Origin of the sequence: Herminiimonas sp. Marseille-P9896, from assembly GCF_903993245.1 — a bacterium.
In the GTDB taxonomy this organism is placed as follows: Bacteria; Pseudomonadota; Gammaproteobacteria; order Burkholderiales; family Burkholderiaceae_D; genus Oxalicibacterium; species Oxalicibacterium contaminans.
In genome coordinates, this window is record NZ_CAJEVT010000002.1 from 229042 (window position 1) to 286712 (window position 57671).

Consider the following 57671-nt stretch of genomic DNA (forward strand, 5'->3'; position numbering starts at 1 on the left):
GAAGAAGCAATTACAACTCAGCCAATGAATAAGGAGCGTACAACGAAGTCATTGGCACTTTCTTACCAATTGCAGCGTGGTGCGCATATCGGCAATATCAGCACACGTTATGACGATAACTCTACATATGGCTCCAATGTTACCGGTAGTTTGGGATATGGTTATCGCTTAACTAAAGAGCTGCGAGTCAGTGGTAGTGTCGGCACGAGTTTCCGTGCTCCAACGTTCAACGATCTGTACTTTACCAGTTACGGCAATCCGGACATCAAACCGGAAAAAGGACGAAATGCCGAGGTGGGTCTCTATTATGATGACGGTAAATCTGATTTCAGCATTGCGTATTACCGCAATAAGCTTACCGATATGATTGTGAGTCGTAGCCCTTGCCCACCTGGTATAAGTGGAACCTCCTGTGCTTATAACGTTAATGATGCCTTGTTGACCGGTGTTTCGATGGGGGCTGGTACTCGTGTTGGTGATTTCAGATTGTATAGCTCCTTAGATTTGCAAAATCCAAAGGACGAAACAAAAAATACCGTGTTGGAGCGTCGTGCACGTTATCACGGTACCGTAGGTGTGGACTATGTCGCTCAGAAATTCACCGCAGGCGCTGATGTCAGTTTCAGTGGTTCACGCTTTTCTGACTCCAATAACAAACAGCCACTTGGGGGTTATGCCTTACTTAACCTGAATGCCACTTATAATCTGAGCGATGACTGGCAGTTGTTTGCCCGTTGGAATAATGTCTTCGATAAGAACTATGTATTGATACGTAATTACAATACCCCGGGTTCAAACGGTTTAGTAGGTATTCGCTACGGTTTTAAATAAGCATCAGTAAAATAGCGTCTGTTGCAAGATTGCGCATGCATGCCCGGAGTGGTTTATCCGGACATGCATGCGCAAGTTCTATGAGGAAGTCCGAATGTCGTTGCGCCCATGAGTACGGTAGTGAATAAAAGCATGCATGTAGCTGCGTTGCAGGGGCGGACGCGCGCGTGGACGGTGTTGTCTGTTTTGTTTGTGTTGGCTTTGCTGAGTTTTGTGGTGGCAGGCGTAATGGGTTCTGTCACTTTGTCATTGGGCGATATCGCTAGTGCGATGCGCGAATTGTTGCGCGGTAGCGCTGACACCATGGCGGCGACGCTGGTTGAGCTGCGCCTGAGTCGCGCACTGTCCGCGTTTGTGACGGGCGCGAGCCTGACCCTGGCTGGTGTGATGATGCAAGCCTTGTTGCGTAATCCTTTGGCCGAGCCTTATGTGCTGGGCGTGTCGGGTGGTGCGGCAGTGGGCGCTTTGGCTGCGATGCTGATCTGCACCGTAGCATGGGTGATTGATGTGGCGGCCTTTGGCGGCGCGATTGCTGTATCGCTGATTTTATTTTTGCTGGCACGACGCGATCTGCGCGGTGCGGCTGGCTCGGATGGCAGTGCGCCTTTGTTGCTGTTGACAGGCGTGATCCTGGCTTCGGGTTGTGGCGCGCTGGTGACGCTGATGTTGTCGATTGCGCCGGACAATCGTTTGCGTGGCATGGTGTTTTGGCTGATCGGGGATTTGTCCGGTACCCAGTTCCGTTGGGTGCCCTGGATCGTTTTGGCTATGGCCATCCTGTTTGCGGTACGCGCCGCGCGTGCGATTAATGTGATTGCCTTGCACGCGGAAGCCGCTTCCACCCTTGGTATTAATGTGGCGCGCTTTCGCGCCGGTTTGTTTGTATGTTCCGCCTTGTTGACAGCCAGCGCTGTGAGCAACGCCGGTAGCATAGGTTTTGTTGGGTTGATCGTGCCGCATGCCTGTCGCTTCGTGCTTGGGCCGGATCACCGTTTGTTGTTGCCTGCCGCCACATTGGTGGGTGGGACCTTCCTGGTGCTGGCGGATACGCTGGCCCGCACCATCGTCGCGCCGCAGCAGCTGCCGGTCGGTGTGATTACCGCCATTATCGGTGTGCCTGTATTCCTGCTGCAATTGCATCAGTTGAGGAAGCGCTGATGAAAACCATCAATCTCAAATTAAGTATAGCCGATCGCGTCCTGGTGGACGGCCTGCAGTGGCAGGTAGGGCCGGGCGAGTGCTGGTGCGTTATCGGTCGTAACGGCGCGGGTAAAAGCACCTTGTTGCGCACCTTGGTTGGTTTGCGCGACGCGGATGGTGGCGAGCTGGAGTTGCATGGCCGTGCCTTGGCCAAATGGTCTTTGCAGGATCTGGCGCGTGAGCGTTCCTATTTGCCACAAGGGCGTAGTGATGCTTTTGGTTATCGGGTGATCGAAACCGTATTGACGGCGCGTCATCCTTACCATGAGTCGGCGTACTGGGAGTCGGAGGCAGATTATGTCGCCGCTCATGCAGCGCTGCAGACCATGGATGCCGATATGCTGGCAGAGCGCGATGTGCGCTCCTTGTCCGGCGGTGAGAGGCAGCGCGTGGCGATCGCTGCGGTGCTGGCGCAAGATGCGCCTTTGATGTTGCTGGATGAACCGACCAGTGCGCTCGATCTGGCGCACCAGGTCAGCGTGATGGCTTTGTTGTCGAAGCTGTGCCGGGAACAGCAAAAGGCAGTAGTGATGGTCAGCCATGATTTGAATCTGGCACATAGCGTCGCCACCCATGCCTTGCTCTTGATGGGTGATGGCCGTTGGCATGCTGGCCCGGTCGATGAAGTAATGCAGGCATCGCTGTTGAGTGTATGCCTCGGCCATCCGATCGAGATCGTCAAGCATGGCAAGCGCACGATTTACCTGGCAGTTGAGGAAGAAAATGAGTGAGGAAAAGATTAACGACGCTGATGGCTTGAACGAACGACACAATGCGCGCATGGCGCGCAAGAAAGAAGTCGTCGATAAAAAAATAGAAGCGGCCAAGCGCAATGCAGGTGTAATCGTGATTACCTGTGGCAATGGCAAAGGCAAAAGCTCCAGCGCCTTCGGCATGGCAGCGCGTGCGCTGGGTCATGGCATGAAGGTAGGCGTGGTGCAATTCATCAAAGGTGCAATCGCCACCGGTGAAGAGAATTTCTTCCGTCGCTTCCCCGATGAAATCAGTTTCCATGTCATGGGTGAAGGCTATACCTGGGAAACGCAGAACCGCGAACGTGATGTCGCCAATGCCGAGAAGGCATGGCAGCGCGCACAAGTCTTGCTGGCTGATCCGGCTGTCGGACTGGTAGTGTTGGACGAATTGAATATCGCCTTGAAATATAAATACCTGGATGTACAGCAAGTGATCGCCGATCTGCAGGCACGGCCCGAGATGCAGCACGTTGTAATCACAGGTCGTGGCGCGCCGCCGGAATTGATCGCGGTGGCTGATACCGTTACCGAGATGCAGCCGATCAAGCATGCGTTTGCAAACGGCATCGCCGCGCAACAGGGCGTGGAGTGGTAGATGAGTAGTACAGCGCATACCGCCCGCATCGTCCTGATTTCGGGCATCGCGTCCGGGCAGGGCAAGACTACGGTCACTGCCGCCCTGGCACGCAAGCTGATACGCCAGGGTTTAACGGTGCGCGTCTTCAAGACTGGCCCTGATTATCTCGATCCCATGATCTTGCAGCGCGCTAGCGGAGCCGAAGTGTATGCGCTCGATTTATGGATGGTCGGACTCGACGATTGCCGTCGCTTGCTGGCCAAGGCGGCGAGTGAGGTTGACGTCGTCCTGATCGAAGGCGTGATGGGTTTGTACGATGGCGATCCATCGTCGGCTGACCTGGCGCGCGCCTTTGGCGTGCCGGTAGTGGTGGTGCTGGATGCGGCCAAGATGGCGCAGACCGTAGGCGCAGTCGTGCTCGGCTTGCAGCAATACGGCCCGGTCGAGCTGGCAGGCGTCATCGTTAATCGTATCGCCAGTGCTTCGCACGCCAAGATGGTGACGCAAGGCATACGCAATGTACCCATCCTCGCGACACTGCCGAAACAGACGCAAGCTTTGCCCGAGCGCCATCTGGGTCTGGTACAGCCGGATGAAATTGTGCAGGTCGATCAGGTGCTGGATCAAATGGCGGATCAGATCGAGATCGATATGGCGGCCTGGGATGCCATCCCGCCAGTGGTGCTGGATGCCAGTCTGGCGGCAACGAGTACACCACAGTTATTGGCGGGTAAAACAATCGCCATAGCGCGTGATGCGGCTTTTGCTTTTGTTTATCACGCCAATCTGGAATGCCTGCGCGCAGCAGGTGCGACGCTGACATTCTTTTCACCATTGAATGATGAAGCAATACCGGCTGATGCGGATGCTGTGTATATCCCGGGTGGATATCCTGAGCTGCATTGCGCGACCTTGTCGGCGGCACAGAACTGGCAGGATTCTATGCGTGCAGCCTATGCGCAGGATATGCCGATACTCGCGGAATGCGGCGGCATGATGGTGATAGCCGATAGCCTGACCGATGCCGATGGCAAGCAATGGCCGATGGTCGGCTTGATGCCGGGCGAGGTCGTGATGCAGGGCAAGCTGGCGGGTCTCGGCATGCAGTCGCTGGCGACCGAAGACGGTGAGCTGCGTGGCCACGCCTTCCATTACTCGACGCTGAGTACACCGGTTGAGCCAAAGTCACAAACTGTCAAGCGTTCCAACGGCGCACAAGGTGAAGCGGTATATAAACGCGGCGCACTGACCGCGACTTATTTCCACGCTTATTTCTCATCCTGTCCTGCTGCAACGGCACGCATATTTGCACCGGAGAAGAAGACATGACACGCACCCTGGTCATAGGTGGTGCGCGTTCCGGCAAGAGCGCACATGCGGAAGCGCTGGCGACGACATCTGGTAAACCGGTGGTGTATATCGCCACCGCACAAGCTGGGGACGCCGAGATGCAGCAGCGTATCGCACATCACAGGTCGCGCCGCGACGGACACTGGCAGACCGTGGAAGAAACGCTGGCACTGGGCGCTGTAATAGAAAAATACAGTCGTGCCGACAATCTCTTGCTGGTTGATTGCCTGACGGTCTGGCTGTCGAATCTGCTGTTTTCCGAGCATAAAGAATTCCCCGAGATAGGTGCGATAGATGCCCCGGCTGCATTCACTGAGCAGCGTGCGGCTTTTCTGCAAGCGCTGGCACAGGCACCGGGTGATGTGATCCTGGTTACCAATGAAGTCGGGCAGGGCATCGTGCCGCAAGGGGCGATATCGCGCTGGTTCGTTGATGAAGCAGGTCGGCTGAACCAGGCCGCAGCGGCGACCTGTGACCGTGCAGTACTGGTAGTGGCTGGTTTGCCGCTGAGTCTGAAGGGCTGAGATTTTGTTCGGTTTGTCTTTCGGCGTGATTGCCATCCTGATGTTGCTGGGCGTATTGCTGGACATGCGCCTGGGTGAAGCGACGCGCTGGCATCCGCTGGTTGGCTTCGGCAATTTGGCTATACGCACGGAGAAGAAACTCAATAGTGGCGCGGGTGCACCTATCGTACGTATTGCACGTGGTGCACTGGCGTGGATGCTGGTGGTCCTGCCTTTCGTTTTACTGGCCTGGGTACTGACTTTCTGGCTGGCGCAATTCGATGCCTTGCTTGCCCTCGGCGTGCACGCTTTGCTGCTGTACTTCAGCCTCGGTTTGCGCAGCTTGCGCGACCATACCCTGCCGATAGCACATGCCCTGATGGATGGTGACTTGCCGCAAGCGCGTTTGTTGACCGCCCGCATCGTCAGTCGCGATACGCGGCAAGCGGAAGAAGCCGACCTCGCAAAAGCCGGGGTCGAGTCCCTGCTGGAAAACGGTAATGACGCGGTGTTCGGCACCTTGTTCTGGTTTGCCGTGGCGGGTGGCCCTGGCGTGGTTTTGTTTCGCCTTGCAAACACACTGGATGCGATGTGGGGTTACCGCACACCACGCTATAACGAATTTGGTCGGGTCGCGGCACGCATCGATGACGTGTTGAATTTCATACCGGCGCGCCTGACGGCACTGTCTTATGCCGTGCTCGGCAATACGAAACAAGCCTGGCTATGCTGGCGTGCGCAGGCACCAGCCTGGTCCAGCCCGAATGCCGGGCCGGTCATGTCTGCCGGTGCCGGAGCCTTGGGTATTTCACTGGGTGGCGCTGCCATTTACGACGGTGAAGTGGAAAACCGGCCACCGCTGGGTACCGGCCCCCTGGCGGCGGGTAAAGATATTGCCCGTGCGTGGCGTTTGGTGCGCTCGACGACGGCACTGTGGTTGCTGCTGATCTGTATCGCGGGAGTGATCTATGCTTGAGCATGGCGGCAATCTGCATGATGCGATCAGGCGCTATGGGCGACCGCGTGCGGAGTGGCTGGATCTGTCTACTGGTATTAATCCGCAGGCTTATCCGGTACCGCAACTAAGCGCTGATGCATGGCATCGCTTGCCTGAGCCGAGTACCGCCTTGCTGGAAGCAGCACAGGCATATTACGGTGCGCCGCAGTTGTTGCCAGTGGCTGGTACCCAGGCGGCAATACAGGCTCTGCCTCGTTTGCGCGCGCGCAGCAGGGTGGTGATTGCTGCGCCTTCCTATGCCGAGCATAGCTATCAATGGCGTCAGGCCGGGCATGAAGTGCGGGAAGTGGCCTACGATCAGTTGGCAGCCGAGCTCGATCATTGCGATGTGATGTCGGTCTGCAATCCAAATAATCCAACCGGTGCGCGTATCGCTCCGCCAGTGTTGCTGGAATGGTCGGCACGCCTGGCGGCACGCGGTGGCTGGCTGATCGTGGATGAAGCGTTTGGTGATATGACGCCGCAGGAAAGCGTAGCGGCTTATACCGGACAACCAGGTTTGATCGTGTTTCGCTCGGTAGGCAAGTTCTTTGGCCTGGCGGGTCTGCGTCTGGGTTTTGTCGCGGCGCATGCAGATTTGTTGCAGCAATTGGCGGATGTGCTGGGGCCGTGGACAGTCAGTGGTCCGGCGCAGCAGATAGGAACGGCTGCTCTGTCGGATACGGTCTGGCAGCAGGCGATGCACAAGCAGTTGCAGGAGAGCGGTACACGCTTGCAGCAATTGCTGGCGGCACATGGCAAGCAAGCTAGTGGTACAGCATTGTTTCAGTATTGGCAGGATGCGCATCCGGCGCAGTTTGCCGAACAGATGGCGCAGCACGGGATTTGGATCAGGATTTTTTCACATGGCGTGCGCCTCGGCTTGCCCGCGGATGAAGCAGGCTGGCAGCGTTTGCAGCACGCGCTGCAGCCGGTGTCTCAGCATAATCAGGAAATGAAATGAATAAATTTTTCGTATCAGCGCTAGCTTTGAGCGCAACGATGTTTGCCAGCGCGGTACATGCCGCCATCAGCGTCAAGGATGATGGTGGCAACACGGTTACCCTGAGCAAACCGGCGCAGCGCATTATCTCGCTGGCGCCGCATGCGACTGAATTGATTTTCGCAGCGGGTGGAGGTGATCGCATCGTAGGCACGGTGGGTTATAGCGACTATCCGGCGGCGGCGCTCAAGATACCGCGTGTCGGCAGTCACCAGCAGATAGACGTGGAGCGCATCATCGCGCTCAAGCCTGATTTGCTGGTGGTGTGGTTGCATGGCAATTCCGAGCGCCAGCTGGAGCACGTACGTAAATTGGGCATCCCTTTTTATTTCAGCGAACCGAAGAAGCTGACAGATATCCCTACCAGCATAGAGCGGCTCGGCATGCTGATGGGTACGGAAGCGCAAGCCAGCAAGGTGGCTGCTGCAGAGCGTACCGAACTGGCACGCCTGACCGAGCAATATCGCAATCGTCCGACGGTGCGCATGTTTTATCAAGTGTGGGGCAAGCCTATCTATACGCTCAATGGCGGCAACATCATGAGTGATGTGATCCGTCTGTGCGGCGGTGAAAACGTCTTCGCTAATCTGGTTATCCCTGCACCCGTGGTTACTACTGAAGCCGTGCTGCTGGAAAATCCGGAAGTGATGATGACCGGCGATCGCCAGGCCGAGAAGTCCGGCGGGCTGGAAATCTGGAAGCAATATAAAAACCTGCTCGCAGTGAAAAACGACAATCTGTTTTCAGTTGATGCCGATCTGGTGAATCGCGCCGGTCCACGCCTGATAGCAGGTGCGGCTATGGTGTGCGAAAAACTGGAACTGGCGCGCAGCCGCCGTAGCGCTAAACCATAAGCGATATGAAGCTAGACACACTGATGGTGCAAGGCACCACCTCGGATGCTGGTAAAACGACGTTGGTCGCGGCCTTGTGCCGCCTGCTGGCCCAAGAAGGCGTCAAGGTGGTGCCGTTCAAGCCGCAGAATATGGCGCTTAACAGTGCGGTAACAGCAGATGGCGGCGAGATCGGACGGGCGCAGGCTTTGCAGGCGGTAGCTGCCGGTTTGCAGCCGCATACCGATATGAATCCGATTTTACTCAAGCCTTCCAGCGATACCGGTGCGCAAGTGATTATCCATGGCAAGGCGCGCAGTGATATGAATGCGCGCGACTACCATGCGTATAAACCGGTGGCGATGCAGGCGGTGCTGGAGTCTTATCAACGCCTGAAAACGCAATACGAGTCCGTATTGGTCGAAGGGGCAGGTAGTCCGGCCGAAGTGAATCTGCGTGCGCGTGATATCGCGAACATGGGCTTTGCCGAAGCAGTGGATTGCCCGGTGATCCTGGTGGCAGATATTGATAGGGGTGGCGTGTTCGCCCACATCATCGGTACGCTGGCTTGTCTGTCCGAGAGCGAGCGCAAGCGCACTGTCGGTTTCGTCATCAACCGTTTTCGTGGCGACATCAGCTTGCTGGAACCCGGCCTGAAATGGCTGGAAGAGCAAACCGGCAAACCAGTGCTGGCGGTTCTGCCTTATCTGCACGGCTTGTTCCTTGATGCAGAAGATGCGGTGGAAACCACGCAGGCTGCGCGCGGGGCTTTCCGCGTGGTGGTGCCAGTACCGCCGCGCATCAGCAATCACACCGACTTCGACGCCTTGCGTGCGCATCCTGAAGTTGACCTGCAACTGGTGGGGCCAGGACAGCCTATCCCGCCTGCCGATCTGATCATCCTGCCAGGCAGTAAAAACACCCGCGGTGACCTCGACTGGCTGATCACCAACGGCTGGCGCGAAGCATTGCTGCGCCATGCGCGCTACGGCGGCAAGATCATAGGTATCTGCGGCGGTTATCAAATGCTGGGCATGACGGTGGCTGACCCGCATGGTGTCGAAGGCACGCCTGGCGTATCGCGAGGTTTGGGTTTGCTGGATATCGCTACCGAGTTGACGCGTGAAAAGCGGCTGGAGCAAGTCAGCGGCACGTGCGCGTTTGCCGATGCTGGTGTCAGCGGCTATGAAATCCATATGGGCACCTCCGAAGGTGCGGCACGCTCCAGTCCGGCCTTCATGATAGACGGGCGTGCGGAAGGTGCGCGTTCCGGTGACGATCACATACTGGGCACTTATCTGCACGGCTTGTTTGATACGCCGTCAGCCTGCTCGGCATTGTTACGCTGGGCAGGGCTGGATAGCGATGTGACGGTAGATACCGCGCAGTTGCGCGAAGCCAGCCTGCAACGACTGGCCGACGCGACACGACCTTTATTGGCTGCCTTGCGCGCCTTGCCTGACTATCGGGCCTGATCCGACAGCGCTTCCCCGCTGACTGTGGCATTCCTGCTACGCGACGGCTGTCAGGAAAATGGCGTATTGACCTTGCAACGCAGCATGATATTCTTGTTTGAAAATCAATTTGCGGGCTGCCGGGGTAGTTGCCCCTCAGCCTGGCTTCCAGCGCGGCCTCATCCGAGTGCCAGCAGCAAGTGCGGAATACCACATTAAAAGGGGAAATTCATGCCAGTGATCGTCATCGCCAATCCTAAAGGCGGCGTAGGTAAGAGCACGCTAGCCACCAACGTAGCCGGATATTTTGCCGCGCAGGGACATAGTGTGATGTTGGGCGATGTCGACGTACAGCAATCTTCCCGTTCCTGGCTTACGCTGCGCCCCGCTTCCTTGCCGCCCATACAGGCGTGGGAAATCGATGACGGCCACGTTGCGAAGCCTCCGAAAGGCACGACGCATATCGTGCTTGATACGCCCGCCGGTTTCAGCGGCAAGCGCTTTGAAAAAGTGATGCAGATCGCCGATAAAGTGATCGTGCCTTTGCAACCGTCTATGTTCGATATCCTGGCGACGCAAGAGTTTTTGCAAAAGCTGGCGGAGCGCAAAGAGAAGTTTGATCTGGGCGTGCTTGGCATGCGCGTGAATGGCCGCACCCGTGCCGCCGATCAATTGACGCAATACGTGCATGGGCTGGGCATACCAGTGCTGGGCTTCCTGCGTGACACGCAAAACTATGTGCAGCTCGCCGCGCATGGCAGCACCATATGGGATATCGCACCATCAAGAGTAGAGCGGGATCTGGAGCAGTGGCAGGATCTCGTGCAGTGGCTAGAGAAGAAATGATTACACCTGAATACGCACATTTATTGGCACGTTATAACCGCTGGATGAACGGCAAGATTTACACCGCCAGCGAGCAGTTAAGTGATACCGAGCGCAAGGCTGACCGCGGCGCTTTCTTCAAATCCATCCATTCGACCCTGAACCACCTGGTGTGGGGCGATGCCATGTGGCTGGGACGTTTCACCAAAGGTACAGCGCTGGAACGTGCGATGCCGACGACACCCGGCGGTGTCGATGTGCATGCGGACTGGGCAGAGTTGAAAGCCGCACGTGCGGTATTGGACGAAGAGTTGCTGGTGTGGGCTGCCAGTCTCGATGCGAACTGGCTGGCAGGCGATTTCAGCTGGTATAGCGGCATGACCAAGAGCATGCGTAGTGGCCCGGCCTGGCAATCTGTCGCGCACATGTTCAATCACCAGACCCATCATCGCGGACAGGTGACGACCTTGCTGTCGCAGCAGCGCATTGATGTGGGCGCGACAGATTTAATGATGATGCCGAAAGAGGCGTAATCCCTGTTGCAGGCTGTCATCAGGCAGTCATGCAGCATGGGTAGCATGCAGACACTTACTCATCCTGGAGAGAGTGTCTTCATGAATGCGCATAGTGTTTTACCCAATCCCGAACCTCGCCGCAAGGAACAACGCTTCGTCTTTCGCCGACGCGGTCTGATGACGCGTGGTGCGACGACGACGCAGATACATACGGTGGATGTTTCCACGCAAGGTATGGGAGTGATGGGGCCGGAGCCGGTGAGCAAGGGCGAGATTTGCGCGATCATGCTGGATGCACTGGTAGGCGGGCGCATGATGCAATTGAAGTTCACCTGCAAGGCGATGGATTGCACCCTTGCAGGGATACAGGGTTTCCGTACCAGTTTATATATCGATGGCAGCGTGGAAGCGCATCAACAGCAGTTGCAAAAGATTATTGCGACTTGCTCGACAACGACGCGTGACCTGAGCTGATTCCTTACAGGCCAGGCGCACATCATCAAATTTCCAGATTGTCGATCAGGCGGGTGACGCCGAGCTTGGCGGCTGCCAGCACTACCAGCTTTTCACCTTGCGCCATGTCGCCAGCGGATGGCGGTTGCAGATTGCTTTGCTTGCGGATGGAGATGTAATCCGGTTTCCAGCCACGCTTGCTGAGATCAGCCATCGCCTGGCGTTCCAGTTCAAAGATATCCAGATGGCCGCTGCGCACTTCATTGGCGACCGCATTCAGGCTTTGGAACAGCGCAGGCGCTTCCGCACGTTCTTCCGCCGACAGATACACATTACGTGAGGACAGGGCTAGGCCATCTTCGGCACGATAGGTATCGGCGGCGATGATTTCGGTAGGCAGCGCAAACTGTTTCGACATATTGCGCACGATCATCAGCTGCTGGTAATCCTTCTTGCCGAATACCGCGACGCTAGGCTGCACGCAGGAGAACAGTTTCAAAACGACGGTGGTGACGCCTGAGAAGAAGCCCGGACGGAATTCACCTTCCAGCGTATTGCCCAGGTCATCCGGTGGACGCACGCGGAATTCCTGTGGTTCCGGATACAGGTCTTTTTCCGTCGGTGCAAACAGGATGTAGACGCCTTCTTTTTCCAGTTTCTCTACGTCAGCCTGGAAGGTGCGTGGATATTTGTCGAAGTCTTCATTCGGGCCGAATTGCAGGCGATTGACGAAGATCGAAGCAACGACCGGATCGCCATGCTTGCGCGCCAGGCGCATCAGGGACAAATGACCGTCATGCAAATTGCCCATGGTCGGGACGAAAGCAGTGCGTAATTGTCCGCGCAAATGGTCGCGCAATTCTTCGATACAAGAGATGATCTTCATAAATCTGTCTTAGTGAAATGGTCGCCGCTATAGTGCTTCAGCGATGACGGAACGATGAGTAATCCGGGTGATGAGAACGAGGGCCTAGCTCGGTGCGTAAGCCAGTCGTACGTAAATAGGTGCAAACGGTTCTGCCTGCGTGATTTCGATCAGGGTTTCCTTGGCCAGCTCGAGCAGGGCGACGAAGTTGACGACGACTACCGGCACGCCGCGTGACGGATCGAACAGGTCGGCAAATTCTACAAATTTGGTGGATTGCAGACGACGCAGGATAGCGGTCATGTGTTCACGCACCGATAATTCTTCGCGGCTGATCATGTGATGCGCGGTCAGCTTGGCGCGTTTGAGCAAATCTGCCCAGGCTTGCTGCAGATCGACGACTTCCACTTCAGGCCAGCGTGTAACTATGCTTTGCTCGATGTAAATCTGTGTGCGTACATAATCGCGGCCCAATTGTGGCAGGGCGTCGATTTGTTGCGAAGCGAGTTTCATTTGCTCGTATTCGAGCAGGCGACGTACCAGCTCGGCGCGCGGATCGGCTGCTTCTTCGCCGGTATCAGCCTTGCGTACCGGCAGCAGCATGCGCGATTTGATTTCGATCAGCATGGCCGCCATCAGCAGGTATTCTGCAGCCAGCTCCAGATTGTGCAGGCGGATCTGGTCGACGTATTGCAGGTACTGCTTGGTCACCTGCGCCATCGGGATGTCGAGGATATTGAAGTTCTGCTTGCGGATCAGGTACAGCAAGAGATCGAGCGGACCTTCAAAGGCTTCGAGAAAGATTTCCAGTGCATCCGGCGGAATGTACAAATCCGTCGGCATGCGGAACAAGGGTTCGCCGTATAAGCGTGCATAAGCGACGCCGTCGATGACATCCGGCGTGGTATCCGGTCTGCCTTCGACTACAAGATCAGGCGCACTTGAGGGCAAGTGCGCGAGCATCGTGTTCGGGCTGTTGCTCATTTATTTCAGTTTGTTTTGATACACGTAGGCTTGCTGGCTGACGTTGGACGCCTTGATGCGCGCTTGCTGATCGAGGTCGATCGGGCTTTTATCCCACAGCAAGGCACGGCCTGCGCGTTGCGATTCTTCCAGGTTCGGGTTCTTTTCTTTCAGCGAGCTGATGAATTGAGTGATTTCAGACTGGTAGTTGGAATGCTGTTTGCTAAGTTTCATGAATAAATTGGCAACAAGTTAGAATCAGACGCTATTTTACCTTGTCTTGTCGGCTAAGCTGCTATCGAAACCGTAAGTGTCTCAGATATGTCAAAGCGGCATTATTTTGTTGCCAGCAATCTTGTTATCATGTGTTTTCTGCAATAAGGACGAAAGTCGCCGGGCGGTCGCAGGCTTGCCGCAGTTCAGTGCCATTGGTTGGGCGTAAAAATGGGGAAAATCATGCGTACCTTATTGGGTTTCTTTTGCAGCCTGCTGATGCTGGGCTGCCAGCAAGCGGAGTTTGGTTTGGAAAAATTGACGAAAGGCGTCTCTACCGAGGCCGATGTGCGCAGCGCGATGGGCGAACCGGAAATCGTATGGGAAGAGCATAACGGCTCCCGTACGCTGGAATACCCGAAAGGCCCGGCCGGGCATCGCACCTATATGGTCGATATCGATGCGCAGGGCAAGCTGCGCGACTACACGCAAGTGCTGACCAACGATAACTTTGCCACCATCATGGTCGGCATGACGCGGGAAGAGGTACGTCGCAAGCTGGGCAAGCCGCGCACTGTCGGGAAGTTCAACCTGAAGAATGAAGAAGTCTGGGACTGGCGCTACCTCGAAGGGCCATCGATAGAGCGCTTCTTCAATGTGCACTTTGACCTGGAGACCGGCAAGGTCACACGTACTTCAGTGTCGGATCCGACTTACGGCTAAATATTATTCATTGATTGCGGCACTGACCGTAATCGCCGATTGCAGGTTGGGCAGGCAGTTCTCCACGCCCAGTCTGTCGAGGAAGCCGCTACGCCGCATCAGGTCACGCGGCTGACGGTTCAAGCCACACAGGATGAGCTTGCTGCCGTGCTTCTGCAGCGACTTGCGTATGGTTTCCAGCGCATCCAGTCCAGTCGCATCCAGATTGATCAATTGATGCAGCTCCAGGATCAGCGCCTTCTCCGGCATAGCCTTGGGCTCGATCAAACCTTCCAGCTTGCCTACCGCACCAAAAAATAATGATCCGAAAATCGAATAGGCATGCACGCCCGGCGGCAGTTCGACGCTGGTTTCTTCGTTCGGGATCTGTTCTATCCGCGTCAGGCTGGAGATGCGGTAAATAAAGAACACGCAGGCCAGTACCAGTCCGACTTGTACCGCCACCGTCAGGTCGATGATGACGGTGAGGAAAAAAGTCGAGAGCATCAGGATGCGGTAGTTCATCGAGAAATGCCGCAGCCGCGCAAACTCGTGCCAATCCCCCATGTTGTAAGCGACATAGAGCAGGATCGCCGCCAGCGCCGCGAGCGGGATATTGTTGGCCAGTGGTGCTGCGACCAGCACGATCACGAGCAAGGTCAGTGCATGCAGAATGCCGGATACCGGCGACACTGCACCGGCGCGGATGTTGGTGACGGTACGGGCGATCGTGCCGGTTGCCGGGATACCGCCGAAGAAAGGCGTGACTACATTGGCGATACCTTGCGCCATTAATTCCTGGTTCGGATCGTGGCGATCGCCGGTGATGTTATCCGCGACGCGGGCGCACAGCAGTGACTCTATCGCGCCCAGCAAAGCGATGGTCAGGGCCGGAGCAAACAAATGCTGCACCAGCGCCCATGAGAATTCCGGCAACTGGAAGTCGGGCACACCTTGCGGGATACCGCCGAACTTGCTGCCTATGGTGTCCACCTTCAAATCAAACAGGCTGACCGCCAGTGTCGCCAGTATCAGCACGATGATGGTGCCAGGCAGTGCACGCAAGAGGCGGCGTACACGGTGGTCGCGGTTGCTGAGCGGTGACTCGAGTTCGGCGGTCTTGGGTTTGAGTAATAGCGGCCACGCAAAAATCAGCGCCAGTGAAAGTACGCCGATGATGATGCTGGTCAGGTTGAAGCTGGTGAAGTTTTGCGCGAGGGTTTGCACTTGTGCGAAGAAGTCGCCTGGCATCTTATCGATATGCAGGCCAAAGAAATCCTTCATCTGCGACAGCGCGATCAGTACGGCTATGCCGCTGGTGAAACCGATGACGATGGGGACGGGGATGTAACGTATGAGTGAACCGAGGCGGAATACGCCCATCGCACACAGCATCATGCCGGCAAATACGGTGGCAATCAGCAGGTTGGCAACGCCGTACTTTTCTACGATGCCGTAGATGATGACGATGAAGGCACCGGCCGGGCCACCGATTTGTACGCGTGAACCGCCGAGTGCAGAAACCAGGAAACCACCTATGACAGCCGTGAAGATACCGGCTTCAGGTTTGACGCCGCTGGCAATCGCAAACGCCATCGCCAGTGGCAGCGCAACGATGCCCACCGTCAGGCCTGCAGTCAAATCCTGGAAGAACTTGCTGCCATCGTAGTCGCGTAAAGCATCAACTAAACGCGGATGGAAGGAGAACTTGAACCGCTTCATGGTCATGCGCCTTCATGAACTATGAGTGCCACGCACGTGGCACAGCAAGGCTCATGTTAGCAGCACGACCCCTCAGCGACAATACGCAGCAGGGCCGGTCGCCGGCACTGTCGCGTAAGTCGCTGCAGTTTTTAAGACTGATAACGTGCTGCGGCATGGGTTTGCGCGAAGTTAGGCAACATGGCCTGACGTGCCGCATTGAAGCTTTCCCATTGTGCTGCATCCGGCAGTGGCGGGATGGTGATCAGCTCGCCGCGATCAAAGCCGACCAGTGCTGCATCGACCAGTTCATCGACTTCCATCACGCCTTGTATCTCTTCCACGTCACGGCCCGAGCGTTCCCAGATTTCGGTGCGCGTAGCGGCTGGCAGCACAGCTTGTACATACAAGCCGCGTGCACCGAGCTCAAGCTGCAGTGCCTGCGAGTAGGCCAGTACATAAGCCTTGGTTGCGCCATACACACCGAGCGGGAATTCCGGTGCCAGGGCGACGACCGATGCAATGTTCACGATCGCGCCTTGTCCTTGCGCCAGGAAGCGCGGGACGACAGCGGCACCGAGACGGGTCAGGGCGGTGACATTCAGTTTGATCAGATTGTCCTGTGCTTCCACGTCTGAGGTTTCAAAGCCGCCAGGTGCTGCCGCACCGGCATTGTTGATGAGGATGCCGACGTCGCGCTGATCGCGCAGGCGGGCTTCAACTCGCGCCAGATCTGCGCTTTTGGTCAGGTCGGCGGCGATGATTTCAATCTGGACGCCGGTTTCCTGACGCAGCCTGGCTGCCAGTTCTTCCATGCGGGCAGCGTTGCGTGCGACTAGTACCAGATTGTGGCCACGACGCGCCAGGCGGTCGGCGTAGACCGCACCTATGCCGGTGGATGCGCCTGTGATCAGGGCGGTAGTTACTTGGGTATCGCGATCTTGCTGGTTCATATCATTTCCTTGGTGTGTAGGGCTGCTGTTAAGACAAGAATTTGGTGTTACCGCCTGAAACCGGCGCTTAAAATCGTCATTTATTTAATCATGATGATCATAATGAATGTAATCATGATGATGGTCATGTATAATGTCAAGCCTAAGTTGAAAAATAATTTGCAAATAATTTCAAGGAAGCAGGAGTCACCATGAAAATCACCCGTGAACAGGTTGCAGAAAACCGACAGGCCATACTGGACGCTGCCGCGACGCTATTCCGCGAACGCGGCTTCGAGGGCGTGACGGTGGCCGAAGTAATGAAAGCGGCCGGACTGACGCATGGCGGCTTTTACGGGCACTTCGCTTCCAAGGATGATTTGATTGCGCAGACTTGTACGCATGTGTTGACGCCATTTCGCGCCGAGGATGTGCCGGTGATCGGCATCATGGATTTTGCGGCGAACTATCTGAGCGGCCAGCACCGGGACAACCCGGGCGAGGGCTGTATCTTCCCCAGTCTCGGCACCGAGGCGGTGCGCTCTTCAGACGCGACGCGTCATGCGCTGACTGAGAATGTGAAGTACCGGATCGAAAACTTCGCCCAGACCGCGCAGGGCAAAACTGAACTGGAGCGACGACAAGCCGCTACCGGCGCATGGGCCACGATGGTGGGAGCAGTGATGTTGGCGCGGCTGGTGGATGACCCGGCCTTATCGGAGCAGGTACTGGCCGATACACTCGCCTGGTTGGACAAGACGCAGGGCAAACCTGCATAAAGCAAGGGCCATGATCATCAATGACGATCATGGCCCTTGTTGCGAATACAGACTGTCTTAGCCGACGCGCATGCCTGGCTCTGCGCCCGGCCATGGGTTGAGGATGTAAATGCCAGGGTTGGCTTTTTCATCTGCAGCAGAAGCAGCCAGTACCATCCCTTCCGACATACCAAACTTCATCTTGCGGGGTGCCAGGTTGGCGACCATCACAGTCAGCTTGCCTATCAGCTCTTCCGGCTGGTAAGCCGACTTGATGCCGGAGAATACATTGCGGGTGCGGCCTTCACCAACATCAAGTGTCAGGCGCAGCAATTTGTCCGAGCCTTCGACATGTTCGCAGTTGACGATCTTGGCGATACGCAAATCGACTTTAGCAAAGTCATCGATCTTGATTTCCGGTGCAATACTTTCGATGGCATGACCATTACCGTTGCCATTGCCATTGCTGTCCTTGTTCGATGGCGCGGTCGGTACGCCGACGGTCGCATCTACCAGGGCGGGCATATCAAACAGCGCATCCAGCATTTTTGGTTCGACGCGTGTCATCAGATGGGTGTACGGATTGATCTGATGACCGTGCGGCAGTGGCGTCACGATGTGCGACCACTCCAGCGCCGGGATGTTGAGCTGCGCTTCAACCTGCTTGGCCAATGCTGGCAATACTGGTTTCAGATAAATGGTCAGGATGCGGAAGGCTTCCAGCAAACGGCTGCAAACTTCCTGCAGCGCGCCTTCCTTGGCCGGATCCTTGGCCAGTTCCCATGGTTTGTTCGCATCGACGTAGGCGTTGATCGCATCTGCCTGTTCCATGATGGCGCGCAAGGCTTTGCCGTATTCACGCTGATCGTACAAGGCCTGGATTTCCGGCGCGACATTACGCAGGCGGCTGAGGAATGCATCATCGCTGGTCGCCCAGTCAGTCGCCACGCGGCCATCGAATTTCTTCGTGATGAAACCGGCAGCGCGGCTGGCGATGTTGATGTATTTGCCGATCAGGTCGCTGTTGACGCGTGCGATGAAGTCTTCGGAAGTGAAGTCTATGTCTTCGACTTTCGAGCTCAGTTTGGCTGCAATGTAGTAGCGCAGCCATTCAGGATTCATGCCGACTTCCAGGTAGCGCAGTGGTGAGATACCGGTGCCGCGCGACTTGGACATTTTTTCGCCGCTGACGGTGATGAAGCCGTGTACGAACACATTGTTCGGCACCTTCATATCAGCGAACTTCAGCATCGCTGGCCAGAACAGCGTATGGAAGTAGGTGATGTCCTTGCCGATGAAGTGATACTGCTCTGTGCTTGGGTCAGCCATGAAGGCGTCGAAGTCACGACCGGTCTTGTCGAAATAATTCTTCAGGGTCGCGAGGTAACCGACCGGCGCATCCAGCCAGACATAGAAGTACTTGCCCGGTGCATCCGGGATTTCGATACCGAAGTAAGGTGCGTCGCGGCTGATATCCCAATCGCCGAGGCCGCCTTCGCCTTCCAGCCATTCCTTGGCCTTGTTCGCCACTTCCGATTGCAGGCGTTGACCGTCCAGCGCCCATTCGCGCAGGAAGGCGACGCACTTCGGATCGGACAGGCGGAAGAAGAAGTGGTCTGACGATTTGCGTACTGGTGTCGCGCCGGTCAGTGTCGAGTACGGATGCTTGAGGTCGGTAGGCGCGTAGACTGCGCTGCAGTTTTCGCAGGAGTCGCCGTACTGATCCTTGGTGCCGCATTTAGGGCATTCACCCTTGATATAGCGGTCCGGCAGGAACATTTCCTTGACCGGGTCGTAGAACTGTTCGACCGACTTGGTCGTGATCAGCTTGGCATCGTCACGCAGGCGACGATAGATCTCACGCGACAATTCGTGGTTTTCCGGGCTGTCGGTGGAGCTCCAGTTATCAAATTCGATATGGAAACCGTCCAGGTACTGTTTACGCCCAGCAGCAATATTGGCAACGAATTGCTGAGGCGTCAGCCCGGCTTTCTCCGCCGCAATCATGATAGGTGCGCCGTGCGCGTCGTCCGCGCCGACAAAGTGCACCTCATTACCCTGCATACGCTGGAACCGGACCCAGATGTCAGCCTGGATGTATTCCATGATGTGGCCGACATGGAATGCGCCGTTGGCGTAGGGGAGAGCGGTTGTAACGAATAATTTGCGTGGCAATGGTTTACTCATAAGGCGGTACTTTGCGATCGTTTAGGTAATAAAGACCTAATTTTAGCAGTCACAGCGCCTTAGGCGCAGCCCGCAGTCATAGTTGCCTCTATATATATGCATTTAGATATTGCTTTGTCGGGTCGCTGATATCGTGCGCAAGGCTGGCTCAGACAGGGGCTGCCGAGGTAAAATAGCCTTTTTGATACAGGACGGCTTTGGCACTCCAAGGCCGTTTTTATTTGCCATGACAGTACGTACCCGCTTTGCTCCCAGCCCGACCGGCTATCTCCACGTTGGTGGTGCGCGCACCGCACTTTTTTCCTGGGCCTATGCACGCCACTTCGGCGGCACCTTTGTTTTGCGTATTGAAGATACCGACCTCGAACGTTCGACGCCGGAAGCAGTACAGGCAATTATCGAAGGTATGGAATGGCTGGGCTTGCATCATGACGAAGGTCCGTTCTACCAGATGCAGCGCATGGATCGCTATCGTGAAGTAATCGGCCAGATGCTGGAAGCGGGCACTGCTTACTATTGCTACTCGTCGCCGGAAGAAGTCGAAGCGATGCGCGAGCGTCAACGCGCTGCCGGTGAAAAGCCGCGCTACGACGGTACCTGGCGTCCGGAACCAGGCAAAACCCTGCCTGCTATCCCTGAAGGTCGCAAACCAGTGGTGCGTTTCCGTAATCCGACCGAAGGCGACGTGACCTGGGTCGATGTGGTCAAGGGTTCGATCACGATTTCGAATCGCGAGCTGGACGACCTGGTGATTGCACGTCCGGATGGCACACCTACCTATAACTTCTGCGTGGCAGTCGATGATTCTGACATGAAGATCACGCACGTGATCCGCGGCGATGACCACGTCAATAATACGCCGCGTCAAATCAATATCCTGCAGGCACTGGGCGCAACCTTGCCGCATTACGGTCACCTGCCTATGATCCTGGGTACCGATGGCGAGAAATTGTCCAAGCGCCACGGTGCGGTCAGCGTGATGGATTACCCGGCGCAAGGTTATTTGCCGGAAGCCATGCTGAACTACCTGGCGCGTCTGGGCTGGAGCCACGGCGATGACGAAGTATTCTCGATGGAACAGTTCACCCAATGGTTCGATCTGGATCACTTGACCAAATCGCCTGCGCAATTCAATCCGGAAAAACTCGACTGGCTGAATAATCACTACATCAAGCAAGCTGACAATGCTCGTCTGGCTGGCCTGGTAAAACCTATGATGGAAGGCTTGGGTGCACAGTTCGATAACGCACCGGATCTGACGGCTGTCATCGCGCTGATGAAAGAACGCGTCAATACCCTGAATGAGCTGGCCGTTGCGGCGATGCTGTTCTATCGCCAGCCGGCGCCGGATGCTGCTTTGCTGGCGCAGCACCTGACCGATGCAATCAAACCGGCACTGGCGCAATACGTAGAGCAACTGAAGACAGTGGCATGGAGCAAGGAAGCCTTGTCCGCGACATTGAAAGAGGTACTGGCTGCGCACAAGCTGAAGATGCCGCAATTGGCGATGCCGCTGCGCCTGCTGATCACTGGTCAATTGCAGACTCCATCTATTGATGCAGTAGTCGAATTGTTCGGCCGCGAGGTCGTATTGGCCCGCCTGGGGAAAAATATTTAAAATTTTTTCAAAATGGCATTTACACAGAGAGAAATGCTTTGCTATAATCTCGCTTCTGCACTCGAGGGGGTATAGCTCAGCTGGGAGAGCGCTTGCATGGCATGCAAGAGGTCAGCGGTTCGATCCCGCTTATCTCCACCACCAACTAGTGGTAGAGAAGTGTAGGAAGTAGTAAGGCCAGTAATAAGGGCAGTTTTCTGTCCCCATCGTCTAGAGGCCTAGGACATCACCCTTTCACGGTGAGTACAGGGGTTCGAATCCCCTTGGGGACGCCAGGTTAAAAACACCACGCTGATGCGTGGTGTTTTTTTTTCGATTCAGGCATGTCGCGGAATGCACATGATGTGCGCGCAAATTGATTGTGCTTGTTTGGTCGGGAAGTGCAGGAAGTAGTAAGGCCAGTAATAAGGGCAGTTTTCTGTCCCCATCGTCTAGAGGCCTAGGACATCACCCTTTCACGGTGAGTACAGGGGTTCGAATCCCCTTGGGGACGCCAGGTTAAAACGCCACGCATATGCGTGGCGTTTTTTTTCGTCCGTCCGATTCGTCCTATACGCATGCGCACTCGCCGCTGCTGTTAATTTCCCGATTCCTGTTTTTGGCGCACATTATGTTTGTGCGCCAGGCCTGCTTGCAGGCCTGAAAAGTCGATTGTTAAGAAAAATTCAAAAATAAAAGGAGAAGTGATGAATAAATTTTAGGTGCCTTCTGCAAACCCAAACTTCTTGCTACTGTGAGCCTCAATGAAGTTCCAGTAGTACCGAGAACAAAACACACCGTATTTCTCAACAGAGGGATACAGGAAAAATTATTACAACGAGACTGACTCAAGAGGAATTTTATGTCGAATAGCGAATCTGCCGTTCAATTCTTGCAGGCCGCCGATGCAGGTGATGTTGCACGCTTACAAGCCTTGCTGGCGAGTGGTGTGGATATCAATGTCACGAATCGCCAGGGTCGTACCGCCATGGTACTGGCCAGCCTGAAGAAGCACTATGCCTGCGTCGAATTCCTGATCGATGCGGGTGCTGACATCAACAAGCAAGATGAAACTTGCTTCAATCCTTTCCTGCTCAGCTGCCTGACCAATGACCTGACTTTGCTGCGCATCACGCTGAAGGGCAAACCTGACCTGACTCGCCTGACCCGTTTTGGTGGTGTAGGCATTACACCTGCCAGCGAAAAAGGCCACGTTGAAATTGTGCGTGAGCTGGTCTTGCACACAGACATGAATGTCAATCACACCAACTTCGTCGGCTGGACGCCATTGCTGGAAGCCATCGTGCTCAATGACGGTGGTGCCAAACAGCAAGAGATCGTAAAGCTGTTGCTGGATCACGGTGCGAATCCGCATATGACCGATATGTGGGGTAAAACGCCGCTCTTCCTGGCGCGCGAAAAAGGTTATACCGAAATTGCCGAGCTGTTGATTGCCGCTGGCGCATAAGACTGACTGAATACAAGCGCAGGGTGAACTATGCAGCAGCTTAAGGCGCGAGCCTTATCGGCGGATGCGGATTTTATGGCACGGCTGGGGCGGGGTGATTTCCATCTGGATGTACACAGCCGTTTCAGTCGCGTGATCAATCTGCGTTGTCGCGAGAGTGGGCATTTGTATTCGGTGGTGTGTTCCAGCCTCGATGATGCGCCGAATACATTACGTATCAGTGCCACTGAATTTGATGAGCTGGTGGTCGATGGCAATACGAAATTGCACTACGACGGAGAAGTGCTGCAGCTTGGTGATGGACTGGAGATAGACCTGGCGTCGTGTCGTGTGTGGCTGCCGCCGCCATTGCTGTTTCGTGCTCTTACGTCTGATTACCTGCAAATCATTAAGTCGGAAATTGATGACGAGATAACTTCGATCAATAGCATATCGCTTTTCAGGTATGACGGCAATAACGTCTTCTACCAGGTCATGAGTCAACAACTGTTACGTGGCAGCGAACGTCTGATCGATGGCATGCGCACCGCGAATCCGGCCGTGATACGCGATGCGCTGAAGGGATTGCTGGGCCTGGGAATCGGGCTGACACCTAGCGGTGATGATTTCCTGGTTGGCTTGTGCTCGGTGTTGGCAGTGCCACAGCATCCGGCGCATGTGTATCTGCCGTTGATTGCGCAGGTGATCAGGGCAGAGGAGTACCGCACCAACAAGATTAGCTATATGGCTTTGATTAAAGCCGTACAAGGCAAGACGCGTGCATGTATAGGCGCTTTGCTGGCAACGATTTTTAACGGGGAATTGGCCTCGATAAAGGAGCGTATCAAACCGGTAGTCAACATAGGTTCCAGCTCGGGAGCGGACATTCTCAGCGGGATCACGGCCGGCTTGTTACTGGGTAATCACTTGGGGAGTCAACATGTCGCTTAAGATTTTAATCAAGAAAAACACTTACTTCGACTCGGTTTCATTGATGTCGATATCCACCAAGGCAAATCAATTGCCGGACGTGGAGCAGGCTTTCGTCGCGATGGCGACAGAGATGAATAAAGGCGTACTGCGCAATCTGAATTTGCTGACGCCGGAACTGGAAGAAGCCAAGAACGGCGATCTCATGATTTTGATCGTCGGTAGCAGCGATGAAAAGAATGAAGAATCGCTGCTGGCCATAGAAGAGTTATTCAAGAAGAAGCCGGGCGCCAAAGGCGAGCATCAGGCCAAGTACGCGACGGTCGCTTCAGCCAAGGAAAATGTCCCGGGCAGCAACCTAGCGGTAGTTTCCGTGAACGGTGCATACGCAGTACGCGAAGCACGTGCGGCGCTGGAGCAGGGCCTGAACGTGATGCTGTTCAGCGATAACGTCAGCGTCGAAGACGAGCTCGCACTGAAGCAATTGGCACACAGCAAAGGCTTGTTGATGATGGGCCCGGATTGCGGCACTGCGATTATCAATAACAAGGCACTGTGCTTCGGCAACCATGTACGCCAGGGCAATATCGGCATCATCGGTGCGTCAGGTACCGGTAGCCAGGAACTGAGTGTGCGTATCCATGATTTTGGCGGCGGCGTATCGCAACTGATAGGTACCGGTGGTCGCGACCTGCATGAAAAAATCGGCGGCATCATGATGCTGGACGCGATGCGCATGCTGAATGCCGATGACCAGACCAAAGTCATCGTACTGATCTCCAAACCACCGGCAGCGTCGGTCGAGAAAAAAGTATTGGCCGAAATCAGTCGCTGCAGCAAACCAGTCGTGGTCTGCTTTATTGGCGGCAAGGAAGCCGATGTCGTCAAGGCAGGCGGTGTGTTCGCCAAGTCGACCAAGGAAGCAGCACTGAAAGCGGTGCTGCTGACAGGTGTGAAGGAAGAAGACCTCGACCTGCATCCGCTGAACTGGCCGTTGATCGAAGAAGTCCGCGCCAAACTCAAGCCGGAACAAAAATACATACGTGGTTTGTTCTGTGGCGGCACCTTGTGCGATGAAGCCATGTATGCCGCGATGGAAAAATATCCCAAGGTCTATAGCAATATCCAGCTCAATCCCGAGTATCGCCTGAAGGACGTGAGCAAGAGCAAGGAACACACCTTCCTTGATTTCGGTGACGATGATTTCACCAATGGCAAACCGCACCCGATGATAGATCCGTCGAATCGTATCGAACGCCTGTTGCAGGAAGCACGTGATCCGGAAGTAGGTGTAATCACCATGGACTTCATCCTCGGCTATGGCTCACATGCCGATCCGGTCGGCGTCATGCTGGATGCGATTCGCGAAGCGAAAGCTATCGCCGCCAAGGAAGAACGCCATCTGGAAATCCTCGGCTATGTACTGGGCACCGACCTTGATCGTCCCAACATGCAAGACCAGATCGAACGACTGAGTGCAGCCGGCGTCACCATCGCCAGCAGCAGTGCCAATACCGGCTTGTTGTCACGGGAATTTGTTTGCAAAGGAGAGGCGAAATGATGGCCAGCCCACAATTGTTTAAAGAAAAACTGAGCGTTATCAATGTTGGCATTGAGATGTTTCGTGACGACCTGCAAGAACAGCAAGTAGCAGTCACGCACTTGAACTGGATGCCACCAGGACGCGGCAACGTGGACATTATCCGTGCGCTGGATCAGGTGGAAAAGTCGTCGCTGGGTGAAAAAATTGCCAAGGCTAATGCACAAGCAGTTGAACGTATCATCCAGTCGCAACCTGTACTGATTGGTTTTGACCAGGCCATCAATGTGGTGCCCGGCATGACCAAGACCACCATCCTGCATTCCGGTCCGCCGATTACCTGGGAACGCATGTGCGGTGCGATGAAGGGTGCGGTTACCGGTGCGCTGGTATTCGAAGGGCTGGCCAAGGATCTGGTTGACGCAGAACGCGTTGCCGCTTCCGGTGCAATTACCTTCTCGCCATGTCATGAGCATGATTGCGTCGGCTCGATGGCAGGTGTGACCTCGGCTTCGATGTATATGCACATCGTGGAAAACAAAACCTACGGCAATCGCGCTTACACCAACCTCAGTGAGCAGATGGCAAAAATCCTGCGCATGGGTGCCAACGATGAAAGCGTGATCACCCGCCTGAACTGGATGCGCGACACGCTGGGTCCTATCCTGCGTGATGCGATGAAGCTGGCGAAGGAAATTGATCTGCGCCTGATGCTGGCACAAGCATTGCACATGGGTGACGAATGCCACAACCGCAACAACGCCGGCACCGTCTTGCTGATCCAGGCACTGACGCCGTTCATCATCCAGACTGATTTCACGACGCAGCAAAAGAAAGAAGTGTTTGAATTCGTGGCCAGCAGCGATTACTTCTCCGGCCCGACCTGGATGGCGATGTGCAAGGCCGCGATGGATTCCGCGCACGGCATCGAGTACAGCACCATCGTGACCACCATGGCGCGTAACGGCGTGGACTTTGGTATCCGTATCAGCGGCATCCCGGGCAATGTCTGGTTCACCGGCCCATCGCAGCAAGTGATAGGTCCTATGTTTGCCGGTTACAAACCGAAAGATTCCGGTCTCGATATCGGCGACAGCGCGATCACCGAAACCTATGGCATAGGCGGCTTTGCGATGGCGACTGCTCCTGCCATCGTGGCATTGGTCGGCGGCACGGTAGATGAGGCGATTGATTTCTCGCGCCAGATGGCAGAAATCACGACTGCGCAAAACCCCAACGTGACCATCCCTTTGCTGGAGTTCCAGGGCGTGCCGACTGGTATCGATCTGCTCAAGGTTGCACAGAGCGGCATCCTGCCGGTTATCAATACGGCGATCGCACACAAGGACGCAGGCGTAGGGATGATAGGCGCGGGCATTGTGTATCCGCCATTTGAATGCTTTGAACAAGCCATCGTCGCTTACGCGCAGCGCTATCGCCACGGATAAATTCAAACTATGAGCACACCTGCCATCAGCAGATGGCAGGCCCGTCTGGGAGAAATGCCATGAACTCTTCGTAAGTCATCAGCCGTAAAAGCTCCGTAACTCAGGCGCTGAAAAACACACAGTAAAAAATTGTTCGCCCATTTTTCGGGTGTGGGTCAACTCATGCCTGGCGAATGTGTATCTACATAAAAAATAACTCGTTTATATCGAGGAGACTGATTGTATGGAAAAGCAGATATGGTGGAAAAAGGGTGACTGGGCAGCCTACTTCGGTTTGCTGACCAATAACCTTACGAATCTATTAACCATGATGGGCCTCTTGCTCTTCGTGGTCGGTTTGCCGAAAGAAATGGTCTATGGCCGGATCACTCCGGCGTTTGGTCTGGCCGTGTTTTGCGCCAGCATGTTTTATGGTTACTTCGGTATCAAGATGGCGAAGTCCGGCAATCGCAAGGACATCACCGCCTTGCCTTCGGGGCCGAGCGCACCGTCGATTTTCACGGTGACCTTCCTGGTGCTGATGCCGGTTTACCAGCAAACCAAGGATGCCGAGTTTGCCTTGCAGATCGCGCTGGTCTGGTGCTTCGTAGAAGCGATGATCCTGGTAGGTGGTTCCTTCATCGGTGAAACGGTGCGCAAGATGATTCCACGTACCGTGCTGCTGTCTTGCCTGTCCGGTCTCGGCTTGCTGTTGCTGGCGATGAATCCGATGCTGCAGGCATTTGAAACACCGACGGTTTCTTTCATCGTCCTGCTGCTGATCTTTATTAACTGGTTCGGCAAGTCGCCTTTGTTTGCACGTATTCCTACCGGTTTGCTGTTACTGGTGGTCGGCACGGTGCTGGCCTGGGCTTTCGGCTTGCAGAGCCCGGAAGCGATCAAGGCATCGCTGGCTTCGTTTGGTTTCAATCCGCCATCCGTGCATATCGATAGCTTTATGCAAGGTCTGCCGCACGCTTTGCCCTACCTCGCTTCTGCCGTACCGCTCGGCCTGGCTAACTACATCTTCGATCTGGAAAACATCGAGAGCGCCCATGCTGCCGGTGATCCGTATGACACCCGTAACGTGATGCTGGCCAACGGCTTGTCATCTACGCTGGGTTGCTTTTGCGGTAATCCATTCCCGGTCACCGTGTATGTCGGCCATGCCGGTTGGAAGGCGATGGGTGCGGGCATAGGGTATACGGTCGCGACTGGTGTCTCCATGTTGCTGGTCTCGCTGTTTGGCCTCGGTGCCTTCCTGCTGGCGGTGATACCGATGACGGCGATTGTCCCCATCCTGGTCTTCATCGGTGTGGTCACGGCGAATCAGGTGGTGCGAGAGACACCCAAGGTCGAGGTGCCTGTCATCTTCATTTGTATGTTCCCGTGGATTGCTAACTGGGCTTTGACGATCGTCAACAACGTGATGGCCACGGCCGGTACTTCAGCCAAGGTATTGGGCACGCAGGCACTGGCGCATAAGGGTGTGTATTACAACGGGCTGCTGCACCTGGGTAGTGGTGCGCCGCTGGCCAGCATGTTGTGGGGTTGTATCGCCATCTTCGCGATCCTGAATCATCCATTGCGTGGTGCGGTGGCAGCGGGTACCGGCGCCTTGCTGGCCTTGCTCGGGATTATCCATGCGCCGGTAGTTGGGATCGCGGCGCCTGCTTCGATGCCGTTTGTGTATGCCTACCTGATGATGTCGGGCGTGTTCCTGGTCAAACACTATATGGATGCAAAAGCGGCAGTGCCGCTGGCGGTAGAAGCAGACGGCGGCAAGCTGGCGTCGTAAGTATCAGGTTTTATTCAACACTTTTTTGTAGCGCTGCACGGGGCGGCACTTGCCCTCCGTGCAGATAAATTTTCGGGGTCATACTCATGAACGAACTCGTAGTCATCGCCATCGGTGGTAATAGCATTATTACCAGCAATGAACAGCAAAGCATCCAGCACCAGGAAAAGGCGATCCAGGCGATCGTCAGCAATATCGCCGATATGCTGGAAGGGGGATATAACATCGTTCTTACGCACGGCAATGGCCCGCAGGTAGGTCTGGACTTGCGTCGTGCCGAAGTGGCAAGCCAGTACGAAGACATACCTATCGTGCCGCTTGCCAACTGCGTCGCCAATACGCAGGGCGGTATCGGCTACCAATTGCAGCAGGGACTGGTCAACGAACTGACACAACGCGGCATCAATAAACAGGTGATTACACTGATTACCCGTGTTGAAGTGGCGGCAGACGATATCAACTTCAGCAACCCGACCAAGCCTATCGGTGCTTTCTTCAGCGAGCAGCAGCGTGATGTGCTGATGCAGGAGCATCCAGACTGGAAATTCGTTGAGGATTCAGGACGCGGTTATCGTCGCGTGGTGGCTTCGCCGGTGCCGGTGAAAGTACTGGAAACAGATGCAATCACTTCCTTGCTGGATCGTGGCTTTGTGGTGATCGCGCTGGGTGGTGGCGGCATACCGGTGGTGCAGGACGGCGATCATCTGTATCGCGGCGTGGATGCGGTGATCGATAAAGATCTGGCGACGACTTTGCTGGCGAAGGAATTGAATGCCGATATCCTGGCGATCACGACCGGCGTTGAAAAGGTTTGTATCAATTTCGGTAAGCCGAACCAGCAGGCGCTGGGACAAATCACCACCGACGAGACACGGCGCTATATGTCGGAAGGACACTTTCCTGCCGGTAGCATGTTGCCCAAGATCGAAGCCAGCCTTAACTTCCTCGCCGCTGGTGGTAACCGGGTGATCATCACGACCCCGGAAAAATTGCCGCAAGCAATTAAACGCGAAACGGGTACGCATATCGTGACGGTATAGCGATTTAACGGCGGGATAGGTAAGCTATGCCTTAGTATAGATTTCCTGTTTCGCCGATAGCCCGATAGCAGTTTCCTGCAGAGACCGTATGAACTCGATTTTTTCAGAAGAAAACCTCCATACCTTCACGACGGTGGTTAAACACGCCAGCTTCAGGAAGGCTGCTGAAGAACTGGGTATTACGACCTCTGCCGTCAGCTATACGATCAAGAGGATGGAGACTTACCTGGAGGTCACGCTCTTCATTCGTAACACCCGCAATATTGAGTTGAGCGAAGCAGGCTTTTATTTTTACCGTAAGGCCGAAGAGTTGCTGCATGAGTTCCACGCCATCAAACGTGGTATCTACACCATGGAGCAGGGTATAGAGGCCAAGATCAGGATATGTATCAATAGCCTGCTGCATACGCCACGCCATACTGCACTCTTGCTGCAGGCGCTGAAAAAGAATTTCCCGACTTGCCAGATAGCCGTCACCACCGAGGTCTACAACGGTGTGTGGGATGCCATCATCAATAACAATGTCGATATCGCAATCGGTGCGCCTGGTACCCTGATGGATGGCGGCGGCATAGACTATGCCGAGATCGGGTACATCAAATGGGACTTCGTTATTGCGCCCACCCATCCGCTGGCGCAACAAACCGAGCCGCTGGCGGAAAGCCAGTTGCGCCTGTATCCCGCCATCACGGTGAAAGACAGCGCCGATACCATCGACAAGAAAGTGGGCTGGCTGTTGTACGGACAGGAGGCGATACAAGTGCCGGACTTCAACGCCAAATGTCAGTGCCAGATCTTGGGTAATGGCATTGGTTTCCTGCCTGATTACCTGGTGGCTGAGCATGTGAAAAGCGGCGCGCTCGTCAAACGGCAGGTACAGAACCCGCGCCAGCACTCCAATATGCTACTCGCCACCCAGCAAAGCACTTCCGGTCAGGTGACGCAGTGGATCAAGCATGAATTCACCAAAGGCGGCATGCTGCACGCGCTTTACCAGGACTTGCTGCATCAGGAAGTCGTCTGATTCCTGCCGTCGTTGACGGCAGCTAACAATCAGATTCAGGTATTACCCAGGGCGTTTTCTATGGATTTTGCGGTCCCCTGCAAGTTTTTGAACTTTTCGGCATAATAGCTGCCTATGCAGTTATTGACATGACCCCTATTATGACAAAAGTGAAAGAAAAGTTTCCTCCCGGCAGCTACTGTATTGAAGACAGCGTGGGTTACCTGTTGGCACGTTCGCGTACCAAGCTGGCGAAACGCGTCGATTCCAAGCTGGCTGCACATGACATTACGTCAGCACAGGGTGCGGTAGTGATGATGCTGGCCAGCGGTAATTTTTCGACTGCTGCCGAGTTGTCGCGCGAGCTCTACCTAGATTCTGCTTCCATGACCCGTATGGTCGACCGCTTGCAAAAGCGCGGCATGCTGGTGCGCAAGCCACGTGGTGATGACAGGCGTGTCATTGATTTGCATCTGACTGAAACTGGTGCGGCGCTGGCTGAGCAATTGCCTACTTTGTACTCCGTTGTCCTGAATCAAAGCTTTGCTGATTTCAGCGCGGAAGAAGTGACGACCCTGAAAAGCCTGTTACGCAAACTGCTCGATAGCAATGCCGGTGACACCCCTGTTGCAGAAAAAAACGACAAGTAAGTCTGCTCAAAAAATATCAAGCAGGATCTATCATGAAAATTTCTTCCTCCCAGGGTTTACGCTTACCGCTCCGCGGTTTGCTGACGGCTTGCTGCGCCGCCGTTTTGCTGAGTGCCTGTGCCAGCTTCAAGGGTATAGAGACCAGCGCCACGCTGCAGCAAAGTACTGATTACGCCAGCGCGACTTCATTGCCGCAGCAGGGTGGACAGTGGCCCGACGCTTCGTGGGCACAGAATATAGGTGGTGCGCAGTTACAGGCATTGGTGGATGAAGCCATCGCCGGTAATCCCAATTTGCAAGTTGCCGCCGCGCGTGTTGCAGGTGCGCAGGCCGCAGCTGATGTCGCCGCTGCGAGTGCACGGCCATCGTGGTCGGCGAATGCCAGCAGCACTTATCAGCGCTATACCGAAAACGGCATCATCCCGCCTCCGTTGGGCGGTGAGTACAAGTCCGATAATCAGCTGACACTGAATTTTTCCTATGACTTCGATTTCTGGGGCAAGCATGCAGCTGAATTGCGCAGTGCCTTGTCGGCCGGAAAAGCGGCGCAAGCCGAGCAATACAATGCGCGGCTGATGATTTCCACTGCCGTGGCACGCGCCTGGGTACAACTGGCGCGCCAATACGGGCAACTGGATTTGAACCAGGAGCAATTGAAAGCGGCTGCTGAAATCCAGCGCCTGACGCAACTGCGCTTTAAAGTCGGCCTCGGTACCCAAAGTGAAAACCAGCAAACCACACAAAGCCTGGCCAGCCTGCGCGCAGAGAACGCGCAACTGAATGAAGCTATCGCACTGACACGCAATCAATTGGCTGCCTTGCTGGGCAAGGGCCCGGATCGCGGCTTGCAAATCGAGCGGCCATATCTGCCATCTGAAACCGCGATCGCCTTGCCGGATGCATTGCCGCTGGGTTTGATCGGACGTCGTCCGGACATCGTCGCTGCACGCTGGCATGTGGAAGCGGCGCAAGGTGATATCGATGCGGCCAAGACCCTGTTCTATCCGAACGTCAACATCATGGCCTTTGCCGGTTTCTCCAGCCTCGGCCTGAACAACCTGCTGAAAAGCAGCAGCGGCATCGTCGGTGTCGGTCCTGCCATCTATCTGCCTATCTTTGACCGCAGCCTGCGCGCCAACCTGAAAGGACGCGTTGCTTCATATGACGGTTCGGTTGCAACCTATAACCAGACGCTGACTGAAGCGCTGCATGACGTTGCGGACCAGGTGCAGTCGCTGCGTGCGGCTACGCTGCAAAGCGAGCAGCAACAGTTGGCGACGCAAGCATCGGCCAACAGCTACCAGCTGGCACAGCAACGCGAACGGGTCGGCACCACCAATATGCTGCCGGTACTGTCGGCGCAGATGACGATGCTGTCGCAACGCCGGATAGACCTCGACTCGCGCGCACGTCGCAGTGATTTACGCATCACCCTGATCAAGGCACTGGGCGGTGGTTTTGACGCACAGGCGCAAGGTCTCGATAAAGACAATTCCAATTCAACTACCGTTTCCACCTCCGTGAGAAGTGCATCATGAATACCACCAGCCCAGAAGTAGCAGAAACACCTAAAACCAACGGTAAGCGCCGCCAACGCCTGATCGCGGTGTCGGTTCTGCTGGCCTTGCTATTGATTGCCTACGGAGTGTGGTGGGCAATTTACGCGCGTCACTTTGAAGACACTGATGATGCGTATGTTGCCGGTAACGTGGTGCAAGTAACACCGCAGGTAAGCGGCACGGTGGTTGCCATTCATGCCGACGATACCGAACTGGTACAGGCAGGCAAGCCATTGGTCGATCTGGATCACAGCGATGCCAAGGTCGCGCTGGACCAGGCAGAAGCACAGCTGGCACAGACCGTACGTGAAGTGCGTACCCTGTTCGTCAACAACGGTGCTTTGACTGCCGCGGTCACCCAGCGTGTCGCCGATGTAGCACGTGCGCGTGACGACCTGGCGCGGCGCCAGGAATTGAGCGGCACCGGTGCGGTAGCGAAAGAAGATCTCGATCATGCGCGTACTGCACTGATCGCTGCCGAGTCAGCCTTGCAGGCTGCGCGTGATCAGCTGACTTCGAACCAGGCGTTGACTGACGGTACTACCGTGGCACAGCATCCTAACGTGCAACGTGCAGCAGCGCAGGTACAAGCTGCTTATCTGGCCTTGTCGCGCAATACCTTGCTCGCACCAATCACAGGTTACATCGCCAAACGTTCGGTGCAGGTTGGCCAGCGCGTTGCACCGGGTGCGCCTTTGTTGTCGGTCGTGCCTTTGAATGCGCTGTGGGTAGATGCCAACTTCAAGGAAGTACAGGTTGCCAAGATGCGCATAGGCCAGCCGGTTGAACTGTATTCAGATGTATACGGCAGCAGCATCAAGTATCACGGCAAGGTAGCAGGTTTGTCGGCCGGTACCGGTGCAGCGTTCGCCTTGTTGCCGACGCAGAATGCCAGCGGTAACTGGATCAAGGTGGTGCAACGGATTCCGGTGCGTATCACTCTGGATCCCAAGGATCTGGAAGAACATCCTTTGCGTGTAGGTTTGTCCATGCAGGTAGAGGTGGATGTCGCGAAATCGGAAGGTACTTCGCTGACTTCGACTGTGGCGCCGCGTGAACAACCGGCGTATCAGACGGCAGTGTTTGAAGATGCTGGTAGCCAGGCGACGGCACGTGTGGCGCAAATCATTGCAAGCAATCTGAATAGCACTGCGCCTACAACCAAACACTAAACCATGAGCGCCACTCCCCGTACCGCCTTGCCGCCACTGAGCGGCACGCCGCTCATTATCGGCACGCTGGCCTTGTCGCTGGCGGTGTTTATGAACGTGCTCGATTCATCGATTGCCAATGTATCGATACCGGCGATCTCCGGCGACCTTGGTGTGTCGCCGCAGCAGGGTACCTGGGTGATTACTTCGTTCTCGGTGGCGAATGCGATCTCGGTTCCATTGACCGGCTGGCTGACGCAACGCATAGGCCAGGTACGTCTGTTTATCGGCTCCATCCTGTTATTCGTGCTGGCTTCCTGTCTGTGCGGTTTTGCTCCCAGCATAGAAATTCTGATTGCCGCGCGCGTGTTGCAGGGCGCAGTGGCGGGCCCGATGATTCCCTTGTCGCAGGCTTTGCTGCTGTCCAGTTATCCGCCCGCCAAGAGCGGGATGGCGCTCGCCTTCTGGGGTATGACAACGCTGGTCGCGCCTATCATGGGGCCGCTGCTCGGTGGCTGGATCTCGGATAACTACACCTGGCCGTGGATCTTCTTTATCAATATTCCTATCGGTTTGTTTGCCGCATGGGCGACCTGGTCTATTTATAAAGAGCGCGAATCGAAAACCTACAAACTGCCTATCGATAAGGTCGGTCTGGTCTTGCTGGTGCTGTGGGTAGGTTCGCTGCAATTGATGCTGGATAAGGGTAAGGAACTGGACTGGTTCCACTCGGGTGAAATCATCATCCTGGCCTCGGTCGCGGTCGTGACCTTCATCTACTTCGTGATCTGGGAAATAGGCGAAGAGCATCCGGTGGTCGACCTGTCGCTATTCAAGGGGCGGAACTTCAGCGGCGGTGTGATTGCGATTTCCGTGGCCTATGGTTTGTTCTTCGGCAGCCTGGTGATCCTGCCATTGTGGTTACAGACGCAAATCGGCTACACCGCAACCGAGGCCGGTAAGGTGATGGCGCCGGTGGGTATCTTCGCGATCATCCTGTCGCCTATTGTCGGCAAGATGCTGCCGAAAATCGATGCGCGCTGGGTCGCAACCACGGCCTTTCTGATCTTCTCGCTGGTGTTCTTCATGCGTTCGCAGTTCACGCAGGACGTCGACATGATGACGCTGATGATCCCGACCGTGATCCAGGGTGCGGCGATGGCGATGTTTTTCATCCCGCTGACTTCCATCATCCTGTCCGGACAATCGCCGGACAAGATCCCGGCCGCGGCGGGTTTGTCCAACTTCGTCCGTATCATGTTCGGCGGTATCGGTACCTCGGTGATGTCGACCATGTGGGATAACCGTACCATCCTGCATCATGCGCAACTGGCGGAATATACCGGTGCACATAATCCGGCCTTCACGCAGGCAGTGAATACGCTGATGGCGCGCGGGATGTCGGAGCAGGCGGCCTGGGCCGTGATAGACCGGCAGATGACGGTGCAGGCCAGCACGCTAGCGGCGACCGATCTGTTCTGGATGTCGGCCATTATGTTCCTGTGCCTGATCGGCTTCATCTGGATTACCAAGCGCAGCAAGGCCAGCGGCGGTGCCGATGCGGCTGGTGCGCACTGATGTAATGCATGTGCTGTGCTCCCTATGTTTGAATATTCGGGCGCAGCACATGACTCATCGTCTATCATGCTGGGATTGAATTTTGGCCAGCAGCATGACTACTCCATTAACTTTGCATTTGTTCTGCCGTGTCGTCGATAACTACGGCGACATTGGCATTTGCTGGCGTCTCGCGCGCCAGCTGCAACAAGAACACCATATTGCCGTCACCCTGTGGGTAGATGATCTGCCCAGCTTCCAACGCATCTGCCCGGAAGTGGCGCTGGATGCCGAGCTGCAGCAAGTGGCGGGCGTCACCATACGTCACTGGCGTAGCCAGGATGGCGAGTACACAGCGGCAGACGTCGCCGATATCGTCATCGAATTCTTTGCCTGCGACATCCCGCCCAACTATATAGCTGCGATGGCGCAGTGCGAACCGCGTCCGCGTTGGTTCAACCTGGAAGGCCTGACCGCGGAAGAGTGGGTTGAAGGTTGCCATACACTGACTTCACCGCATCCGCGCCTGCCGCTGATCAAGCATTTCTTCTTTCCCGGCTTCACAGACAAGACCGGCGGTTTGCTGCGCGAAGCAGGGCTGGAGCAGGAGCGCCTGCAGTTCCAGGCCGATCCGGCTGCGATGGCAGACTTCCTCGCGCGCTTTGGTGTGACGGCGGATGAGATGGCGGCGACCAAGGTTTCCCTGTTTTGCTATCCGTATGCGCCGGTCGCTGAATTATTTGAAGTCTGGCAAAACGGTCAGAAGCCGGTTTGTTGCCTGGTGCCGGAAGGCGTTGCGAGTGCAGCGGTGCAGGATTTCCTTGGGCAGGAAGCGAAAGCTGGTGCGAGTGCCAGTCACGGTGCATTGACGGTGCGAGTGCTGCCGTTTGTGCCGCAGCCGGATTACGACAAGTTGCTTTGGGCTTGCGATTTCAATTTCGTACGTGGCGAAGACTCTTTCGTCCGCGCGCAATGGGCGGGTCGTCCCTTCGTCTGGCATATCTATCCGCAGGATGAAAATCTGCATCACAAGAAGCTGCGTGCCTTTTTGCAACGTTATATTGCGGCTTTGCCCAGCCTGGCGGCATTCTCGTTGTACTGGAATCATGCAGAGGTGCCGGGTGCGGCGCAGCAGGCAGACTGGGGCGCGGTATGGGCTGCCGTCGAGGCCGATATGGCTGAAATTACGGAAAAATCAGCGGATTGGCAGCGCCAAATGCTGAAAAATGGCGATTTAGCGTCAAATTTGTTGAAATTTGCCACTACGCTGCCTTAAGTCGAGCGCCCAGAAAAGGTATAATTCTCGGCTAATTTAGAATTCGATCAAACGTGAGCTTACGGCGCTGTTGGGCGGGAGGCGACCGATGATTTTTATGCAACCCACTTTTTACGTACACTTTTTATGAAACCTGCAAAAGAAATTCGCGTTGGCAACATCATTATGGTTGATAGCAAACCTATGATCGTGTTGCGTTCTGATGTCAATGGTTCTAGCCGCACGGGCTTCACATACAAATGGAAGATGAAAAATCTTCTGACGAACACCCCGATGGAAAACGTATTCCGCGGTGACGACAAGTTCGACGTTGTTGTTCTCGACAAAAAACCAGTTACTTACTCGTACTTTGCTGATCCACTGTATGTATTCATGGATGAAGAATACAACCAGTACGAAATCGAAGAAGAAAACCTGGGCGATGCATTGCACTACCTGAAAGACGGTATGGAATGCGAAGCGGTGTTCTACGACGGTAAAGCAATCTCGGTTGAGCTGCCTATCACCATCGCACGTCAAGTCGTGTACTCGGAGCCTGCAGTCAAAGGCAATACTTCGGGTAACGTTTTGAAAGAAGCGAAAATCGAAAACGCGGTTGAAGCACACCGTCACACTGTTCAGGTTCCACTGTTTGTGAGCCAGGACGACGTGATCGAGATCGACACCCGTACCAATGAATACAAACGCGTGGTTCGTAACTAATCACCGTCTGTAATAAAAAAGCTGCCCTCGGGCAGCTTTTTTTTCGTCCATGCCAAATGCAAAGGCTTAACGTGACTTGAGGATGTGGTCTATACGCTCATCAGTCGACGGATGGCTGGACAGATAGGGAGGAGGCGTGCTTTCCTTGGTCGCCGCCTGTAGCTGTTCAAAGCCACCTGCCATATGCGCCAGGTCTATACCGTTCGTTTTCATCATCGCAATCGCATAGTCATCCGCCTCACGCTCTGCATCACGCGAATACTTCATGTCCAGCAACAAGGTCGGAATATTCGCCACGATGGCTGATGCATCGCCAAACACGACAGTGGTCAAAGCTGCTATCGCCGAACTCTGTACCACCCGGCGCATCAGGTGACGCTCATGCAAATGGCCGAGTTCATGTGCCAGCACTCCCATGACTTGCTCGTCGTTTTTCATCAGCTTTACCAATTCATCGGTAATGATGATTTCGCCCGATGGCAGGGCAAATGCGTTCGGGCCTATCTTGCTCTTGCGGAACAGGATGCGGTAAGCCGGCACGTCTCCGCGTGGCGGCTGTAGCTGCTGGAACTGTTCGATCAAGGCCTGTTGTCGTGCCTGCGGCAGCTGGCTGGGTGCGAAGATTTGCTTGTCGAGGAAATCCAGCATCCCTTTGCCGATGGAACGTTCTACCTTTTCCGGCAGCATCTTGGCAATGCCTTCGGAGGCCAGCGGCAATACATACAGATAGCTCAGCGTCAGCACCACCAGCGTCGCCACCACTGCCGTCAGCGCACCACGCCAGCTTTGCTGCATGCGTACGATAAAGGAATCCTGATGGCCGGTATCCGCCAGTAGCGCATCGAAAGCGGCGGTATCGGCTATCTCGAGATAAGCCTCATCGGGGTAGGTGACCTTGCGTTTGGTGTTGCGCGCACGCTCGGAGACGCGCAACTCACTGATAGGACAGCTACGTTCCGCATCGCCTGTAATGGTCGCGTGCCCGTCCTCTACCGATAGCGTGACCTGATGCGCACGCGAAGTCTTGCCATCGAAATAAAGGGCGGGGATGCTCATGCCTGGCTGCTGCACTTACAGCGACAAGTCAAAGTCGAGCAAATCGGACACACCTTCGCCAGTCGCGGAAACCTGTGACTGGCTTGCTGCAATGAAATTTTCCAGGCTGCCGTCAGGAAGCAGGGACATGGACTCGACACGGTACTTTATTAGCCGTATCTGGGCGAAAGGCAGGAACAGTCCCAAGGTGCAGATAATGCCGATGATGTTGGTGACGGTAATGAAGCAAACGCGCGTCCATTTCATATCGCTGAGAAAACGATGTTTCTCGAGTTGCGTATTGTTCCAGATCAGGTTCTGGATCAGGGTTGCAAAGATAGGGAAGATCAGGAACATCAAGACGAACAGTGCACCGAAGAGCATCAGGACACCGGTGGCGCTTGCCGCAGCAACGGTCTCGCGATCCATATTATCAGCGGTAATGATGGCAAACAAAGGGCCACCGAGTGCTACCAGCACGGCGATGAAACCGGCTATCCAGATGGCTGCGACTAGCAGATAGGCTTTGTAAAAACTGCCTACTGTGCCATTGAACGAAAAATGACTGGTACCGAAGCGGCTTTCCTGATGCTGGAATTTCTTGATGCGCTGATGAGTGAATGGAGTCAGTATGTACAGCGACAATATTGTAAGGATAGGCAGAGCCAGGTACACCCAGTAAATTTGCTTTAACGCACCACGGAAACCAAAACGTATGCCGCGATAGCTGCTGTTATACAACTTGAACTGCAGGCTTTTCCAGATCAGCCATGGCATCACTGCCATGACGACCAATATCATCATCAAGGCGACCCCGAGCGACATTTCGACCGCGATGTTGTAAATAACGATCAAAACGAAAGCAACGATGCGTCCCTTCAGGATCGCGACCGGATTACCGTGATATTCAAAGCTGGTTCCGGCAACGCTGCTGCTGCCGTAGAAATAGCGCGTGCGGCGTACCTTGGCCCACGCGGAATAGATGCCGAGGGTGAGGATGGAAAACAGCAGATTGACTATCCAGATGCGGAAATATTCGCTGCCGGTACCGCTGAAGGAAAAGCGTATCGGTGTATCGGATGCCCGAGGATTGCTGGCAGGAATTTCGTGGAAGACGGCTGAGTCAGTCATTCATTGCTCCCTGTAGGGTTATTGTTTTTAAGTACGAATAAAGCTGCCACAAGGTTACTTGTTGGTAAGTAATTGTCAAGCGCAGGCTCACGCCGAGTATGCGCGGCAAATATATCTGTTTTGTGACAAGCGCTGCGTTGAACTCCGGCAATAGGTCTTGGTGGACGAAAGAACCATGCAATGTGTTTCGTGATGCGCGGCGATATACACCAGAGTTCGAGAGTAGTCCCGCGATGTGTGTTTTGGCACACGCGCAATTTCATCAGCTATGTATCAATTCCTTTTTTTGCTTCATTCGTCATGTAAATATTTCTTGTGCGCGATGCTCTTTGTAATTCTTGCCTGTAAAAATTCACTGCCTAAAATTTAAGCAAAATATTTTTTATAAAAAATGTAACAAATGTGAACTTTAAAAACATGCGAGACACCAAGCGTTGGTTGTGCAGAGTAGAGAGCATGCTCTCTCTATTCATCGCATTGCCACCACGCAAAACAGATAAGCCGGGATGCCGTTACGCGCGATGTACTGCCGATGCTGCAAGCGTATTCATTTATTTTTATTACGTCATCGCGACAATTATTTTCAGGAGATTTCATGCTTCGATCCGACACGCTTTTTGGCAAGCGCGACACCAATACGCCAAACCCTCCTATGAGCACAACCAACTCATCGTCATTGTCCAGTTCAAGCACAGGCAGCTCCAGTTTTCCCAAGGCATCAGTTCCGACAGGTGGTTTGAATTCCTCGGGGCAAGCATCGAATCAGCACAGCAATGAAGTCGGCAGCAAACTCATCGTCGGTCCTAACATCAAACTCAAGGGTGTGGAGATCACCGATTGCGATACGCTGGTGGTGGAAGGCTTCGTTGAAGCGACTATGGATTCACGCGTGATCCAGATTTCCAAAGATGGCTCTTTCAAAGGTTCGGCTGGTATTGATATCGCTGAAATCCACGGTACATTTGACGGCGAACTGACTGTGCGTCAGAAGCTGGTGATCTACGCATCCGGCAAGGTCTCAGGAAAAATTCGTTACGGCAATGTCGTGATCGAAGAAGGTGGCCAACTGGCAGGTGATGTACAGGTAGGTGGCACAGCCACACAGGCAAAAGGTCTGTCAGTCGCGAAAAGCGTCTAACTTTCCGTAGCGCAAAGATAGTCCCTCGCAGTGGTCCCCATGCCACTGCGAGGGACTTGTTACATCTGTTAATACCATATTCGAATGGAATTTCTCCTGATTAACAAAGCCATGCGACAATAAAGCGCAACGCTTGAGCCGCAAGCGACTTCATTCAGGTAGCCATCATGCATCCGGAATACATACTCAATCTTTCCTGCATCGATCAGCGTGGTATTGTGCAACGCGTATCAGGTTTCCTCGCAGAGCATGGGTGCAACATCATAGAGTCGGCGCAGTTTGGTGATGCGCAATCACAACTCTTCTTCATGCGCGTCTATTTCGCGGCGGAAGATGCTTCCATCAATGATGAAGTCTTGCGCGCTGATTTCTCGGCGATGGCAGAGACCATGCAAATGACCTGGCAATTGCACGATGCGCAGAAGAAGCCGCGCGTGATGCTAATGGTTTCCAAGATTGGTCATTGCCTCAACGATTTGCTGTTCCGCTATAAAAGTGGTTTGTTGCCGGTAGACATTCCGGCCATCGTGTCGAATCACACAGACTTTTATCAACTCGCGGCCAGCTACAACATTCCGTTCCACCATCTGCCACTCGCACCCGGTGCTTCTGAAGAAGCCAAGCGTGCACAGGAAGAGCGCGTGCTGGAAATCGCGCGGAGTGCGGAAATTGATCTGGTGGTATTGGCGCGTTACATGCAGATACTGTCACCGCAAATGTGCCAGGCTTTGCAGGGACGGGCGATCAATATTCATCATTCCTTCCTGCCTAGTTTCAAGGGCGCCAAGCCGTACTATCAGGCGCATGAGCGTGGTGTGAAACTGATCGGTGCGACTGCGCACTTCGTTACGGGTGATCTGGATGAGGGGCCGATTATTGAGCAGGATGTGGAGCGCGTGGATCATGCCATGAATCCGGCGACTTTAACTGCGATAGGGCGGGATGTGGAGTGTGTGGTGTTGGCGCGGGCGGTTAAGTATTTTGTTGAGCATCGGATTTTGCTTAATGGGCATAAGACGGTGGTGTTTAAGTAGGTTTGGTTTCGTTGCTTTGTCGCTGATGTTTTTCTTTCTCCGTGGAGGTTGGGTTTGCCGGGAGTGGCCCGGCAGCCACTCACTTTCTTTGCTTCGCCAAAGAAAGTAAGCAAAGAAAGGCGACCACAGCGCCGCTGCCCCTGCGGGGTCCCCGTTTGTGCGGGACAAAAAATGGGAAGTGGGCGAAACTCGCTGCCCTTGCGTAACGGTATCCGCTTGCAAGCGGATACCGTTATGCAAGCGCGGAACAGTGTTCCGCGAATTCCCTGCTACACCTCAGACACACCCACTTCTTTTTCCATTTTCTGTCCCGCACAAACGGCATCGTCACAGTGGACTCACAACCACAGCCTCTTAGTTTTAGCCGAGGCGGTCTTAAATTGGCAATAAAAAAGCACGCATATAGCGTGCTTTTTTATTTGTTCCCTGGCGTTTATTTCAATACACGTTTCAGGAAGTTAGAGATGTCATCCAACTGCGGTCCGCAAACCGAGTGTGGCATGTTGTACTCATGCCAGTCCACGTCATATCCCAGCGCTTGCAACAAGCTCAGCGAACGCTGTGCACGGGTGATAGGGATGACCTGATCACCACGACCATGACCGTAGTAGATAGGGATGTCTTTGTTGGCTTCGCTACGTTCAGCTTCTACTGTCGAGTCGATAGGTACGTAACCGGACAGGCACAGCAGGCCGCCCAGGCGTTCCGGATAGCGCAGGCCGACCTGGAAGGTCATTGCGCAACCTTGCGAGAAGCCAGCGATGAGGATTTTGTTGGCGGCGATGCCGCGTGCTTTTTCGCGTTCGATCAGTTCGTTGATCGAAACCTGCGATGCACGCAGACCGGCCTCATCTTCTTCGCGACCAAATTCAGTAACGACCACGTCATACCAAGCTGGCATTTCGCGGAAGCCGTTGACGGTGACCGGGATTTCCGGTGCGTGCGGGAAGACGAAACGGATGCCAGGCAGGCCGCTCAGGTCGAGTTCTCTGACGATAGGAACAAAGTCGTTGCCGTCGGCGCCTAGGCCATGCATCCAGATGATGGAAACGGTTGGGTTGGGTGCGGTTTCAAGTTCGACGGTTTCTAAGGTCATGATGATGGTGAGTAAAAATTACAGTAAGTTAAAAAATTATTTGGCTGGTCGGATCGCGTGTTTCGGACGCCAGGCTTTGCAGACGGCTTCGTTGGTTTCGATGTACGGGCCGCCCATCAGGTCTATGCAGTACGGTACGGCTGCGAAGATACCGCCTACGATTTGCTTGCCGTCGGCATCCTTCAAACCTTCCAGCGTTTCCTTGATCGATTTCGGCTGGCCCGGCAGGTTCATGATGAGTGCTGCGTGCTCTGCGGTTTCCCGGATGACGGTGACCTGGCGCGAGAGGATGGCGGTCGGTACGAAGTGCAGGCTGATCTGGCGCATTTGTTCGCCGAAACCTGGCATTTCCTTGGTGCCGACAGCGATGGTCGCTTCCGGTGTGACGTCGCGACGGGCCGGACCGGTGCCACCAGTGGTGATGACGAGGTCGCAGCGTTCGATGTCGACCAGTTCGATCAGCGCTTTTTCAATCGCCGATTGTTCGTCCGGGATCAAACGGGTTTCTACTTTCCATTCACTGGTCAGCGCCGAGGTGAACCAGGCTTGCAGTGCAGGGATGCCTTCATCCTGATATACGCCGCTGGAGGCGCGGTCAGATACTGATACCAGACCGATTTTCAATTCATCCGGGTTAGTCTTCTTCGACATCGTCTTCTTCGTCCGTAGTAGATGTGGCAGCGGCGGCTGCCTGCAGTTGCTTGAGGATCTGGAAAATTTCGCGATAAGCCTTAGGCGGTTTGTTCTCGGCCTGTTCTTTGCGCGCATTGCGTATCAGGGTGCGCAGATGCTGGCCATCCAGTTCTGGATTGTCCGCCAGCAACTGTGTCAGTACCTTGTCATCTGTCAACAATTTGTCGCGTTTGCGTTCGATCGCGTGCAGGGCGGCGGTTTCCGATTTGGATGCGCCTTTCCAGCTATCCAGCATTTTCTGGATGGCGGCGATTTCGTCCGGCTCCAGCGAGCGCATTTTTTTACCGACATACTGTGTCTGGCGACGGCGACCTTCGTGGTCTTTGATGAGCTGGCATTCGAGGATGGCGTCACGTACGTCTTCCGGCATAGGCACGCGTTTGACGCGGTCGCGCGGTTCGGCGATGAGCTCTTCACCGAGCTTTTGCAAGGCCGTCATCTGGCGCTTTAACTCGGATTTTGATGGGCGTTCGTATTCCTGTTCGAATTCGCTCGACTGGAACCCGCAGGAGCCTCGGTTGGGATTTGGCATGATCTGATTTGATAAGGCTAGCAGCCATTCTGTAAACGACTGCTATGATAACTGTTTTATAGGTATTTCCGAAGAAAACGACCCCCTCATGAGCGAATCAGTGTTTATACATAGTCAAGATCAGTTAAAGCAATTGGCGCAGGATGTACTGCGTTATGCGAAGGAAAAAGGCGCTTCTGATGCGGCCGTAGAGATCAATGAGGGCAGCGGTCTGTCGGTTTCGGTGCGCAAGGGCGGCGTCGAGACGATAGAACAGAATAAAGACAAAGGCATGGGCGTCACCATTTACCTCGGTGAAGATGGCCATATACGACGCGGCAATGCCAGCACTTCCGACTTTTCCCAGCAGGCGCTGAAGGATACGGTCGAGGCAGCATACAACATCGCCCGCTTTACCGCAGAAGATGATTGCGCCGGTTTGCCGGACGCCGACATGCTGGAGCGTAATCCGCGCGATTTGCAGCTGTGCTATCCATGGCTGATTTCCAGTGAGGAAGCGGTCGAGCTGGCCAAGCGTGGCGAAGCAGCCGCGTTTGCAGTCGACAAACGCATTACGAATAGCGAAGGTGCCAGCGTCTATGCGCAGCAATCGCATTTTGTCTCGGCCAACTCGCGCGGCTTCATTGGTGGCTATCCGTATTCGCGTCATACGATTTCTGTCGCACCTATCGCCGGCAAGGGCAGCAATATGCAGCGCGACGACTGGTATTCGTCGATGCGCGATCCGAACAAGCTGGCCAAGCCGGAAGCGGTGGGTCAGTACGCGGCGCAACGTGCACTGGCACGCCTGAACGCACGCAAGCTGGATACACGTAAATGCCCGGTCCTGTTTGAAGCGCCGCTGGCAGCAGGCTTGCTGGGTGCCTTTGTGCAGGCCGTCTCCGGCGGTGCCTTGTACCGCAAGTCAACCTTCCTGCTGGATTCCCTCGGCAAAGCTGCATTTGCACCGCATGTACAGATTGTCGAAGATCCGCATGTGATAGGTGGCGTTGGCTCGTCGCCATTTGATGAAGAGGGTGTGAAGACTCACCGTCGTGATGTCGTCAAGGACGGTATCGTGCAGGGTTATTTCCTCTCGACTTATTCGGCGCGCAAACTCGGCATGCAAACCACAGGTAATGCCGGTGGCTCGCATAACCTGTCCATGACTTCTACCTTGACCAAAGCGACCGATGATTTCAAGGCGATGCTGAAGAAGCTCGATACCGGTTTGCTGGTCACTGAACTGATGGGCCAGGGTGTCAATTATGTGACCGGTGATTACTCGCGTGGCGCGTCCGGTTTCTGGGTCGAGAAAGGTGTCATCCAGTATCCGGTAGAAGAGATCACGATTGCTGGAAATATGAAGGATATCTTCATGCAGGTGGTTGCGATTGGTGCTGATACTTTGGTGCGCGGAACCAAACAAACGGGTTCGGTGTTGATAGAAAATATGGTGGTTGCAGGTGGTTAATACTGCGTTTTCAGTGTATGGTTATACCAGTTGTTTATCGCGTAAAGCATGAAGATTATTACTACTTCGGGCAACTTACGTCACCCTTACAACTGATAATTTGTATGAGATTTAACGGCTGATTTTATCGGCAAGAAAATTTCAAATAGCTGTTGTCGTTAACCACTCCAGGAGACAAAATGGAACGTCGTTCATTCCTTAAGAAAGCAGCAGTCGGCGCTACCGCAGGTGCGGTTGCCGTGCCTTCTTTCGCACAAACCAACCCGACGATTAACTGGCGTCTGGCTTCCAGCTTCCCTAAATCGCTAGACACGATTTATGGCGCAGCGGATGTATTTACCAAACGTGTTGCGCAACTGACCGATGGTAAATTCAACATTCGTCCATTCGCAGGCGGCGAGATTGTTCCGGCTTTGCAAGTGATGGATGCAGTTCAGGCTGGTACCGTTGAAATCGGTCATTCGGCTTCGTACTACTACTTCGGTAAAGATCCTACATTCGCATTCGACGCTGTTGTTCCATTCGGCCTGACCTCGCGTCAGCAAACCGCTTGGTTCGACCAGGGCGGCGGTCGTCAACTGACCCGTGAATTCTTCAAAGACTACGGCATCGTCAACTTCCTGGGCGGTAACACCGGTACCCAGATGGGTGGCTGGTTCCGTAAGGAAATCAAGGAAGTTAAAGACCTGCAAGGCCTGAAAATGCGTATCGGCGGTTTCGCTGGTCGCGTGATGCAACGCCTCGGCCTGGTGCCACAACAGATTGCTGGTGGTGATATCTACCCAGCGCTGGAAAAAGGCACCATCGATGCAGCAGAATGGATCGGTCCATACGACGATGAAAAACTCGGCTTCAACAAAGTCGCGCCGTTCTACTACACACCAGGCTGGTGGGAACCTAGCCTGCAACTCTCGTTCTACATCGGTATCAAGGAATGGGAAAAACTGCCTAAGGCATACCAGGCTGCAGTAGAAGCTGCTTCCTACGAAGCGCACGTCGTCATGCAAGCGGAATACGATGCACGTAATCCAGCTGCACTGGCACGTTTGCTCAAGAACGGCGTCAAGCTGCGTCAATTCTCCAAACCGATCATGGAAGCTTGCTACAAGGCTGCCGTTGAAACGATGGATGAAGAAGCAGCGAAAAATGCCAAGTTCAAGAAGATCTACGAACCATGGAAACGCTTCCGCCAAGATCAGAACCAATGGTTCTCGGTCGCTGAAGTGCCTATCCAGAACTTCATGATCGGCCGTAAGTAATCCTTACAGCTTCATCAAAACCCGCAGCCTGTGCTGCGGGTTTTTTTATGTCCGAGAACTTCGTGGCGTAGCAGGTTATCCATGCTTAAAGGGGCGGGGTGGGACTGTGCCACTGGCGTTGCTGCAATCAGATCTTGCTGCACAAGCGACGGAAGCGGCTTGTTTGCAGATGTTGCGGGCAAAAAAAATCCCGCACTGTAGGTGCGGGATTTTTGTCGGGAGGCCAGTCTTACTTCTTGGCTGGCTCTTCCGTTGAGAAGTTCAGTTGCGGTGCTTCATCGTCGGTGCTGGCAGGTTTGTCGCTGCTGTTCTCCGTAGCATCGTCATTGCCGTAGTCCACGCTGTTATCACCCATATCGATCTTCAACTCGATTTTTTCATGCATATCGGTTTTGGAATCGACCGAGATCAGTTTCGGGAAGGCGATGATCAGCGTCACCATGATGACCTGGATCAGCACGAATGGTACCGAGCCCCAGTAAATATCCGAGGTCTTGACCTCTTTGGGCGCGACCGACCTTAAATAGAACAGGGCGAAGCCGAAAGGTGGATGCATGAACGAAGTCTGCATGTTCACGCTCAGCAGTACGCCGAACCAGATCAGGTCGATGCCCATTTTTTCTGCGACCGGGCCGACCAGTGGTACCAGGATGAAGGCCAGTTCGAAGAAGTCCAGGAAGAAGGCCAGACCGAAGAACAGGATGTTGACCACGATCAGGAAGCCGGCAGTACCACCTGGCAACGAGGTCAGCAGGTGTTCTACCCACAGATCGCCATTGACGCCGCGGAAGATCAGGCCGAACACGCTGGAGCCGATCAGGATGAACATGACAAAGCAGGACAGGCGTGAGGTTGAATTCATCGCTTGCTTGAGCAAGTCCCACGACAGGCGGCGATTCATGATAGCCAGCACCATCGCACCAAAGGCGCCCATACCGCCGCCTTCAGTAGGTGTGGCGATACCGACGAAAATGGTACCCAGCACCAGGAAGATCAAGGCGAGTGGCGGAACCAGTACGAAGACCACCTGTTCAGCGATTTTCGACAGCATGCCCAGTTTCATCTTGCGATTGATGTAGGCAATCAGGAAGGCAGTGGCAATGCTCAATGTCGCGGCGTAAATGAGGCCCTCATCGGCATGCAACTTTGGGTTGGAGGCTAACAGGATTTTTTCGAGTACGAAGCAGGCTGCCACAGTTCCGACGATCAGGATCAGCAGGGAGATGACACCACTGGAGCCATCAGGTTGGCGCAGGTTGCGTGCTTCCGCTGGCAAGGCAGGTACCCATTTCGGTCGCAGGATAGAGATGATCAGGATGTAACCGGCATACATGGCTGTCAGCATCAGGCCAGGGAAAAAAGCTGCCTGGTACATATCGCCTACGGAACGACCCAATTGGTCGGCCATCACGATCAGCACCAGCGACGGCGGAATGATTTGCGCCAAGGTGCCTGACGCAGCAATTACACCAGTAGCAATTTTCTTGTCATAGCCATAGCGCAACATCACCGGCAGCGAGATCAGGCCCATCGAAATCACGGACGCTGCAACCACACCGGTAGTTGCTGCCAGCAGGGCGCCAACGAAAATAACCGCGTACGCCACACCACCACGCAAAGGACCAAACAACTGGCCGATGGTATCGAGCAAGTCTTCTGCCATCCCTGATCGTTCGAGGATCAGACCCATGAAGGTAAAGAATGGAATCGCCAGCAAGGTATCGTTCGCCATGATGCCGAAGATACGGTTAGGCAAGGCTTGCAGCAGTTCTGGTTTGAGCAGGCCCAGTTCGATACCGAGCAAGCCAAAGAACAGGCCGTTGGCGGCGAGCGCAAAAGCAACCGGGAAACCTGATAGCAGGAATACCACGAGTGCGCCGAACATGATCGGCGCCATATTCGCAATGAGAAATTCAGTCATGTTTATTCCTGGCGATCAGTTAAGTTTATTTGCAGCTTTGATCGCCGCAATTTCTTCTTCGGGTGTGGCAACCTGTTTTTCAAAGGCGCTGGCAGGGACCAGACCTTTCAGGTAGCCGATCCGTTTGATGATTTCTGATGTGCCTTGGAGTGCCAGTAATACGAAGCCGACAGGGATCAGCAATTTCGCAGGCCAGACGATCAGACCGCCGGCATTGCTCGAGACTTCCTGGCTTTCGATCGAAATCCATGCATACGGTACCGAGTAGTACAGGATCAGCAAGGTTGCTGGCATCAGGAACAGCAGGAAGCCGAGCAAATCGATCCAGACTTGGGTACGTTTGGAGAAACGGCCAACGACAACGTCGATGCGCACATGTTCATTGCGACGCAGCGTGTACGAAGTGGCCAACAAAAAGATCGCACCAAATAAATACCACTGAATTTCAAGCCAGCCGTTAGAGCTGATATTGAATATGTAGCGCATGACGGCATTGCCGGTACAGATGAGGACAGCGAGCAATAGAGCCCAGCTGATACCTTGGCCTATTTTTTCATTGAGGGCATCAATGAATCGCGATAGCGATAGCAAAAAAGACATTATTTTTGTCTCCAGATTGATTTTGAATGAAGCACGTGCGCATGCCCCTGTTTATTAACGCCTGCGAAGATGCTTTTTATTGCCATGTGAGTATAAGCCATATCAATTGACGCCCTTGTTAGAAAAGCGTTTTTTGATGCGTACACACATATCCCATTTTCACAAGGCAGCACGATACAGAGCCTAGCTGACACGAACATTACTAAGGTCAGGAAAAAGGCAGTTTTTCAGAGGGAACTGGAGAATTAAAACCCTTGTTTGAAGTGGGGATTTACAGCTTGCTGCAATAGTGGATGCAGAAATGAAACGGGCATGCAGAGTTGCATGCCCGGAATAGCGTTTTAGCTCAGGCGTGCACGGTGCCGTGCGATTGCCAGGCGCACTTGCTGGGGAGCGGTGCCGCCGACGTGATTACGTGCTGCGACCGAACCTTCCAGTGTCAGTACTTCAAAGATGTCGGCTTCGATCAGCGACGAGAAGACACGCATTTCTTCCAGTGTCAGGTCGCTCAGGTCGCAGCCTCGGTCTACACAGGCACGTACTGCATGTGCCACAGCTTCATGCGCATCACGGAACGGCAGGCCTTTTTTCACCAGGTAATCGGCCAGGTCGGTTGCGGTGGCATAACCTTGCAACGCGGCATCGCGCATCGCTTCAGGTTTGACAGTGATGCCGGTTGCCATGTCAGCAAAGATGCGCAGCGTATCGACCACGGTATCGACGGTGTCGAATAGCGGTTCCTTGTCTTCCTGGTTGTCCTTGTTGTAGGCCAGCGGCTGGCCTTTCATCAAGGTCAGCAGGGCGATCAGGTGACCGTTGACGCGACCGGTCTTGCCGCGTGCCAGTTCAGGGACGTCCGGGTTTTTCTTTTGCGGCATGATGGACGAGCCGGTGCAGAAGCGATCAGCGATATCGATGAAGCCGACGCGCGGGCTCATCCAGATCACCAGTTCTTCCGACATGCGCGAGACGTGCGTCATGATCAGTGCTGCGGCGGCGCAGAATTCAATCGCGAAGTCGCGATCCGAAACTGCATCCAGCGAGTTGTGGCAAACGTCTTCAAAATCCAGTGTGCGCGCAACGCGTTCACGGTCGATAGGGAAGGTGGTGCCAGCCAGTGCAGCGGCGCCCAGCGGCAGGCGATTAACGCGCTTGCGGCAATCCAGCATGCGTTCGGCATCACGGCTGAACATTTCAACATAAGCCAGCATGTGGTGACCGAAGGTGATCGGTTGTGCCACTTGCATGTGGGTGAAGCCAGGCAGGATGGTATCGGCGTGTTTTTCAGCCAGGTCCAGCAGTGCCAGGCGCAGGTCGCGCAGCAAACCGACGATATTGTCGATTTCGCTACGTACATACAGACGGATGTCGGTCGCGACCTGGTCATTGCGTGAACGGCCGGTGTGCAAACGTTTACCAGCGTCACCAACCAGCTCGGTCAGGCGTTTTTCGATATTCAGGTGGACGTCTTCCAGATCCAGCAGCCATTCAAACTTGCCGGCAGCGATTTCTTCCTGGATCTGTGCCATGCCGCGCTGGATTTCAGCGTGGTCTTGCTGGCTGATGATGTTTTGGTGTGCCAGCATCTCTGCATGGGCCAGCGAACCCTGGATATCTACCTGAGCCAGACGCTTGTCGAAAAATACAGAAGCAGTGTAACGTTTGACCAGATCGGAAACCGGTTCGTTGAAGCGTGCCGACCAGGCCTCGCTCTTTTTGGAGAGTTGTGCTGTCATAATTGGGTCCTAATGAATACGCGATTATAGAACAAGCGCACCCCGCAGTCCCACTCTAGCCCTGATAAATCCTTCAACCATGCCGCCATCGCCAGATTCCGCGCCCGTCTCCCCGCTGGAAATCGTGATCCCAGACTGTTGCAATATCGGCATCATGGTCAGATCCTTGCTGGTCGTCAACGGCGTGGTGCTGGTGGTAATGCTGATCAATGCCTCATCGATACAGGCGGGTTTGCTGGCTTTTGGTGAAGCATCGATGTTGCTGGAGCTGGCCAGCCTGACTTCCTTGTTCGCCTTGTGCGGCCTGCGCCGCCTGGTACGTTCCATCCCGCCGTGGGGCCAGCGCCTGGCCTGCGCACTGGTGCCGGGCGCGATTACCGGCCTGATCATCCATTACCTGTTGAATGACGATTTGATGCTGACCAACCTGAGTCGTTTGTCAGCACCGGAAGGTTTTGTCTGTGCGGCTTTGTTCGGCATCGGCCTGCAGCATTATTTTGAATTGCGTACACGGGCTTTTTCCCCGGCACTGGCGGAAGCACGCCTGCAGGCTTTGCAGGCACGGATACGGCCGCATTTCCTGTTCAATAGCCTGAATGCCGTGCTGTCGCTGATACGCACCGAGCCGCGTCGTGCCGAAAGCACGCTGGAAGATATGGCCGATCTGTTTCGCGTCCTCATGCGCGATGCGCGCGATATCACGACGCTGGGCAATGAAGTTCGTATCGGCATGCAATACCTGTCGATAGAAAAGATACGCCTGGGCGAACGCTTGCAGGTGCAATGGGATACCGATGGTATTTCCGGTGACACGCTGCAAAGGGCGAAGACGCCTGCCTTGCTGCTGCAACCCTTGTTGGAAAATGCCGTGCATTACGGCGTCGAACCTTCACCCGAAACCGCGCTGATCAGGATTGCGATCAGCCGCGTGCGCGACCGTATAGAAATCGTGATGACGAATCCGTATCATGCTGATGTGGAGTCGACCGGCAATCACATGGCACTGGATAACATCCGTGAACGCTTGACGCTCTTATACGATATGGAGGCGCAATTGACGACGCAAGTAGTGGATGGGCAATTTGAAGTGCGCCTCTACCTGCCTTACCAAAAGGCCGGTGCATGACGCCGCGCATCCTGATCGTTGATGACGAAGCACCAGCGCGGGCGCGCCTGGCGACTTTGCTGGCTGATATTGCGGCTGAATGCCCGCATGAGCTGGTGGGCGAGGCGGCGCAGGTGCAGCAGGCGCTGGATAGCATCGCCACGCTGGCGCCAGACATCGTGCTGCTGGATGTACAGATGCCCGGCATGACGGGCATAGAATTAGCAGCACATCTAGCACAGGCAGGGCAGCCGGGCCCAGCGGTGATCTTCGTCACTGCATTTGATGAATATGCGTTGAAGGCATTCGAAGTGCATGCGCTCGATTATTTGCTCAAGCCGGTGCGTGCATCGCGTCTGGCCGATGCAATCAGGCGCGTCAGCGGTTTGCAGCAGAAACAAAAATTGAGTGAAGTGGCGAGCACTTTGCAAAGCCCGCGCAAGAATTTCTCGGTGCAGGAGCGGGGGCGTTTGTTATTGGTGCCGGTGGCCCATGTGCTGTACCTGAAGGCAGAAGCCAAGTACGTGACCCTGCGCACACGTGAGCGTGAGTATTTGCTGGAAGGTTCGCTGTCGGCGCTGGAGCAGGAATTTGCGGCGCAGTTTATACGTGTGCATCGCAATGCTTTGGTGGCACGCGAGGCCATCATAGGCGTCGAGCGCGGTGCGCAACTGGTGGATGCTGATAATGAAACCGATAAGGCGCAGGAGTCGTGGCAAGTCATCCTCCATCATATCGATGACCGCCTGCCGATTTCACGGCGACAATGGGCCGGGGTCAAGGCGCTGGTGCGCTGAGTTCTAAATAACAGACGTAAAAAAGGGAAGCAAATCTGCTTCCCTTTTTTGTTGGCTGGCTGAGTCTTAGCCGGTGTTGCGCAGACCTGCTGCAATACCGTTGATCGACAGATGGATGCCGCGACGGACACGGTCATCTACCTTGCCATCGCGCATCGCGGCACGGTGACGTTTGATCAGTTCGACCTGCAAGTGATTCAGCGGATCGAGGTAGGCAAAGCGGTTCTTGATCGAACGTGCCAGCAATGGGTTGTTCGCCAGACGCTCTTTCTTGCCGGTGATCAGGGTCAGGCAAGTCGAGGTACGTTCATGTTCCGCCACGATGCGTTTGAAAATGCTGTTGCGCAGTTTGCGGTCCACCACCATTTCCGAGTAACGCGATGCGACGGCCAGATCGGTCTTCGACAGTACCATGTCCATATTCGACAGCAGGGTCACGAAGAAAGGCCATTCCTTGAACATGGCGCGCAAGGTTGCCACGCGTTTGGCTTTGTTGTCGCCTTGCTCCAGCCATTGTTCTACTGCGCTGCCAAAGCCGTACCAGCCTGGCAACAGCAAGCGGCATTGACCCCATGAGAAGCCCCATGGAATCGCGCGCAAATCTTCGATACGACGAGTCGCTTTACGCGAAGCAGGGCGCGAACCGATATTGAGTTCGGCGATTTCTGCAATCGGTGTGGCCGAGAAGAAGTAATCGGTGAAGCCCGGTGTTTCGTACACCAGGTTGCGATAGCCTTTGTAGGCCAGCTCAGACAACTCGGCCATCACGCTTTCAAACTCGGCGAGTTTCTTCGCCGATTTGCGATCTGCCGGTGGTGGCGTCAGGCTGGCTTCCAGCGTAGCGGCGACCAGCAAGGCGAGGTTGCGACGACCAATTTCCGGGTTGGAGAATTTGGATGCAATGATTTCGCCCTGTTCGGTCAGACGGATCTGGCCGTTCACGGTGCCTGGTGGCTGCGCCAGGATCGCTTCGTAGCTTGGACCGCCGCCGCGACCTACGGTGCCGCCGCGACCATGGAACAGGCGCAGTTTGACGCCGGCACGATTGAAAACATTTACCAGCTCAGTTTCTGCCTTGTACAGTTCCCAGTTCGAGGTGAGGAAACCACCATCTTTATTCGAGTCGGAGTAGCCGAGCATGACTTCCTGCAGGTGCCCCTGCTTGGCGATCAGGCGACGCACTTTAGGAATCGCCATGACTTGTTCCATGATGGTTGCGGCGAGGCGCAAATCAGGAATGGTTTCAAACAACGGTATCACCATCAACTCAACTTCGCCTACCGATGCAGCATCGGTGTCTGGGCGCAGCAAGCCGGTTTCACGTTGCAGCAACAGGACTTCCAGCAAGTCGGATACGGTTTCCGTATGCGAGATGATGTAGTTGCGGATCGCGCGCGAGCCGTAACGTTGACGGATGTGATGCGCGGCACGCAGGATGTTGAGTTCGGAATTGGTTTCGTCCGAGTAGTCGATGTACGGCGAGTAGAGCAGGCGTGGCTTGTCGAGCTCGGTCAGCAGCAATTCGACTTTCTTTTGTTCCGGCAAGTCGGCATACGAAGTTTCGACTTCGGCACGTTTGAACAACTCGCCCAGTACACGCTCGTGTACATCCGAGCTTTGACGCATATCCAGTGTCGCCAGGTGGAAGCCGAAGATTTCTGCAGCGCGCAGCAACGGCGCCAGGCGTGGCTTGATCAGCACGGTGCCATGACGCTCCTTGAGCGAATCGACCAGCAATTGCAGGTCGGCCGAGAATTCGACGGCGCTTTCATAAGGTGCGCCTGGGCCGACTTCCTTGCGCAGGATGTTGGTTGCGCCATGTGCGCGTGCGGTGGCTGCCAGGCGTGCATAGATACCGATCAGGGCACGACGATATTGTTCATCGGCACGGTGTTCGGACGTGTCCGGCGATTTGTCGGCCAGCGCCTGTACTTCCGGGCTGACGCCAGCAAGGAAGGTCGAGACTGGCAGTTCTGCGCCCAATGCGTGCACTTCTTCCAGATAGAACTCCAGAATGGTAGTCGATTGACGTGCCAAAGCGAGTTGCATGGTGCCAGCGTTGACATTCGGATTGCCGTCGCGGTCGCCGCCGATCCAGCTACCCATCTGCACATAGGAGTGCAGGTCGCGCTTGGTATTCGCGCTGCTGGCGCGTTGCGGGAATTGTTCGGCGATTTCTTCTTCGATGTCTTCGTACAGCGCTGGCAATTCGCGCAGGAAGGTAATGCGGTAGTAGGACAGGGCGTTATTGATTTCGTCTTCCACCGACAATTTCGAATAACGCAGCAAGCGGGTTTGCCACAAGGTGGTGACCAGTGCGCGCAGCAGTTCAGTATTGGCGGCGCGTTCCTTCGCGGTCATCGGCAGGTCGCGTGCTGCCAGCAGGCGGGCGATGTCGTGTTCTGCGTCGAGGATACTCTTGCGTTGTACTTCGGTCGGGTGCGCGGTCAGGACCGGCGAGATCAGCGCGTCCTTGAAGAACTTGCGCACGGTGGTGCCGTTGACACCTGCATTCGCCAGTTTTTCCAGTGCGTAGGAAACGCTGCCTTCCTGCGCTGCCGAACCTGCCAACAGGTGTGCACGGCGACGGCGGTTGTGATGCTGGTCTTCGGCGATATTCGCCAGATGCGAGAAGTAAGAGAATGCGCGCACCACGGAAATGGTTTGTTCGCGGGTCAGCTTCTTCAGCAATTTATTCAGGTCCGTACCAGCCTGCACGTCGGCTTCACGACGGAAGCGCACAGCGGTCTGGCGGATGGTTTCGACTACTTCAAATACTGCATCACCTTCCTGGTCACGCAAGACGTCGCCCAATATTCGGCCAAGTAAGCGAATATCTTCTTTGAGTGGTGCGTCCTTGTTGGTTGCCTTATCGGCAGATGGAGAGCTCACGCGAGGCGGGGTTGTCGGTTGTTTTGCCATATTGAAAAAATGCAGTCAGCTTGTTCAGAGTGAGAAGGATGGAGTAATGCGGCGTCTTCTACGAGGGTACATGCTAAAATTTCAAGGAACTCATGATGCAACAATCTGCGAGGTCATCGATACTGTGATGACTTCGAAAGCATATCGAACTTGTTGAAAACAAAGAAGAATTCAGCAAATTTGGCCGCCCCTGACAGAAAATCGAAAGAAGCCGTGTTGAAATTTCCGCCCCCGAAAAAACTAGTCATTGCCTCGCGCGAAAGTCGTCTGGCCATGTGGCAAGCCGAGCATGTCCGCGAAAAACTAGCCATATTATATCCGCAGTGTTCGATAGAGATTCTCGGGATGACAACTCGAGGTGATCAAATTCTCGATCGTACCCTTTCCAAAGTCGGCGGCAAAGGCTTGTTCGTCAAGGAATTGGAAGTAGCGATCGCTGAACAACGAGCGGATATCGCCGTGCATTCGCTGAAGGACGTGGCGATGACCCTGCCGGACGGATTTGAGCTGGCGGCTGTCCTCGAACGCGAAGACCCGCGTGACGCCTTCGTCTCCAACGAGTTTGAATCGCTGGAAGCCTTGCCTGCCGGTGCCATCGTCGGCACCAGCAGCCTGCGTCGCCAGGCGCTGATCGCCGCGCGCTATCCGCAATTGGTGATACGCCCGTTGCGCGGCAACCTGGATCGCCGCCTCGGCAAGCTCGACGCTGGCGAATATGCCGCCATCATCCTGGCTGCAGCCGGTCTCAAGCGCCTCGGCCTGGCGCAGCGTATCCGTTCCTACCTGCCGCCGGAGCAAAGCCTGCCTGCGCCTGGGCAAGGTGCGATGGCGATAGAAATCCTCTCCGAACGTGCTGACCTGAAGGAATGGCTGGCACCGTTGAACCACACGGCAACTGCATTGGCGGTGACCGCCGAACGCACCGTATCGCGTAATTTTGGCGGGAGCTGCCAGATTCCGCTGGCGGCTTTTGCCACCATAGATGGTGCTGACATGCGTTTACGCGCCATCATCGCGACGCCGGACGGCTCGAAAATCGCCAGCGCTGATCTCAGCGCTGCGGCGAACGAACCAGAAGCGCTGGGACGTCAGATCGCGGACGCCCTGAAGCAGCAGGATGCGGCTGCGATCCTGGATTTGTGTAAAACGGACGCGGACGGGGATGTCTGAGTTTGTAGTAATTACACGCCCCCTGGCGCAAGCCGACGTGCTGGCGCAACGTGTGACCGCATTGGGGCGCAAGGCAGTGATTTTTCCGTTGCTGGAAATCCTGCCGCTGGATGATCAGCAGCCTTTGCGTGCAGCCTTGCGCGAGCTTGATCGTTACGCACTGATTGCCTTCGTCAGCCCGAACGCTATCGATGCGGCTTTTGCGGCCCGACCCGACTGGCCCTGGCACATTCCGCTAGCGGTAGTGGGCGAGGGCAGTCGCATGGCTTTGCTACGCCATGGCGCGACTGAGGCCAAGGCCACCATCATCAGCCCGACCGATCTGGATCGTACCGACTCGCAGACTTTACTGGCTGAACTTGACCTGCCAGCGCTACGCGGCAAACAGGTTTTGATCATACGAGGTGAGACCGGACGCGAATTATTGGGCGATACCTTGCGCGCCGCAGGCATAGGCGTGACGCCGCTTGCAGCCTATAGACGGGTCGCGCCGGAATTGAATAGTGCAAGATGTGGCGAACTCAAGCATCTATTAAGTTGTCAGAATGACTGGATCGTAACCAGTTCGGAAGGTTTGCGTTTCCTGACGGAGATGGTTGCCCAACTTGATGAAGCAGGGAGCGTCGCAAAAATGCAACAACAAAGAATATTCGTATCTCACGTTCGCATCGCAGAAACCGCGCAGTTGCTGGGTTTCTCCAATATCACGCTAACCAGATCAGGCGACGACGGGCTGTTAGCCGCGTTACAATCTT

52 protein-coding genes and 3 tRNA genes (2 of these 55 only partly in view) are annotated in these 57671 nt (G+C 54.9%); 40 read left to right on the forward strand and 15 right to left on the reverse strand.

Annotated elements, in window-relative coordinates; translation table 11 throughout:
• The 13 genes from H7U06_RS06630 to H7U06_RS06690 form a co-directional block, all read left to right on the forward strand.
• A protein-coding gene (locus tag H7U06_RS06630; RefSeq protein WP_175625394.1) for a TonB-dependent receptor domain-containing protein crosses the window boundary here: on the forward strand, positions 1-831 show its end. It extends 1056 nt beyond the left edge of the window; the window shows 831 of its 1887 coding nt (coding positions 1057-1887); its start codon lies beyond the left edge, outside the window; its stop codon occupies positions 829-831.
• 132 nt (positions 832-963) lie between these two features.
• Positions 964-1989: an iron ABC transporter permease gene (locus H7U06_RS06635; protein ID WP_175626064.1), complete on the forward strand. Its 1026-nt coding sequence runs from the start codon at positions 964-966 to the stop codon at positions 1987-1989.
• On the forward strand, positions 1989-2762 hold the full coding sequence (locus H7U06_RS06640) for an ABC transporter ATP-binding protein (protein WP_175625395.1): 774 nt from the start codon (positions 1989-1991) through the stop codon (positions 2760-2762). The genes H7U06_RS06635 and H7U06_RS06640 overlap by 1 nt, the downstream gene beginning before the upstream one ends.
• Positions 2755-3381: a cob(I)yrinic acid a,c-diamide adenosyltransferase gene (cobO, locus tag H7U06_RS06645; RefSeq protein ID WP_175625396.1), complete on the forward strand. Its 627-nt coding sequence runs from the start codon at positions 2755-2757 to the stop codon at positions 3379-3381. Before H7U06_RS06640 ends, cobO begins: the two co-directional genes overlap by 8 nt.
• Positions 3382-4692, forward strand: a complete 1311-nt coding sequence (locus tag H7U06_RS06650; RefSeq protein ID WP_175625397.1) for a cobyrinate a,c-diamide synthase — start codon at positions 3382-3384, stop codon at positions 4690-4692.
• The gene (gene cobU / locus H7U06_RS06655; RefSeq protein WP_175625398.1) at positions 4689-5237 is read left to right on the forward strand and encodes a bifunctional adenosylcobinamide kinase/adenosylcobinamide-phosphate guanylyltransferase; all 549 of its coding nucleotides are present in this window, start codon (positions 4689-4691) and stop codon (positions 5235-5237) included. The genes H7U06_RS06650 and cobU overlap by 4 nt, the downstream gene beginning before the upstream one ends.
• Before the next feature lies 1 nt (position 5238).
• On the forward strand, positions 5239-6192 hold the full coding sequence (cbiB, locus tag H7U06_RS06660) for an adenosylcobinamide-phosphate synthase CbiB (protein WP_175626065.1): 954 nt from the start codon (positions 5239-5241) through the stop codon (positions 6190-6192).
• Positions 6185-7177 (forward strand): threonine-phosphate decarboxylase CobD, encoded by a 993-nt coding sequence (gene cobD / locus H7U06_RS06665; RefSeq protein WP_175625399.1) that lies wholly within the window; start codon positions 6185-6187, stop codon positions 7175-7177. Before cbiB ends, cobD begins: the two co-directional genes overlap by 8 nt.
• A complete protein-coding gene (locus tag H7U06_RS06670; RefSeq protein WP_175625400.1) occupies positions 7174-8070 on the forward strand; it encodes a cobalamin-binding protein in 897 nt (298 codons plus the stop codon). Before cobD ends, H7U06_RS06670 begins: the two co-directional genes overlap by 4 nt.
• Before the next feature lie 23 nt (positions 8071-8093).
• Positions 8094-9524: a cobyric acid synthase gene (locus tag H7U06_RS06675; protein WP_175626066.1), complete on the forward strand. Its 1431-nt coding sequence runs from the start codon at positions 8094-8096 to the stop codon at positions 9522-9524.
• A gap of 210 nt (positions 9525-9734) precedes the next feature.
• Positions 9735-10349 carry a ParA family protein gene (locus H7U06_RS06680; protein WP_175625401.1) on the forward strand — a complete coding sequence of 205 codons (615 nt, stop codon included), beginning with the start codon at positions 9735-9737 and terminating at the stop codon, positions 10347-10349.
• Positions 10346-10861 carry a DinB family protein gene (locus H7U06_RS06685; RefSeq protein WP_175625402.1) on the forward strand — a complete coding sequence of 172 codons (516 nt, stop codon included), beginning with the start codon at positions 10346-10348 and terminating at the stop codon, positions 10859-10861. Before H7U06_RS06680 ends, H7U06_RS06685 begins: the two co-directional genes overlap by 4 nt.
• Positions 10862-10906: 45 nt before the next feature.
• Complete coding sequence (locus H7U06_RS06690; RefSeq protein ID WP_175625403.1) at positions 10907-11317, forward strand: PilZ domain-containing protein; 411 nt, start codon at positions 10907-10909, stop codon at positions 11315-11317.
• Between the two features lie 25 nt (positions 11318-11342).
• On the opposite strand, the gene panC is transcribed toward H7U06_RS06690, so the two are convergent.
• From panC to H7U06_RS06705, 3 genes are all read right to left on the reverse strand, one after another.
• Positions 11343-12182 carry a pantoate--beta-alanine ligase gene (gene panC, locus H7U06_RS06695; RefSeq protein ID WP_175625404.1) on the reverse strand — a complete coding sequence of 280 codons (840 nt, stop codon included), beginning with the start codon at positions 12180-12182 and terminating at the stop codon, positions 11343-11345.
• A gap of 84 nt (positions 12183-12266) precedes the next feature.
• Positions 12267-13124 carry a ScpA family protein gene (locus H7U06_RS06700; protein WP_230089396.1) on the reverse strand — a complete coding sequence of 286 codons (858 nt, stop codon included), beginning with the start codon at positions 13122-13124 and terminating at the stop codon, positions 12267-12269.
• Positions 13125-13145: 21 nt separating this feature from the next.
• Positions 13146-13358 (reverse strand): DUF3460 family protein, encoded by a 213-nt coding sequence (locus tag H7U06_RS06705; RefSeq protein ID WP_175625406.1) that lies wholly within the window; start codon positions 13356-13358, stop codon positions 13146-13148.
• 222 nt (positions 13359-13580) lie between these two features.
• On the opposite strand from H7U06_RS06705, the gene bamE reads away from it, so the two are divergent.
• Positions 13581-14060, forward strand: coding sequence for an outer membrane protein assembly factor BamE (gene bamE / locus H7U06_RS06710; protein WP_175625407.1), 480 nt, complete (start codon positions 13581-13583; stop codon positions 14058-14060).
• Positions 14061-14063: 3 nt separating this feature from the next.
• On the opposite strand, the gene H7U06_RS06715 is transcribed toward bamE, so the two are convergent.
• Together H7U06_RS06715 and H7U06_RS06720 are read right to left on the reverse strand one after the other, a co-directional pair.
• On the reverse strand, positions 14064-15761 hold the full coding sequence (locus tag H7U06_RS06715) for a SulP family inorganic anion transporter (RefSeq protein WP_175625408.1): 1698 nt from the start codon (positions 15759-15761) through the stop codon (positions 14064-14066).
• A 131-nt stretch (positions 15762-15892) separates the two neighbouring features.
• Positions 15893-16693, reverse strand: coding sequence for an SDR family oxidoreductase (locus tag H7U06_RS06720; protein WP_175625409.1), 801 nt, complete (start codon positions 16691-16693; stop codon positions 15893-15895).
• A 191-nt stretch (positions 16694-16884) separates the two neighbouring features.
• On the opposite strand from H7U06_RS06720, the gene H7U06_RS06725 reads away from it, so the two are divergent.
• The gene (locus tag H7U06_RS06725) at positions 16885-17451 is read left to right on the forward strand and encodes a TetR/AcrR family transcriptional regulator (RefSeq protein WP_175625410.1); all 567 of its coding nucleotides are present in this window, start codon (positions 16885-16887) and stop codon (positions 17449-17451) included.
• Between the two features lie 57 nt (positions 17452-17508).
• Here H7U06_RS06725 and metG read toward each other — a convergent pair whose 3' ends face one another.
• Positions 17509-19617: a methionine--tRNA ligase gene (gene metG, locus H7U06_RS06730; RefSeq protein WP_175625411.1), complete on the reverse strand. Its 2109-nt coding sequence runs from the start codon at positions 19615-19617 to the stop codon at positions 17509-17511.
• A gap of 226 nt (positions 19618-19843) precedes the next feature.
• Between metG and gltX the strand changes: the two genes are divergently transcribed.
• The 17 genes from gltX to H7U06_RS06815 all read left to right on the forward strand — a co-directional run bounded on the left by gltX (position 19844) and on the right by H7U06_RS06815 (position 37294).
• Entirely contained in the window at positions 19844-21235 is a 1392-nt protein-coding gene (gltX, locus tag H7U06_RS06735) for a glutamate--tRNA ligase (RefSeq protein ID WP_175625412.1), read from the forward strand.
• Between the two features lie 65 nt (positions 21236-21300).
• Positions 21301-21376, forward strand: a tRNA-Ala gene (locus H7U06_RS06740).
• 58 nt (positions 21377-21434) lie between these two features.
• A tRNA-Glu gene (locus H7U06_RS06745) sits at positions 21435-21510 on the forward strand.
• A gap of 145 nt (positions 21511-21655) precedes the next feature.
• A tRNA-Glu gene (locus H7U06_RS06750) sits at positions 21656-21731 on the forward strand.
• Between the two features lie 345 nt (positions 21732-22076).
• Positions 22077-22682: an ankyrin repeat domain-containing protein gene (locus tag H7U06_RS06755; protein WP_175625413.1), complete on the forward strand. Its 606-nt coding sequence runs from the start codon at positions 22077-22079 to the stop codon at positions 22680-22682.
• A 30-nt stretch (positions 22683-22712) separates the two neighbouring features.
• A complete protein-coding gene (locus H7U06_RS06760; protein ID WP_175625414.1) occupies positions 22713-23612 on the forward strand; it encodes a DUF2877 domain-containing protein in 900 nt (299 codons plus the stop codon).
• The gene (gene fdrA, locus H7U06_RS06765; protein ID WP_175625415.1) at positions 23602-25152 is read left to right on the forward strand and encodes an acyl-CoA synthetase FdrA; all 1551 of its coding nucleotides are present in this window, start codon (positions 23602-23604) and stop codon (positions 25150-25152) included. The genes H7U06_RS06760 and fdrA overlap by 11 nt, the downstream gene beginning before the upstream one ends.
• On the forward strand, positions 25149-26579 hold the full coding sequence (locus H7U06_RS06770) for a DUF1116 domain-containing protein (RefSeq protein ID WP_217703446.1): 1431 nt from the start codon (positions 25149-25151) through the stop codon (positions 26577-26579). Before fdrA ends, H7U06_RS06770 begins: the two co-directional genes overlap by 4 nt.
• 223 nt (positions 26580-26802) lie before the next feature.
• Positions 26803-28356: a xanthine permease gene (locus H7U06_RS06775; protein ID WP_175625416.1), complete on the forward strand. Its 1554-nt coding sequence runs from the start codon at positions 26803-26805 to the stop codon at positions 28354-28356.
• Positions 28357-28442: 86 nt separating this feature from the next.
• Positions 28443-29396: a carbamate kinase family protein gene (locus tag H7U06_RS06780; protein WP_175625417.1), complete on the forward strand. Its 954-nt coding sequence runs from the start codon at positions 28443-28445 to the stop codon at positions 29394-29396.
• A gap of 88 nt (positions 29397-29484) precedes the next feature.
• A complete protein-coding gene (locus H7U06_RS06785) occupies positions 29485-30420 on the forward strand; it encodes a LysR substrate-binding domain-containing protein (protein WP_175625418.1) in 936 nt (311 codons plus the stop codon).
• Positions 30421-30560: 140 nt separating this feature from the next.
• A complete protein-coding gene (locus H7U06_RS06790; RefSeq protein WP_175625419.1) occupies positions 30561-31049 on the forward strand; it encodes a MarR family winged helix-turn-helix transcriptional regulator in 489 nt (162 codons plus the stop codon).
• A gap of 32 nt (positions 31050-31081) precedes the next feature.
• Positions 31082-32587: an efflux transporter outer membrane subunit gene (locus tag H7U06_RS06795; protein ID WP_175625420.1), complete on the forward strand. Its 1506-nt coding sequence runs from the start codon at positions 31082-31084 to the stop codon at positions 32585-32587.
• Complete coding sequence (locus H7U06_RS06800) at positions 32584-33780, forward strand: HlyD family efflux transporter periplasmic adaptor subunit (RefSeq protein ID WP_175625421.1); 1197 nt, start codon at positions 32584-32586, stop codon at positions 33778-33780. The genes H7U06_RS06795 and H7U06_RS06800 overlap by 4 nt, the downstream gene beginning before the upstream one ends.
• A gap of 3 nt (positions 33781-33783) precedes the next feature.
• The gene (locus H7U06_RS06805) at positions 33784-35337 is read left to right on the forward strand and encodes a DHA2 family efflux MFS transporter permease subunit (RefSeq protein WP_175625422.1); all 1554 of its coding nucleotides are present in this window, start codon (positions 33784-33786) and stop codon (positions 35335-35337) included.
• Positions 35338-35431: 94 nt separating this feature from the next.
• Positions 35432-36592 carry an elongation factor P maturation arginine rhamnosyltransferase EarP gene (earP, locus tag H7U06_RS06810; RefSeq protein ID WP_175625423.1) on the forward strand — a complete coding sequence of 387 codons (1161 nt, stop codon included), beginning with the start codon at positions 35432-35434 and terminating at the stop codon, positions 36590-36592.
• Between the two features lie 126 nt (positions 36593-36718).
• Entirely contained in the window at positions 36719-37294 is a 576-nt protein-coding gene (locus H7U06_RS06815; protein WP_012078983.1) for an elongation factor P, read from the forward strand.
• Positions 37295-37360: 66 nt separating this feature from the next.
• Here H7U06_RS06815 and H7U06_RS06820 read toward each other — a convergent pair whose 3' ends face one another.
• Both H7U06_RS06820 and H7U06_RS06825 read right to left on the reverse strand, forming a co-directional pair.
• Complete coding sequence (locus H7U06_RS06820) at positions 37361-38350, reverse strand: M48 family metallopeptidase (protein WP_175625424.1); 990 nt, start codon at positions 38348-38350, stop codon at positions 37361-37363.
• Between the two features lie 15 nt (positions 38351-38365).
• Positions 38366-39460 (reverse strand): YjgN family protein, encoded by a 1095-nt coding sequence (locus tag H7U06_RS06825; protein ID WP_175625425.1) that lies wholly within the window; start codon positions 39458-39460, stop codon positions 38366-38368.
• Positions 39461-40055: 595 nt separating this feature from the next.
• Here H7U06_RS06825 and H7U06_RS06830 point away from each other — a divergent pair.
• Both H7U06_RS06830 and purU read left to right on the forward strand, forming a co-directional pair.
• Complete coding sequence (locus H7U06_RS06830; RefSeq protein ID WP_175625426.1) at positions 40056-40598, forward strand: polymer-forming cytoskeletal protein; 543 nt, start codon at positions 40056-40058, stop codon at positions 40596-40598.
• A 164-nt stretch (positions 40599-40762) separates the two neighbouring features.
• Complete coding sequence (gene purU / locus H7U06_RS06835) at positions 40763-41632, forward strand: formyltetrahydrofolate deformylase (protein WP_175626068.1); 870 nt, start codon at positions 40763-40765, stop codon at positions 41630-41632.
• A gap of 433 nt (positions 41633-42065) precedes the next feature.
• On the opposite strand, the gene H7U06_RS06840 is transcribed toward purU, so the two are convergent.
• Genes H7U06_RS06840 through yjgA form a run of 3 tightly spaced genes read right to left on the reverse strand, consistent with a single transcriptional unit; the run spans position 42066 to position 43953 of the window.
• Complete coding sequence (locus tag H7U06_RS06840; protein WP_175625427.1) at positions 42066-42728, reverse strand: alpha/beta hydrolase; 663 nt, start codon at positions 42726-42728, stop codon at positions 42066-42068.
• Positions 42729-42764: 36 nt separating this feature from the next.
• Complete coding sequence (gene mog / locus H7U06_RS06845) at positions 42765-43379, reverse strand: molybdopterin adenylyltransferase (protein WP_175625428.1); 615 nt, start codon at positions 43377-43379, stop codon at positions 42765-42767.
• Positions 43363-43953, reverse strand: coding sequence for a ribosome biogenesis factor YjgA (gene yjgA / locus H7U06_RS06850; protein WP_175625429.1), 591 nt, complete (start codon positions 43951-43953; stop codon positions 43363-43365). Before yjgA ends, mog begins: the two co-directional genes overlap by 17 nt.
• An 88-nt stretch (positions 43954-44041) precedes the next feature.
• Here yjgA and pmbA point away from each other — a divergent pair, with 88 nt between their 5' ends.
• Together pmbA and H7U06_RS06860 are read left to right on the forward strand one after the other, a co-directional pair.
• The gene (gene pmbA, locus H7U06_RS06855; protein ID WP_175625430.1) at positions 44042-45406 is read left to right on the forward strand and encodes a metalloprotease PmbA; all 1365 of its coding nucleotides are present in this window, start codon (positions 44042-44044) and stop codon (positions 45404-45406) included.
• A gap of 179 nt (positions 45407-45585) precedes the next feature.
• Positions 45586-46665 carry a TRAP transporter substrate-binding protein gene (locus tag H7U06_RS06860; protein WP_175625431.1) on the forward strand — a complete coding sequence of 360 codons (1080 nt, stop codon included), beginning with the start codon at positions 45586-45588 and terminating at the stop codon, positions 46663-46665.
• A 229-nt stretch (positions 46666-46894) separates the two neighbouring features.
• Here H7U06_RS06860 and H7U06_RS06865 read toward each other — a convergent pair whose 3' ends face one another.
• From H7U06_RS06865 to argH, 3 genes are all read right to left on the reverse strand, one after another.
• On the reverse strand, positions 46895-48586 hold the full coding sequence (locus H7U06_RS06865) for a TRAP transporter large permease subunit (protein ID WP_175625432.1): 1692 nt from the start codon (positions 48584-48586) through the stop codon (positions 46895-46897).
• Between the two features lie 15 nt (positions 48587-48601).
• Positions 48602-49186: a TRAP transporter small permease subunit gene (locus H7U06_RS06870; RefSeq protein ID WP_175625433.1), complete on the reverse strand. Its 585-nt coding sequence runs from the start codon at positions 49184-49186 to the stop codon at positions 48602-48604.
• A gap of 341 nt (positions 49187-49527) precedes the next feature.
• Positions 49528-50922 carry an argininosuccinate lyase gene (argH, locus tag H7U06_RS06875; protein ID WP_175625434.1) on the reverse strand — a complete coding sequence of 465 codons (1395 nt, stop codon included), beginning with the start codon at positions 50920-50922 and terminating at the stop codon, positions 49528-49530.
• 154 nt (positions 50923-51076) lie between these two features.
• Between argH and H7U06_RS06880 the strand changes: the two genes are divergently transcribed.
• Complete coding sequence (locus H7U06_RS06880) at positions 51077-52048, forward strand: sensor histidine kinase (protein WP_175625435.1); 972 nt, start codon at positions 51077-51079, stop codon at positions 52046-52048.
• Positions 52045-52824, forward strand: a complete 780-nt coding sequence (locus H7U06_RS06885; RefSeq protein WP_175625436.1) for a LytTR family DNA-binding domain-containing protein — start codon at positions 52045-52047, stop codon at positions 52822-52824. Before H7U06_RS06880 ends, H7U06_RS06885 begins: the two co-directional genes overlap by 4 nt.
• 66 nt (positions 52825-52890) lie before the next feature.
• Here H7U06_RS06885 and ppc read toward each other — a convergent pair whose 3' ends face one another.
• On the reverse strand, positions 52891-55746 hold the full coding sequence (ppc, locus tag H7U06_RS06890; protein ID WP_175625437.1) for a phosphoenolpyruvate carboxylase: 2856 nt from the start codon (positions 55744-55746) through the stop codon (positions 52891-52893).
• Positions 55747-55962: 216 nt separating this feature from the next.
• On the opposite strand from ppc, the gene hemC reads away from it, so the two are divergent.
• Both hemC and H7U06_RS06900 read left to right on the forward strand, forming a co-directional pair.
• Positions 55963-56916 (forward strand): hydroxymethylbilane synthase, encoded by a 954-nt coding sequence (gene hemC, locus H7U06_RS06895; RefSeq protein WP_175625438.1) that lies wholly within the window; start codon positions 55963-55965, stop codon positions 56914-56916.
• Positions 56909-57671, forward strand: the 5' portion of a protein-coding gene (locus tag H7U06_RS06900; RefSeq protein ID WP_175625439.1) for a uroporphyrinogen-III synthase. The gene runs 8 nt beyond the window's last position; the window shows 763 of its 771 coding nt (coding positions 1-763); its start codon is at positions 56909-56911; its stop codon lies beyond the right edge, outside the window. Before hemC ends, H7U06_RS06900 begins: the two co-directional genes overlap by 8 nt.

Coding starts and splice junctions, on each gene's coding strand:
- H7U06_RS06635 (WP_175626064.1), top strand. CDS start 964: ATGCATGTAGCTGCGTTGCAGGGGCGGACGCGCGCGTGGACGGTGTTG.
- H7U06_RS06640 (WP_175625395.1), top strand. CDS start 1,989: ATGAAAACCATCAATCTCAAATTAAGTATAGCCGATCGCGTCCTGGTG.
- cobO (WP_175625396.1), top strand. CDS start 2,755: ATGAGTGAGGAAAAGATTAACGACGCTGATGGCTTGAACGAACGACAC.
- H7U06_RS06650 (WP_175625397.1), top strand. CDS start 3,382: ATGAGTAGTACAGCGCATACCGCCCGCATCGTCCTGATTTCGGGCATC.
- cobU (WP_175625398.1), top strand. CDS start 4,689: ATGACACGCACCCTGGTCATAGGTGGTGCGCGTTCCGGCAAGAGCGCA.
- cobD (WP_175625399.1), top strand. CDS start 6,185: ATGCTTGAGCATGGCGGCAATCTGCATGATGCGATCAGGCGCTATGGG.
- H7U06_RS06670 (WP_175625400.1), top strand. CDS start 7,174: ATGAATAAATTTTTCGTATCAGCGCTAGCTTTGAGCGCAACGATGTTT.
- H7U06_RS06675 (WP_175626066.1), top strand. CDS start 8,094: ATGGTGCAAGGCACCACCTCGGATGCTGGTAAAACGACGTTGGTCGCG.
- H7U06_RS06680 (WP_175625401.1), top strand. CDS start 9,735: ATGCCAGTGATCGTCATCGCCAATCCTAAAGGCGGCGTAGGTAAGAGC.
- H7U06_RS06685 (WP_175625402.1), top strand. CDS start 10,346: ATGATTACACCTGAATACGCACATTTATTGGCACGTTATAACCGCTGG.
- H7U06_RS06690 (WP_175625403.1), top strand. CDS start 10,907: ATGCAGACACTTACTCATCCTGGAGAGAGTGTCTTCATGAATGCGCAT.
- panC (WP_175625404.1), bottom strand. CDS start 12,182: ATGAAGATCATCTCTTGTATCGAAGAATTGCGCGACCATTTGCGCGGA.
- H7U06_RS06700 (WP_230089396.1), bottom strand. CDS start 13,124: ATGCTCGCGCACTTGCCCTCAAGTGCGCCTGATCTTGTAGTCGAAGGC.
- H7U06_RS06705 (WP_175625406.1), bottom strand. CDS start 13,358: ATGAAACTTAGCAAACAGCATTCCAACTACCAGTCTGAAATCACTCAA.
- bamE (WP_175625407.1), top strand. CDS start 13,581: ATGCGTACCTTATTGGGTTTCTTTTGCAGCCTGCTGATGCTGGGCTGC.
- H7U06_RS06715 (WP_175625408.1), bottom strand. CDS start 15,761: ATGAAGCGGTTCAAGTTCTCCTTCCATCCGCGTTTAGTTGATGCTTTA.
- H7U06_RS06720 (WP_175625409.1), bottom strand. CDS start 16,693: ATGAACCAGCAAGATCGCGATACCCAAGTAACTACCGCCCTGATCACA.
- H7U06_RS06725 (WP_175625410.1), top strand. CDS start 16,885: ATGAAAATCACCCGTGAACAGGTTGCAGAAAACCGACAGGCCATACTG.
- metG (WP_175625411.1), bottom strand. CDS start 19,617: ATGAGTAAACCATTGCCACGCAAATTATTCGTTACAACCGCTCTCCCC.
- gltX (WP_175625412.1), top strand. CDS start 19,844: ATGACAGTACGTACCCGCTTTGCTCCCAGCCCGACCGGCTATCTCCAC.
- H7U06_RS06755 (WP_175625413.1), top strand. CDS start 22,077: ATGTCGAATAGCGAATCTGCCGTTCAATTCTTGCAGGCCGCCGATGCA.
- H7U06_RS06760 (WP_175625414.1), top strand. CDS start 22,713: ATGCAGCAGCTTAAGGCGCGAGCCTTATCGGCGGATGCGGATTTTATG.
- fdrA (WP_175625415.1), top strand. CDS start 23,602: ATGTCGCTTAAGATTTTAATCAAGAAAAACACTTACTTCGACTCGGTT.
- H7U06_RS06770 (WP_217703446.1), top strand. CDS start 25,149: ATGATGGCCAGCCCACAATTGTTTAAAGAAAAACTGAGCGTTATCAAT.
- H7U06_RS06775 (WP_175625416.1), top strand. CDS start 26,803: ATGGAAAAGCAGATATGGTGGAAAAAGGGTGACTGGGCAGCCTACTTC.
- H7U06_RS06780 (WP_175625417.1), top strand. CDS start 28,443: ATGAACGAACTCGTAGTCATCGCCATCGGTGGTAATAGCATTATTACC.
- H7U06_RS06785 (WP_175625418.1), top strand. CDS start 29,485: ATGAACTCGATTTTTTCAGAAGAAAACCTCCATACCTTCACGACGGTG.
- H7U06_RS06790 (WP_175625419.1), top strand. CDS start 30,561: ATGACAAAAGTGAAAGAAAAGTTTCCTCCCGGCAGCTACTGTATTGAA.
- H7U06_RS06795 (WP_175625420.1), top strand. CDS start 31,082: ATGAAAATTTCTTCCTCCCAGGGTTTACGCTTACCGCTCCGCGGTTTG.
- H7U06_RS06800 (WP_175625421.1), top strand. CDS start 32,584: ATGAATACCACCAGCCCAGAAGTAGCAGAAACACCTAAAACCAACGGT.
- H7U06_RS06805 (WP_175625422.1), top strand. CDS start 33,784: ATGAGCGCCACTCCCCGTACCGCCTTGCCGCCACTGAGCGGCACGCCG.
- earP (WP_175625423.1), top strand. CDS start 35,432: ATGACTACTCCATTAACTTTGCATTTGTTCTGCCGTGTCGTCGATAAC.
- H7U06_RS06815 (WP_012078983.1), top strand. CDS start 36,719: ATGAAACCTGCAAAAGAAATTCGCGTTGGCAACATCATTATGGTTGAT.
- H7U06_RS06820 (WP_175625424.1), bottom strand. CDS start 38,350: ATGAGCATCCCCGCCCTTTATTTCGATGGCAAGACTTCGCGTGCGCAT.
- H7U06_RS06825 (WP_175625425.1), bottom strand. CDS start 39,460: ATGACTGACTCAGCCGTCTTCCACGAAATTCCTGCCAGCAATCCTCGG.
- H7U06_RS06830 (WP_175625426.1), top strand. CDS start 40,056: ATGCTTCGATCCGACACGCTTTTTGGCAAGCGCGACACCAATACGCCA.
- H7U06_RS06840 (WP_175625427.1), bottom strand. CDS start 42,728: ATGACCTTAGAAACCGTCGAACTTGAAACCGCACCCAACCCAACCGTT.
- mog (WP_175625428.1), bottom strand. CDS start 43,379: ATGTCGAAGAAGACTAACCCGGATGAATTGAAAATCGGTCTGGTATCA.
- yjgA (WP_175625429.1), bottom strand. CDS start 43,953: ATGCCAAATCCCAACCGAGGCTCCTGCGGGTTCCAGTCGAGCGAATTC.
- pmbA (WP_175625430.1), top strand. CDS start 44,042: ATGAGCGAATCAGTGTTTATACATAGTCAAGATCAGTTAAAGCAATTG.
- H7U06_RS06860 (WP_175625431.1), top strand. CDS start 45,586: ATGGAACGTCGTTCATTCCTTAAGAAAGCAGCAGTCGGCGCTACCGCA.
- H7U06_RS06865 (WP_175625432.1), bottom strand. CDS start 48,586: ATGACTGAATTTCTCATTGCGAATATGGCGCCGATCATGTTCGGCGCA.
- H7U06_RS06870 (WP_175625433.1), bottom strand. CDS start 49,186: ATGTCTTTTTTGCTATCGCTATCGCGATTCATTGATGCCCTCAATGAA.
- argH (WP_175625434.1), bottom strand. CDS start 50,922: ATGACAGCACAACTCTCCAAAAAGAGCGAGGCCTGGTCGGCACGCTTC.
- H7U06_RS06880 (WP_175625435.1), top strand. CDS start 51,077: ATGGTCAGATCCTTGCTGGTCGTCAACGGCGTGGTGCTGGTGGTAATG.
- H7U06_RS06885 (WP_175625436.1), top strand. CDS start 52,045: ATGACGCCGCGCATCCTGATCGTTGATGACGAAGCACCAGCGCGGGCG.
- ppc (WP_175625437.1), bottom strand. CDS start 55,746: ATGGCAAAACAACCGACAACCCCGCCTCGCGTGAGCTCTCCATCTGCC.